This window comes from Brevundimonas sp. (assembly GCF_032055285.1).
Taxonomy (GTDB): Bacteria; Pseudomonadota; Alphaproteobacteria; order Caulobacterales; family Caulobacteraceae; genus Brevundimonas.
The window spans coordinates 1-55,272 of record NZ_DAMBRE010000012.1 but is presented as its reverse complement, the minus strand read 5'-3'; the positions used below and the strand labels follow the sequence as shown (position 1 = coordinate 55,272).

Sequence of the window (55,272 nt, the reverse complement as noted above, 5' to 3'; positions counted from 1 at the left end):
CCGGCCATGGCCGACACCCGCTTCCTGGCCTTTGACGCGCGCGATCGCACGACCCAGGCCCTGACGCGCGGCGTGACCCTGGAAGTCGAACGCGGTCTGTTCGGGGCGACGGCGGTGCGCAACCTCTTCTCCAGCACCTCGCGCGGGTCGGCGCGTTTCACGCCGGGCGGCCCCGACGCCGTGCGCCGCGCCCTGCCGGCGGGGGCGAGCGAGAGCGGGGTCTACGCCATCGTGCAGGAGGGCGACGGGCGCGGCCTGTCGCGCGCCCTCTGCCCCGGGGCCGACGAAGCCTGGGTCGTGGTGGGCCGGGTCAAGGCGGGGCGTCCCATGACCATGCACGCCGTCGGCCGCTGGAGCGACGGCCAGTTCCGCCACTGCGTCCAGCTGAACTACGACTATCGGGGCGAATGGGCGACGCAGCAGGGCGCCAGCCCGGCGCGGGACGCCCCCGTGGCCTACGGGCCGGGCTGAGGCTCTTGGGGCGGTGGCGTTGGGGCGGTTTCTGATTGCGGCCCTGATCGGCCTGCTCGCCGCCCTGTGGACCCTGACCCGACCCGGCGATCCCGACCTCTATCCGGCGCGGTCGGACGAGCCGGGCGTGACCCTCTATCTGCTCGACAACGGCTTCCACACCGACCTGGCCGTGCCGCGCGCCGCCCTGATGGACGGGGGAGGGGCGCTGGCCGAGGCGACGGCGGGGCTCGCCCCTGGCGACTGGGTGCTGGTCGGCTGGGGCGATGCGACCTTCTATGTGGATCAGAGCCCGATCCCGGGGCGGCTGGCCGACGGGGCGCGGGCCTTCTTCAGACCGGGGAACGCCTCGGTCGTGATGCTGGACCCGGAGGCGCGCGATCCGGTGCGGCGGTTCGACGCCGCAGACCGCCAGGCGCTGCGGTTGTCGTCAGCGGGCATGGCGGCCTTGCGGGCGCGGATCGAGGCGTCGCTGGCGCTTGATGCGGCCGGGCGTCCGATCCTGGCGTCGGCGCGGCCCGGCGATGACGCCCGCTTTTTCAAGAGCCGCGAGACCTTCTGGATCGGCCACCTGTGCAACCACTGGACGGCGGAGCTGCTGTCGGCGGCGGGGCTGCCGGTTCGGCCTTTCCGCGCCGTCACCTCGGGCGAGGTGATGCGAACGGCGGCCCGCGCCGAGCAAGGCGCCGCCAAGCTGGACTTGAAGCCCGTCCGCGACTAGACCGCGCCCTTCGCTTTTTCAGCCGGCGTCCGATCCCCGGCGAGCGATGAAGGAGGCGCGCCATGAGCCGCAAGCAACATACCCGCAACGCCACCGGACCCCAGGGCCCGTCGCAGCGCCAGCTGCGCGCCGGCGAACTGATCCGTCACGCCCTGGTGGACGTGCTGCGCGAGCAGGAGATCCACGACGAGGCCCTGCTGGGCGTGTCGATCACCGTAACCGAGGTGCGTTTGTCGCCGGACCTGAAGCACGCCACCTGCTTCGTCGAGCCCCTGGGCGCCGGCGTCGAGGCGGCGGTGACCGCAGGTCATGAGAGCGAGATCATCAAGGCGCTGAACGCCCACGCCAAGTTCCTGCGCGGCCAGCTGGGCCGCCACATCGACATGAAGTTCACGCCTGATCTGCGCTTCCGTCACGACGAGAGCTTCGACGCGGCCAGCCATATTGATCGCCTGTTCGACGACCCGCGCGTCCGCGCCGACGTGGCGCGCGCCGACGAACAGGACGAAGACTGACCCATGGCGCGTCGCAAGAAGGGCGAGATCGTCAACGGCTGGGTCTGCCTGGACAAGCCGTACGAGATGGGCTCGACCGAGGCGGTGACCAAGATCCGTCGCCTGTTCGACGCTCAGAAGGCGGGCCATGCCGGAACGCTGGACCCCCTGGCCTCGGGCATCCTGCCCATCGCCCTGGGCGAGGCGACCAAGACGGTGCCCTTCATGATGGACGCCGAGAAGGTCTATCGCTTCACCATCCACTGGGGCATCTCCACCGACAGCATCGACCGCGAGGGCGAGATCATCGCTCGCTCGGACGTCCGCCCCTCGGTCGAGGCGGTCAAGGCGGCCCTGCCGAATTTCGTCGGCGAGATCGATCAGGCGCCGCCGCAGTTCTCGGCCATCCGCGTCAACGGCGAGCGCGCCTATGATCTGGCGCGCGACGGGGTGCAGTTCGAGCTGGAAACCCGCAAGGTCGTGATCCACGAGGCCGCGGTGACCGACGCCCCGGACGCCGATCACGTCGAGATCACCATGAGGACGGGCAAGGGCGTCTATGTCCGCTCTCTGGCGCGCGACCTGGCCGCCATGCTGGGCGCCGAAGGGCATGTTTCGGCCCTGCGTCGCGAGCGGGTGGGGCCGTTCTCGACCGAGAACGCCGTCACTCTGGATTTTCTCGTCGATCTGGCGCATAAGGGCGCCGCCTTGGAAGGCCTGCTGCCCGTTTCGACCGCTCTGGACGACATCCCGGATCTGGCCGTTTCGGAACAGGACGCCTTCTCGCTGAGGCAGGGACGGCCGATCGTTCTGCTCCCCCGTCAGGTTGAAACCTTGAAGAGCCAGCTATCCGCCGGTTCGCGCACGGTGTCGGCCTTCGTGGGAGAGACCCTGGTCGCGCTCTGCACCCTGCGGGCCGGTCGGCTTGAACCCGACCGCGTTTTCAATCTCCCCTAGCGTTCGTTTTCGAGCGGCGCGACAGGGCTCCAACATGGAGACTCTCGATGTCGATTACGGCTCAACGCAAGAGCGAAGTCATCGCTGACAACGCTCGTTCGGCTGCAGACACCGGCTCGGCCGAGGTCCAGGTCGCGATCCTCTCGGAACGCATCGCCAACCTGACCGAGCACTTCAAGACCCACAAGAAAGACAACCACTCGCGTCGCGGCCTTCTGAAGATGGTCTCGCAGCGTCGTCGTCTTCTTGACCACCTGACCAAGGTTGATCGCGAGCGTTACACCGCTCTGATCACCAAGCTGGGCCTGCGTCGCTAAGGCGGCCGACCGGCAGCGGAAAGATTTCTCGAGGCGCGGGCGGACACGTCCGCGCCTCGTTCCGCACCTAGAGCATTTCCTGTCGGAGCGGCTGTCGTTCGCTTCCGGAACTGCTGACAGTGAGCTTCCTGCGCGCCGCAGGTCTTTAACGGCGCAGACGCGAGGGCCAGGACGGTCCTTGCTCCATCCGCCCGGACGCGATGGCGCGACCGGGTTTTCGGAGACCGAGGGACGGAACAGCCCGAGGCTCCACACACCCCCGCCGGGAATACGCCCGCGGGAGACGAAAGAAGAAAAATGTTCGATATCAAACGCAAGACGATCGAGTGGGCCGGCCGCCCGCTGACGCTGGAAACCGGCCGCATCGCCCGTCAGGCTGACGGCGCCGTGCTGGCGACCTACGGCGAGACCGTGGTCCTGGCCACCGTCGTCTACGGCCGCGCGCCCAAACCGGGCCTGGACTTCTTCCCGCTGACCGTCAACTACCAGGAAAAGACCTTCGCCGCCGGCAAGATCCCGGGCGGCTATTTCAAGCGTGAAGGCCGTCCGAGCGAGAAAGAGACCCTGGTCTCGCGCCTGATCGACCGTCCGATCCGCCCCCTGTTCGTCAAGGGCTTCAAGAACGAGACCCAGGTCGTCGTCACCGTGCTGCAGCACGACATGGAGAACGACCCGGACGTCCTGGGCATGGTCGCCGCCTCGGCCGCCCTGACCATCTCGGGCGTGCCCTTCATGGGCCCGATCGGCGCCGCGCGCGTCGGCCTGATCGACGGCGAGCTGGTGCTGAACCCGGCCATCGACCAGATGGGCGAAAGCGCCCTGGACCTGGTCGTCGCCGGTACGCAAGACGCCCTGATGATGGTCGAATCCGAAGCCAAGGAGCTGTCGGAAGAGAAGATGCTCGAGGCCCTGATGTTCGCACACGCGGGCATGCAGCCGGTGATCGACGCCATCATCGACCTGGCCGAGCACGCCGCCAAGGAGCCGTTCGACTTCCAGGCCGAGGATCACTCGGACGTCGTCGCCTCGATCAAGAAGCTGGTCGGCGAGGACATCAAGGCCGCCTACGCCCATCCGGGCAAGTATGACCGCCGCTCGGGCGTCGACGCGGCCAAGAAGACCGCCGCCGCCGCTCTGGTGAAGACCGACGAGAACCCCGAGGGCGTCGACAGCTCCAAGTTCTCGGCCGCCTTCAAGGAATGCGAAGCCGACGTCCTGCGTCGCGACATCATCGAGAACGCCCACCGCGTCGACGGCCGCGCCCTGGACAAGGTCCGCGCCATCGTCTCGGAAGTCGGCGTCCTGCCGCGCACCCACGGTTCGTCGCTGTTCACGCGCGGCGAAACCCAGGCCCTGGTCGTCGCCACGCTGGGCACCGGCGAGGACGAGCAGTACATCGACAGCCTGCAGGGCACGTACAAAGAGTCCTTCCTGCTGCACTACAACTTCCCCCCCTATTCGGTGGGTGAAGCCGGCCGCATGGGTTCGCCCGGCCGTCGCGAAATCGGTCACGGCAAGCTGGCCTGGCGCGCCATCCGTCCGATGCTGCCGACCAAGGAAGACTTCCCCTACACCATCCGTCTGGTCTCCGAGATCACCGAGTCCAACGGCTCGTCCTCGATGGCCACGGTCTGCGGTTCGTCGCTGGCCCTGATGGACGCCGGCGTGCCGCTGGTCCGTCCGGTCTCGGGCATCGCCATGGGTCTGATCCTGGAGCCGTCGGGCGAGTTCGCCATCCTGTCGGACATCCTGGGTGACGAAGACCACCTGGGCGACATGGACTTCAAGGTCGCGGGCACCTCGGAAGGCATCACCAGCCTTCAGATGGACATCAAGGTCGCCGGCATCACCAAGGAGATCATGGAGCAGGCCCTGACGCAGGCTTCGGCCGGTCGTCTGCACATCCTCGACGAAATGTCGAAGGCCATGGACGCCCCGCGCGCCGAGCTGGGCGAGCACGCGCCGAAGATCGAAACCATCAAGATCCCGGTCGACAAGATCCGTGAAGTGATCGGTTCGGGCGGCAAGGTCATCCGCGAGATCGTCGAGAAGACGGGCGCCAAGATCGACATCGGCGATGACGGCACCATCAAGGTCGCCGCCAACGACCAGGAGAAGATCGACGCCGCCAAGAACTGGATCAACTCCATCGCCGCTGAGCCGGAAATGGGCGCGATCTATACCGGCAAGGTGGTCAAGGTCGTCGACTTCGGCGCCTTCGTGAACTTCTTCGGCGCCAAGGACGGTCTGGTTCACGTGTCTCAGATCGCTCTGGAACGCGTCGCCAACCCGGCCGACGTCCTGTCGGAAGGCCAGGAGGTCAAGGTCAAGTTCCTGGGCTTCGACGACCGCGGCAAGACCAAGCTGTCGATGAAGGTCGTGGACCAGGCCACGGGCGAGGACATCACCGACAAGATCAACGCCGAGCGCGCTGAACGCGGTGAAGCCCCGCTGTCGGAAGACACTGGCGGCCGTCCCAAGGGCGACCGCAACGGCGGCGACCGCGGCCGTCGCCGTCGCGACTAAGACTTGCGGTTGAAATGAAGAAGGCCCCGCTGGAAACAGCGGGGTCTTTTTTTTAGGGCGCTATCGCCCGCGACGCGGTCGCGGGCTGCTTCAGCGCTGTTTCTCCCTCCCCTTCATGGGGAGGGTGGCTGACGCGAAGCGGCAGACGGGTGGGGGCGCTTCGGCAGTTCAAGCGCGGCACCTTGTATCGCCACGCCCACTCCACCCGGTCGCTGCGCGACCACCCTCCCCATGAAGGGGAGGGAGAAGGTCAGCCCGCGCATTCCTTCGGTTTCGTCTCGTCGGCGCCGTACATGGCGCACGACCGGTCGATCTCGCCCTGGATCATGGCGCAGGGGTTGGCGCTGTTGCAGGGCGGGCGGGTCGCGGGACTGACGGCGATGCAGCGCTCGACCAGGCGTTTGGCGCGGGCCTCGCCGATCTCGGCCAGGCAGGAGCCGGGTTCGCCGACGGGCGTGACGACGGGCGTGGCCGCCGGCGCCTCGGGTTCCGGCGCGACGGCTTCCGGCTTGGGTTCGGTCTTGGGTTTGGGCGGGGCGACGGGCGCGGCCTTGTACGGCACGGCGTCGATCGGTTCCTGTGACAGCCTGGTGTCGACGCCGGCGGGCGGCGCCTCGGCGGGCGCGGGCTGAGGCTGGCCGCAAGCGGCGAGCGACAGGGCCAGGAAAGCGGCGAGGGCGGGGCGCATGAGGCAGTCTCCGTTCGCAGAAGACCGCACCATGCCTTGATCGGCCCTCGCGGCCTAGTCCTCGATAATCAGCGGCCGAGGGCAGCCCGTTGCAGGGCGAACAGTTCGCCGCAGCCGATCCCGGCCAGTTCGAACAGGCGGTCGAACTCGGGACGCGAGAAGCCGCGCTTCTCGCCCGTGGCCTGGATCTCGACGATGCCGCCGGCGCCGGTCAGGACGAAGTTGGAATCGGCCTCGGCGGTGGAATCTTCCTCATAGTCGAGGTCCAGCACCGGCAGGTCGTGGAAGATGCCGCAGGAGACGGCCGCAACCTGATCGATGATCGGATTGGTCTTCAGCACGCCTTCGTCGGTCAGGTAGTTGAGGGCCGAAGACATGGCCACCCAGGCGCCGGTGATGGAGGCGGTGCGGGTGCCGCCGTCGGCCTGGATGACGTCGCAGTCGATCAGGACCTGACGCTCGCCGAGCGCCTTGAGGTCGACCACGGCGCGCAGGCTGCGGCCGATCAGGCGCTGGATTTCCTGGGTGCGGCCCGACTGCTTGCCGGCGGCGGCTTCGCGGCGGCCGCGGGTGTGGGTGGCGCGGGGCAGCATGCCGTACTCGGCGGTGACCCAGCCCTGGCCGGTGTTGCGCATCCAGCCCGGCACCTTTTCCTCGACCGAGGCGGTGCACAGGACCTTGGTGTGGCCGAACGTGACCAGGCACGAGCCCTCGGCGTAGCGGTTGACGCCGGTCTCCAGCGTGACGGCGCGGAGTTGTTCGGGGGTGCGTTCAGACGGGCGCATGGGATTTCCTTGGAACCTGGATGGCGCGTGCTTATCCTGAAAGCGTGAGCCTGTATGCCCCCCATCCGTCGCCGTTCGGAAGCGCCCCCGCTGGCCTGGGGACGCTGGACGCCCGTGCGCGTGACATCTTCCGTCGCATCGTCGAGACCTATCTGGAGACGGGCGAGCCGGTCGGGTCGCGCACCATTTCGCGTGGCGGGCTGGCCCTGTCGCCGGCCTCGATCCGCAACACCATGCATGACCTGACGCTGGCGGGCCTGCTGGCCTCGCCGCATGCGTCGGCGGGGCGGGTGCCGACCCACGCGGGTCTGCGCCTGTTCGTCGACGGTCTTCTGGAGGTCGGCGACATCGGTCAGGACGAGCGGCGCGAGATCGACGCGCGGCTGGCGGGCAAGGGGCGCAATTTCGAAGAGGCGTTGGACGCCGCCAGCAACCTGTTGTCCGGTCTGGCCGGCGGCGCCGGCATTGTCGCCAGCCCGGTGCGGGACGCGGGCGTGAAGCACGTCGAGTTCGTGGCCCTGGGCCATGATCAGGCCCTGGCGGTGCTGGTCGGCGACGACGGCACGGTCGAGAACCGGCTGATGCCCCTGTCGGCGGGAGTGACGCCCTCGACGCTGTCCGAGGCCTCCAACTTCCTCAACGCCCGGCTGAAGGGCCGCCCCCTGGCCGAGGCGCGCACCGAGATGAGCGCCGAACTGGACGCCGCCCGGCATGAACTGAACGCCGCCGCCGCCCGTCTGGTCGAGGACGGTCTGGCGGCCTGGTCCGGTGGGGGCGAGCGCGACCGGGCCCTGATCGTGCGCGGCCGCGCCAACCTGTTGCAGGACGCGCAAGCCGTCGAGGATCTGGAGCGGGTCCGCGTCCTGTTCGACGATCTGGAGCAGAAGGAACAGCTGATCGGCCTGCTGGACGGGGTCGGCGCGGCGCAAGGCGTGCGCATCTTCATCGGCGCCGAAACACGCTTGTTTTCGCTTTCGGGTTCCGCCGTGATCGCGGCGCCCTATATGACGGGTCGGCAGCGGATGCTGGGCGCCATCGGCGTCATCGGCCCTGCAAGACTGAACTATGCCCGTGTCATCCCGTTGGTGGACTATACCGCCCGGGTGCTGGGCCGGATTCTGGACGGACAAGAGACGTGAACGACATCAACGACGAGACCCGGGACCAACTCGAGCAGGACATGGGAGAGGCCGCCATCGACGCCGCGCAGGAAGCCGCCGAAGACGGCGACATGGCCGTGGTCGACGCCCTGATCGCCGAGCGCGACCAGTGGAAGGACCGCGCCCTGCGCGCCGTGGCCGACGCCGAGAACATCAAGCGCCGCGCCGAAACGCAACAGAACGACGCCCGGGCCTACGCCATCCAGCGCTTCGCCAAGGACCTGCTGAGCGTGGCCGACACCCTGGAGCGCGGCTTGCTGTCGGCGCCAAAGGACGCCGAGGGCCCCGCCGCCGCCATGGTCACGGGCCTGGAGCTGACCCAGAAGTCCCTGCTGTCGGCCTTTGAGTCCAACGGCCTGACGCGCGTCGCGCCCGAGCCGGGCGAGGCCTTCGACCCGCACCTGCATCAGGCGGTGATGGAGCAGCCCTCGGACAGCGTGCCCGGCGGCACGGTGATCCAGACCCTGCAACCGGGCTACGCCCTGTTCGGCCGCACCGTCCGCGCCGCCATGGTGGCGGTCGCCGCCAAGGGGTCGGGCCCGAGCGGCGGCGCCTATTCGGAAGCCAATACGACCGGCGGGAATTTCGACGCCAAGGCGTGATGAGTCTTTAAGCTGAAACGACGACGGCCCGGCGCAGACGCTCCGGGCCGTTTTCAATGGCTCTGAGCCTCCCCCTCGAGGGGGAAGGGAGGTTATTTCAAGCGGGCCTCGAAAAACGCCAGCAGGCGTCGCCAGCCGTCCTTCGCGTCCGCCTCGCGATAGCTGGCGCGGTAGTCGGCGTGGAAGCCGTGCGGGGCGTCGTCGTAGAGGATGATCTGGCTGTCGGTCTTGCCGGCGGCAGTCAGGGCCGCGCGCATGGCCTCGACGCTGGCGACCGGGATGCCGCCGTCCTGACCGCCGTAGAGGCCGAGCACCGGGGCTTTGAGATCGGCCGCCAGGTCGACCGGCCAGGGGCGGCCCGCCGTCTTCTGCTCGTCAGTGGCCGTGGCGGCGGGGGCCAGACGGCCGTACCAGGCCACTCCGGCGTCGAGGACGGCGAAGCGGGCGCAGGCCTGCCACACCACCTTGCCGCCCCAACAGTAGCCGGTGATCCCGACCTTGTCCGGGTTGGCCCAGGCTTGCAGGCCGATCCACTCCAGGGTCGCGCCCACGTCGCCCATGACCTGTTCGTATCCGGCGGCCCCGACGATGGCCATGATGGCCGACATGTCGCTGAGCGGGGCCGGGTCGGCCTTGCGCACGAAGAAGGCCGGGGCGACGGCGGCGTAGCCGGCCTTGGCCAGGCGGCGGCAGATGTCGCGGATGTATTCGTGCACGCCGAAGATCTCGGACACGACGATGACGACGGGGAAGGGGCCTTCGCCCTCGGGCCGGGCCACATAGGCAGGCAGTTCGAAGCCGTCGGGCGCCGGGAAGGAGACGGTGTGGGCGATCAGGCCGGCGCCGTCAGTGGTCACGGGGCTGGCCGACTGGCTAAGGGCGGCGGGGGCGTAGGCGGCGAAGGCGACGCCCCCGAGGGCCGCGACCCCCAGGCTGCGGCGGCTGGGGGCGATCTGGTCGGGGCTCAGGCCCTCGGGCCGGGTGATCAGGGTCATCGCGTGTCTCCGCCTGTTTGAGGGCGCGACTGTGACCCGGCTTTCAGTCTCACGTCGAGTCCCGATCAGCGCGCCCGGCGCAGGGTCAGATTGATGCGCCCGCCGCCGGGCACCAGTTGTGAAGAACCCGCCAGAAGCCGGTCGATCCCGTGCCGGGCCAGCCGGGCGGGTCCGGTCAGGGCGCAGACATCGCCCGAGGCCAGCTTCAGGCTCTGGGTCCTGCCGCCCTCGGCGGGGCCTATGCGGAAGACCGCCGTATCCCCCAGCGACACCGACAGGACCGGGGCGGTCAGGTCAGCCTCGTCGCGATCTTGATGCAGGCCCATCTTCGCCTCATGGCGATAGAGGTTGACCAGACAGGCGTCGGGCGGGGCGGGCCAGCCGGTCAGGTTGTCCCACAGGTCGAGCAGGGCTTGCGGCATCGGCGGCCAGGGCTGGTCAGTGAGCGGATGCGTCGGCTGATAGCGATAGCCCGCTCGATCCGAGACCCAGGCCAGCGGCCCCATCCCTGTCATCTCGACCGAAAAGGGCCGCCCGCCCGGAGTGGTCGGGCGATAGAAGGGGGCCGTTTCCGCCGCCGCCAGCACCTGATCCAGCAGGGCCCTCTGCGCCGCCGCGTCGAGCGCGCCCGGCCACAGGCGAAAGCCGGGCAGGCCGGTCGGGGTTTCGCGAAAGACGGGGCGGTTCATGGCCCTCACTTAAGACCCTTCTCCCGATGGGAGAAGGTGGCCGAAGGGCCGGATGAGGGTTCCCGCTGTCCATCGGCGCAAGCCGTCGCAAGGCCCATCGCCACGGCTTTCGCCGACTGACACCTTCGCCCCTCACCCTTTCGCCGCACGGATCGCCTTCGGCTCTCCGAGGCTCAAGCCCTCTCCCACCGGGAGAGGGTCCATGCGAGGAAACTCAACCGAATCCGGTCCGAACCGCACGAAACCCTTGCAGCCCCTGCGGTCTTTCCCATATCCGGGCCAGTCTGGAAGAAACCCCGAAGTTGCTGGGGCTTTCGACCGCAACCATTCAACCCGCCCGACCGGACGACCGGAACGGCTTTCAGCCCAACTGGGGGCGGTCACGCGCGGCGCTTTTCGAAGGCCGCCGCATCGCCCGCCGCAAGGAGTGAAAAGACAAGCTCATGGCCAAGATTATCGGCATCGACCTCGGCACGACCAACTCGTGCGTCGCCGTCATGGACGGCAAGAACCCCAAGGTCATCGAGAACGCCGAAGGCAACCGCACGACCCCGTCCGTCGTGGCGATCCAGGACAGCGGCGAAGTGCTCGTCGGCCAGCCTGCGCGTCGCCAGGCGGTGACGAACCCGACCAACACCTTCTTCGCCATCAAGCGCCTGATCGGCCGCAATTTCGATGACCCGGTGGTGGCCAAGGACAAGGGCATGGTGCCCTACGAGATCGTCAAGGGCCCGAACGGCGACGCCTGGGTGCGCGCCCACGGCAAGGACTATTCGCCCCAGCAGGTCTCGGCCTTCACCCTCGGCAAGATGAAGGAGGCCGCAGAGGCCTACCTCGGCGAGACCGTGACCCAGGCCGTCATCACCGTTCCGGCCTATTTCAACGACGCCCAGCGTCAGGCGACCAAGGACGCCGGCAAGATCGCCGGCCTGGAAGTCCTGCGCATCATCAACGAGCCGACCGCGGCCGCCCTGGCCTATGGCCTGGAGAAGAACGACGGTCAGAAGATCGCCGTCTATGACCTGGGCGGCGGCACGTTCGACGTCTCGATCCTGGAGATCGGCGACGGCGTCTTCGAGGTGAAGTCGACCAACGGCGACACCTTCCTGGGCGGTGAGGACTTCGACCTGCGTCTGGTCGACTACCTGGCCGACGAGTTCAAGAAGGAGCAGAGCGTCGATCTGCGGACCGACAAGCTGGCCCTGCAGCGCCTGAAGGAAGAGGCCGAGAAGGCCAAGAAGGAGCTGTCCTCGACGTCGCAGTACGAGGTCAACCTGCCCTTCATCACCATGAACGCCTCGGGCCCGCTGCACCTGAACATCAAGCTGTCGCGCGCCAAGCTGGAAGCCCTGGTCGACGACCTGATCCAGCGCACGATCGAGCCCTGCAAGAAGGCCCTGGCCGACGCCGGTCTGAAGGCCGGCGACATCGACGAAGTCGTCCTGGTCGGCGGCATGACCCGCATGCCCAAGGTCGTGGAAGCCGTGAAGGCCTTCTTCGGCAAGGAGCCGCACAAGGGCGTCAACCCTGACGAAGTCGTGGCCCTGGGCGCCGCCGTTCAGGCCGGCGTGCTGCAAGGCGACGTCAAGGACGTGCTGCTGCTGGACGTGACCCCGCTGACCCTGGGCATCGAAACCCTGGGCGGCGTCTTCACCCCGCTGATCGAGCGCAACACCACCATCCCGACCAAGAAGAGCCAGGTCTTCTCGACCGCCGACGACAACCAGTCGGCCGTGACGATCCGGGTCTTCCAGGGCGAGCGCCCGATGGCCGCCGACAACAAGGTCCTGGGTCAGTTCGACCTGATGGGCATTCCGCCGGCGCCGCGCGGCATGCCGCAGATCGAGGTCGCCTTCGACATCGACGCCAACGGCATCGTCCACGTCACCGCCAAGGACAAGGCGACCAACAAGGAGCAGTCGATCCGCATCCAGGCCAACGGCGGCCTGTCGGACGCGGACATCGACAAGATGGTCAAGGAAGCCGAAGCCAACGCCGCCGCCGACAAGGTCCGCAAGGAGCTGGTCGAGGCCCAGAACGGCGCCGACAGCCTGGTCCATTCGACCGAGAAGGCCCTGTCGGAACACGGCGACAAGATCGACGACGCGACCAAGGCAAGCATCCAGTCGGCCCTGGACGACCTGAAGTCGGCCAAGGAAGGTTCGGACCCGGAAGTCATCCGCGAGAAGACCAACACCCTGGCCCAGGCCTCGATGAAGCTGGGCGAGGCCATGTACGCCGCCCAGCAGGGCGCCGGTGAAGACGGCGCGTCGGAGGCTCCGGCCGACGACGGCGTGGTCGACGCCGAGTTCGAGGAAGTCTCGGACGCCGACGACGACAAGAAGAACGCGTAACGAAACGCGACTGAAGACGACCGGCCCCGCTTGCCAGACGGCAGGCGGGGCCGTTTCATAAAACTTGCATCATTCGACCGGGCGCCCATGTCAGCAGACATGACCGCCGGGTCATCCGCGAACGCACGATCTCCGGCTCAACAGGGACGGCGGGCGCGATGGGAAAGTAAGAGGACGAACGCCTGATGGCGCAGCGTGACTATTACGAAATTCTGGGGGTCGAGCGGACCATCGACGCGGCGGGCCTGAAATCGGCCTATCGCAAGCTGGCCATGATCCACCACCCGGACCGCAACGGCGGCTCGGAGGAATCCCTCGCCCAGTTCAAGGAGATCTCCGAGGCCTATACGGTGCTGTCGGACGATCAGAAGCGCGCGGCCTATGACCGGTTCGGTCATGCGGGCGTGAACGGCGGCGCCGGCGGCGGCGACCCGTTCGGACGCGGCGGGGGGCAGGGCTTCCACGACATCAACGACATCTTCTCCCAGGTCTTCGGCGACGCCTTCGGCGACGCGTTCGGCGGCCGGGGCGGGCGTCAGCAGCAGGGCGGTCCGCGTCGCGGCTCGGACCTGCGCTACGACCTCGAGATCACGCTGGAGCAGGCCTACAAGGGCGCCGAGGTCGAGATTTCGGTCCCCACCACCATGACCTGCGAGGTCTGCGACGGTTCGGGCGCCAAGGCCGGGACCAAGCCCAGCATCTGCTCCACCTGCGGCGGCGCCGGGCGCGTGCGTCAGGCCAACGGCTTCTTCCAGGTCGAACGCACCTGCCCCCGCTGTGGCGGCTCGGGCGAGATGATCGCCGACCCCTGCGGGACCTGTCACGGCCACGGCCAGGTCCGCAAGAACCGCCAGCTCAGCCTCAAGATCCCGGCCGGCGTCGACGACGGCTCGCGCATCCGCCTGTCGGGCGAGGGCGAGGCCGGTCAGCGCGGCGGCCCGCGCGGCGACCTCTATGTCTTCCTGTCGGTGCACGATCACGAACTGTTCGAGCGCGACAACCTGGACCTGCTGGTCACGGTGCCGGTGCCGATGACGGTGGCGGCGCTGGGCGGCGTGGTCGACGCCCCCTGCCTGGTGTCCGAGGCCTGCGACGGCAAGTGCAAGGCCACGGTCGAGGTGCCGGCCGGCGCCCAGACGGGCAAGACCGTCCGCATCAAGGGCAAGGGCATGCCCCACCTGAACGGTCGCCAGCGCGGCGACCTGGTGGTCGAGCTGTTCGTCGAGACCCCGACGGATCTGACCCCGCGTCAGAAGGAGCTGATGCAGGAACTGGCCGCCTCGTTCGGCGAGAGCCAGAACCCGCGCAACACCAGCTTCGCCGGCAAGGCCAAGCGTTTCTGGGCCGACATCCTGGGCGGCGACGCCGATACTCCGAAAGAAACCGCGTGAGCGACATCTTCCACGCCGGCATCTCCGGCGCCCGGGGCCGCATGGGCCGCGCCGTTTCACAGGTTCTGGACGCCCGTGAGGACGTGGTGGTCGCCGCCCGTTTCGATCGCGGTGAGACGCCCGACCTGAACCTGTGCGACGTCGTGATCGACTTTTCGACGCCGGAGGCCTCGGTCGATCTGGCCCGGGCCTGCGCCGAGCGCGGCGGTCCGGCCCTGGTCATCGGCTCCACCGGCCTGTCGCCGGAACAGGATGCGGCGCTGGAGGCGGCGGCGGAGAAGATCGCCATCGTCCGCAGCGGCAACTTCTCTCTGGGCCTCAACATCCTGATCGGTCTGGTCGAGCACGCGGCCCAGCGACTGGACGGGCGCGATTGGGACATCGAGGTGCTGGAGACCCATCACCGGCGCAAGGTGGACGCCCCTTCGGGCACAGCCTTGATGCTGGGGGAGGCCGCCGCCAACGGCCGGGGTCGTGATCTGGAAGACCTGAAAACCGCCCCCTATGACGGCATCACCGGCCCGCGCGAGCCGGGCAAGATCGGCTTTGCGTCTTTGCGCGCCGGCGGCGTCATCGGCGAGCATACGGTCCTGTTCGGGTCGGACGACGAACTGCTGACCCTGTCGCACTCGGCCATCGACCGGTCGCTGTTCGCCAAGGGCGCGGTGGCCGCGGCCGCCTGGGTGCGCAATCGCCGCCCCGGCCTCTATGACATGCAGGACGTGCTGGGCTTCCGTCAGGCCTGACAGGCATGACCCGTGACGGCGCCAGCTACGGCATGACCCTGCGGGTTGCGTCGGCCCTCAGCTTCTCCCTGATGTACGCCCTGATGAAATGGGCGGCGACGCTGGAGCCTGTCTCGGCGGGTGAGATGGTCTTCTACCGTTCGATCTTCGGCCTGCCGGTCGTGCTGTTCTGGGTTCTGAACAGCGGCGGCGGGTGGGCGGCGATCTCGACCCGGCGGCCCCTGGTGCATCTGTGGCGCTGCGCGCTGGGGGTGACGGGCATCCTGCTGATCTTTCAGGGGTTGCGGCTTCTGCCCCTGGCCGACGCCACCACCATCGGCTTCACGGCGCCCATCTTCGCCACCCTGCTGTCCATCCTCGTCCTGAAGGAAAAGGTCGGGCGCCATCGCTGGACGGCGGTGGTCGTGGGCTTCCTCGGGGTTCTGGTCATGGTGCGGCCCGGCGCCGAGGGGGCGCCGCCGCTGACCGGATTGCTGTTCGCGCTCGGCGGCGCCTTCGTGGCCGCTTCGGTCACGGTCACCCTGCGCCAGCTGGGCAAGACGGAGAAGGCGACCGCCATCGTCTTCTGGTTCTTCGTCGCCTGCGCCCTGGCGGGCGGGGCGCTGGCCCTGGTGGATGGCCATAGCCACACCTGGCCGGTCCTGGCCGTTCTTGCGGCCGGGGGGCTGGCGGGCGGGTTGGCCCAGCTGCTGATGACCAGCTCGCTGCAGCACGCCCCGGTTTCGGCCCTGGCGCCGCTGGACTATCTGCAGATGGTCGGGGCCGTGGTTCTGGGGTGGCTGTTGTTGCGTGACGCGCCGACGACGGCGACTTTGGCGGGCGCCGCCCTGATCGCGGGCAGCGGTCTTTACACCGCCTGGCGCGAGCGCGTGCTGAGACGCGAGATCACGCCGCCCTCGTCCAACGCCTCGGTCTGAGGCGACGCAGCCGCAAGACAGCCTGCCATGGCCTGTCGCCACAGATCCAGGCGGGACGAGCGCTCGGCGATAAGGGCGTCCAGCGCGACGGCTGTCGAGGGAAGGCTTCGAGGCGCGATCATGCCCCAGATCGGGAAGGCGCGACGGGCGATGCGTTCGCGCGCCAGCACGACGATGTCGTCATGTCGCTGATCGAAATGCAGATGCAGCATCAGGATGTCGAGCGCGGTCGGACTGCCTTCCAGCAACTGGATGAAAACCCCGTCTCTGAGGGCCAGGGCGCCGGTGATGCCGACCTGGGCGTTGCGAAAGGCCGAGACGTGAACGATGTCGGCGACCTGCTCGTCAGCCTGCTCTGGCGCCAGTCGGGCGCGGCTGCAGTAGACGAGCTGATCCAGGGTGTTCATGCCGCCATGCTATATCGAACGCTGATATCCCGTAAAGCGAGGTCGTCAGCGTCCGGTCGAGCCGAAGCCGCCGGCGCCGCGCGCGGTTTCATCCAGGGCCTCGACCTCGGCCATGACGGCCCGGGCGTAGGGAGCGATCACCATTTGGGCGATGCGCTCGCCGCGGTTGATCTCGAAGGCGACCTGGCCGTGGTTGATCAGGATGACCCCGACCTCGCCGCGATAGTCGCTGTCGATGGTGCCGGGCGCGTTCAGGCAGGTGACGCCGTGCTTCAGGGCCAGACCCGAACGGGGGCGGACCTGGGCCTCATAGCCGGGCTCCAGGGCGATCTTCAGGCCGGTGGGGATCAGCCTGCGTTCGCCGGGCTGCAGGACGACCGGCTCGAACTCGGCCACGGCGGCGCGCAGGTCCATGCCCGCCGATCCCGTCGTCTCATAGGCGGGCAGGGCCAGGCCCTCGGCGTGGGGCAGGCGTTCGACGCGGACGGTGGTCATGGGGAAGTCTCTCAGGCCTTGAAGTGATCGGCGATGCGGCGGGCGAGCTTGCGCGCCACCTCGGTCTTGGACTGGCGCGGCCAGGGCTCGGCGCCGTTCAGGGTGAACAGGGTCACGGCGTTGCCGTCCGAGCCGAAGACCTCGCCCGAGACATCGTTGCCGATGATCCAGTCGCAGCCCTTCTTCGACAGCTTGGCGCGGGCGTTGGCCTCCAGGTCGCTGGTCTCGGCGGCGAAGCCGACCACCAGTTTCGGACGGCGCGGGCCGGGGGCGGAGACGCCCGCCAGAATGTCGGGGTTCTCGATCAGGGCCAGAGAGGGCGGACCGCCCGGCTTCTTCTTGATCTTGCCCGAGGCGATCCCGTCCACGCGCCAGTCGGCGACGGCGGCGCTCATCACGGCGATGTCGGCGGGAAGGCGGGCCTCGACGGCGGCCTTCATCTCGGTCGCGGCCTCGACCCAGACGCGGGTCACGCCGACGGGCGCATCCAGGGCCACGGGGCCGGAGATCAGAGTCACCTGGGCGCCCAGTTCGGCCAGGGCGGCGGCGACCGCATAGCCCTGCTTGCCGCTGGAGCGGTTGGTCAGACCGCGCACCGGATCGATGGGCTCGAAGGTCGGCCCGGCGGTGACCACGGCGGTCTTGCCCATCAGGGGGCGACCGTCCGGCCCAGCCAGCAGGCGGGCGATTTCGTCGAAGATGACGGCGGGTTCGGCCATGCGGCCGGGGCCGAACTCGCCGCAGGCCATCTCGCCCTCGTCAGGCCCGACCACGGCGACGCCGTGGAAGCCGTCGAAGCCTTTCAGCCGTTCGACATTGGTCTGAACCGCCGGGTGCAGCCACATGCGCACGTTCATGGCCGGGGCCAGCAGCACCTTCTTGTCGGTGGCCAGGAGCGTGGTCGAGGCCAGGTCGTCGGCCATTCCGTTGGCTGCCTTGGCGATCAGGCCCGCCGTCGCCGGCGCCACCACCACCAGGTCGGCCCAGCGCGACAGTTCGATATGGCCCATGGCCGTCTCGTCCTCGGGCATGAACAGGGCCTGGCGCACCGGATGGCCGGTCAGGGCCGCCAGCGACATGGGGGTGACGAACTCGGCCCCGGCCTTGGTCAGGACCGCCATCACCTCGGCCCCGGCCTTTTTCAGCAGGCGCGTCAGCTCCAGCGCCTTGTAGGCGGCGATGCCGCCGCCGACGATCAGCAGGACCTTGCGGCCCGAAAGCGAGGATGAGGTCATGCGGAATCTCTAGCGGGGCCGCATGACGGCGTCGAGACAAAGCCGTGGTGCAGAGGTGTGATGATTAGAGAACATTGCCAGAACAAATCATTTATGCCTAACTGCGTTCGGCGGGCAATTAAGGGAGGGTGACCCATGCGAATTCAGGTGATGGCGGGCGTTCTTGTGGTGCTGGCTTTGGCCGCTTGCGACAGCGGCGGCTCGGCGGTCGAGACGCGCGAACGGACGGCGGCCGAGCCGGTCGCGTTGATCTCGGCGGCGGCGCCGGAGAATGAAATGGATGCGGCGACGCCCGAGGCCAAGCCGCCGGTCACGGCCAACCGGCGCGAAACCGCCGACGCCAAGGTCCAGCGCCTGTACGAGCGTAACGGCGCGGCCTTCGGGGCGAAGTCGGCGGACGAGTATCTGATGAAGGTGCGAGCCTTCACCGAGGCGACGCCGAGGGGGACGGAGACGGTCAAGCGGCCGAACGGCGACACCCTCTATTATCAGGCCTCGACCAACACCTTCGCCGTCGTGGATCGCAACGGCGTGCCGCGCACCATGTTCAAGCCGGACGACGGCCCGGCCTATTGGGCCCAGCAGAAGGAGCGGGCGCCGACCTTCGGCCAGCGCCGCTCAAGCCCGGCCGAGTAATCAGGCGGCGTCGAAGGTCAGGGGGGCGCCCCAGAAGCGGGCGATCAGCTCCGACTGCGGACCCGGCGTGCCGGTGGTCAGGAAGTCGCGGCGACCGGACGAGCCCAGCTCATATTCCGGGTGGCGCGCGAAATAGCGCTCCAGCGAGTCGGCCACGGCGCTCGGCTGGCTGATCACCTGCACGCCTGCCGGCAGGGCGTCGGCGAACAGGTCGGCGACGATCTCATAGTGGGTGCAGCCCAGGATGGCCTTGTCCGGGTGACGGCCGATGCGGCGGCGCAGGGCGTCGACGTGGTCGTCGACCACCACCTTCAGCTCCTCGGCCGGGGCGCCCAGTTCGATCAGGCCGGCCAGGCCGGGGCAGGGCTCGGTGAAGACGGCCAGGTCCTCGCGGCGCTTGTCGATCTCGATCTCATAGACGCGGCTCATGGCCGTGGCGGCGGTGCAGAAGACGCCGGTGACGTCGATCGCCTGCTTCTTTTCGCCTTCCAGCCGGCCGTTGCGTTCGGCCTCATAGGACCAGGGCAGGCCGGTGGCGGCCTCGATGGTCGGGACGATGATGCCCAGGACGTTGACCGGCCGGCCCAGCTTCTCGCGCATGCCGGGGATCCAGGTCTGCTGCAGCCGGCGCAGCGCAATGGCTGAGGCCGTGTTGCAGGCCAGGACCACGACCGAGGCGCCGGCCTCGAACAGGCGCTCGCACCCGGCGCGCGTCAGCTCGACGATGTCCTCGCCGCCGCGCCCGCCATAGGGGGCGTGGGCCTGGTCGCCCAGATAGATGAAGTCCCGCGTCGGAAAGCGGGTCGTGAGTTCGCGGTGGACCGTCAGGCCCCCCACGCCGGAGTCGAAAACGCCTATCGCCATGCAGCGGCCTTTAGACCCGTGGGGTTCCGTCGTCCAATGGTTAGGATTACATCGAGGCATAAGCCCGTCCGGACGAGCACGTCGGGGGCGGTCGAAAACAGCTATGGTTGGGAGACCTGGATGCACAGACGCCATCTTCTCATCGGGGGCGCGAGCCTCTTCGCCCTGACGGGCTGCGCCTCCGCCGGCGCCCTGGAGAACGGAATGACCGGATCGGCCGCGGCCCTCTCGACCGCTGATGAAGCCCGCATCGCCCGCGCCGTCCTGCCGACGACCGCGCCGCGCGCCGAGCTGCTGCAGCCCTGGACCGGTCCCTACGAAGGCGTGCCCCCGTGGGACAAGGTGACCGCGCCCAAGATGCGCGAAGCCATTCTGGAAGGCATCGAGCTGCAACGCGCCGACATCGCGGCGATCGCGAATAATCCGGACGCCCCGACCTTCGCCAACACCCTGGTGGCGATGGAGCTGGTCGGCGAGCCGCTGGACCGCGCCATCAACGTCTTCAGCGTCATGACCTCGAACATCGGCGGCGACGCCTGGGATGCGCTCGAGACCGAGCTGTCGCCGGTCCTGTCGGCCGCCTCGGACGAGATCACCTTCAACGAGAAGCTGTTCCAGCGCATCAAGGCCGTGGCCGACGGCGCCGACGCCGCCGGCCTGAACGCCCAGCAGAAACGTCTGGCCGAGCGCAGCCGCGACGCCTTCGTGCGCAACGGCGCGGCTCTGGACGCCGCCGGCAAGGCCGAGCTGGGCCGTATCAACACCGCCCTGTCGAACGCCTTCACCGGCTTCGGTCAGAAGGTGGTGGCCGATGAGAACACCTGGACCGTCATCACCAGCGAGGCCGGCCTGAAGGGCCTGCCGGACTCGAACAAGGCCGCCGCCGCCGCCGCCGCCCGTTCGCGCAATGTCCAGGGCTGGGCCATCGTCAACACCCGCTCCAGCGTCGACCCCTTCCTGACCTTCGCCGACGACCGCGCCCTGCGCGAGCAGGTGTGGAAGAAGTTCGTCAAGCGCGGCGACAACGGCGACGCCAACGACACCAAGTCGACCATCGCCCAGATCGTCGCCCTGCGTCAGCAGCGCGCCAAGCTGCTCGGCTTCGGCAACCATGCCGAATGGCGCATGCAGGACACCATGGCCAAGACCCCGGCCGCGGCCATGGAGCTGATGCAGCGCGTCTGGGCCCCGGCCAAGGCCCGCGTGGCCGAAGAGGTCGCCGACATGAAGGCGATCGCCGGCTTCGACATCGAGCCCTGGGACTACCTCTACTTCGCCGAGAAGGTCCGCAAGGCCAAGTACGACCTCGATCAGAACGAGCTGAAGCCCTACTTCGAGCTGCACGCGGTGCGCGCGGCCTCCTTCTACATGGCCGAGCGCCTGTACGGCTTCGTCTTCAAGCCTCTGGCCAAGGGCACGGTCTCGACCTTCGAGCCGGACGTGACCACCTATGAGGTGACCGACAAGGCCACCGGCAAGCTGATCGGCCTCTACTACGCCGACGACTTCGCCCGTCCGGGCAAGCGCTCGGGCGCCTGGATGACCACCTACCGGTCCTTCTCGCAGCTGACGGGCTCGAAGCCGATCCTGGCCTCGAACAACAACAACTTCGTCAAGGCCGAGGCCGGTCAGCCCCTGCTGATCTCGCTGGACGACGCCGAGACCCTGTTCCACGAGTTCGGTCACGCCCTGCACTACTTCTCGTCGGTGGTGACCTATCCGTCGTTCGGCAATACGCCGCGCGACTTCGTGGAATATCCGTCGCAGGTGCACGAGCACTGGGTGCTGAGCCGCCCGATCCTCGACGGCTATATGAAGCACGTCGAGACCAAGCAGCCGATGCCGCAGGCGCTGGTGGACAAGATCGAGGCCTCCTCGACCTTCAACCAGGGCTACGCCACCGTCAGCTACCTGTCCTCGGCCCTGGTCGACATGGACCTGCACACCCAGGCGACGCCGCCGACCGACATCGCCGCCTTCGAGAAGGCCTCGCTGGACCGTCTGGGCATGCCCAAGGAGATCGTGATGCGGCACCGCCTGCCGCAGTTCAACCACCTCTTCACCTCGGACGCCTACTCGGCCGGCTACTACTCCTACCTGTGGTCGGAAGTGATGGACGCCGACACCTGGGCCTACTTCGAGGAGTCGGGCGACGTCTTCAACCCGGACATCGGCGGTCGCTTCAAGTCGATCATCCTGGCGCCGGGCAACACCACGGATCGCGGCGACGCCTATCGCCAGTTCCGCGGTCGCAACCCCGACGTGGCGGCCCTGCTGAAGGTGCGCGGCTTCCCCACCTCCTAAGTGGGCCTACCGCTCATTTTTGAGTGGCCTACCGGCCTTCGGCCTACTTGAGGCCGTTGGCTGCTGAAACTGGAAAGGGCCCGGTGGAGCGATCCGCCGGGCCTTTTCTATTCCAGCCAGGGTGGCGTATGCCTTGGCCGTTCAGTTGAAGGAGCGCCCATGAGCGTCGTCGCCTCCTATGTCTACAAGGACGGCAAGCGCGTGCGCGAGGCGCCGCTGACCGACGCGGGGCTGCGTCTCAAGCCGGGGGAATACCTCTGGATCGGCCTCTATGAACCCACGGACGAGGAGTTCGAGGGGCTGGTGAAACGCTTTCGCCTGCATCCGCTGGCGGTCGAGGACGCGCTGAGCGCGCATCAGATGCCCAAGATCGAGGTCTATGGCTCTGAGCTGTTCATCGTCGCCCGCACGGCGCAAAAGGCCGACGACGCCATCTGGTACGGCGAAACCCACGTCTTCGTCGGGCCGCGCTACGTCATCACCATCCGCCACGGCTCGGCTCGCGCCCACACCCAGCTGCGCGCCCAGCTGGAGGCCTCGCCCTTGCAGCTGAAACACGGCGCCGATTTCATCCTGCACGGGGTGCTGGACTTCATCGTCGACGCCTATGTCCCCATCGTCGACGACATCGAGGACAGCGTGCTGGAGATGGAGCAGCGGGCCCTGGACAGCTTTTTGTCGCGCGCGGACATCAAGCGGTTGTTCCAGCTGCGCCGCGAACTGCTGAAGTTCAGCCGCGTGCTGGGCCCGATGGAGGAGGTGGCCAACAAGCTGCAGTCGCTGGACCTGCCCTGCATCGACCGCGAGGTCCGCCCCTATTTCCGTGATGTGGCCGACCATGTGCGGCGGGTGGCCAGCCGCGCGGCGGCGCTGCGCGACATCCTGTCCTCGGTGTTCGAGGTGTCCAACCTGCTGGAGCAGCAGCGCCAGGGCGTCATTACCCGCAAGCTGGCCGCCTGGGCCGCCATTCTGGCCACGCCGACGGCGGTGGCCGGCATCTACGGCATGAATTTCGAGCATATGCCGGAGCTGCGCTGGGTCTATGGCTACCCCATGGTGATGGGGCTGATCGTGGCCATCTGCCTGGGCCTCTACATCACCTTCAAGCGGACCAAGTGGCTGTGATCAGCCGCTGTTCCTCAGGCCCGCCGCCACGCCATTGATGGCCAGGAGGATGCCGTTGCGGACGCGCGGGTCGTCGTCGCCGGCGCGACGGCGGCGGATCAGCTCGATCTGGACGTGGTTCAGCGGCTCGACATAGGGCATGCGCTGGCGGATCAGCCGGTCCAGCTCGGGCTGGCCGCCCAGCAGGTCGTCGTGGCCGGTGATCGACAGGACGGCGGCCTTGGTGCGGATCCACTCGTCGAAGATGGCGCCATAGATGCGCCCGGCTAGCGCCGGGTCGGGGACCAGTCCGGCGTAGCGGCGGGCGATGGCCATGTCGGCCTTGGCCATGACCATCTCCATGTTCTGCACCACGGTGCGGAAGAAGGGCCAGGCGGCGGCCATGTCGCGCAGTTCGGCGGGGTCCTCGCCCTGGACCGCCGAGCCGAAGCCGTACCAGCCGGGCAGCATGACCCGCGACTGCGACCAGCTGAACACCCAGGGAATGGCGCGCAGGTCCTCGATGGCGGTCGAGGTCGAGCGGCTGGCCGGGCGCGAACCGATCTTCAGGTCTGCGATCTCGGCGATGGGGGTGGCGGCGCGGAAATAGTCGACGAAGCCGGGCGTCTCATAGACCAGGGCGCGATAGGCCTTCATCGAGGCCGCCGACAGGCGCGCCGCCGTAGCGCCGTGCTCAAGGCTGTAGCCGCCGTCCGTCTGCGGTCCCAGCGAGGCCAGCAGGGTCCCGCAGGTCAGGGCGTCGAGGTTGCGCTGCGCCACCTCCGGCTCGCCGTACTTGTTGGCGATGACCTCGCCCTGTTCAGTCACGCGGATGCGGCCCGCGACCGTCCCCGCCGGCTGGCCCAGAACCGCTGAAAAGCTTGATCCGCCGCCGCGCCCGACGGCGCCGCCGCGACCGTGGAACAGCTGCAGGCGGACGCCCGCCGCGCGGGTCACCTCCAGCAGGGCGCGCGAGGCCTCGTGCAGCTCCCAGCCCGAGGTCAGGTAGGAGCCGTCCTTGTTCGAGTCCGAGTAGCCGATCATCACCTCCTGCACCCCGCGGGCGGTCGCCACGGCGCGGGCCGAGGGCTCGGCCAGCACCCGCTCCAGGGTCGGCTGCGAGGCGCGCAGGTCGTCGATGGTCTCGAACAGGGGGGCGGCCTGGATGGGGCAGGCGGCGGGGTCGACCGGGTCGTAGAGACCGACCTCCTTCAGCAGCAGATAGACCTCCAGCATGTCCGAGGCGGCGTCGGTCTTGGAGACGATGTGGGTGCGGATGGCCTGGGGGCCGAAGGCGGACAGGGCCTGCGCCGCCGCCTGCAGGATGGCGCGCTCCTTCAGGGTTTCGGGCGCGTAGTCGGCATAGGGCGAGAATAGCGGGCGCGGGCTTTCCAGTTCGCGCGCCAGCAGGGTCAGGCGCGCCTCTTCGTCCAGGGCGAGATAGTCGGGACAGACGCCCGCGACCTTCAGCAGGTCGGCCACGACCCGTTCGTGCACGTCGGAGTTCTGGCGCAGGTCGAGCGTCGCCATGTGGAAGCCGAAGACGTCCGCCGCCGTGATCAGCCGCGCCAGCCGGTCGTCGGCGAAGACGGCGCCGTGGGTGCGGATCAAGCTGTCGTGCAGCACGGCCAGGTCGGCGCGGAAGGCGTCGGGACCTTGATAGGCCGGGGCCTCGAACTGGGCGGGCAGGGGGGCTGGGCCGCCGGTCAGGGCCAGATGGGTCGCCGACAGACGGGCGTAGATCTGGCTGAGGGCGCGGCGATAGGGCTCGTCGGCGCGCTGGATGGAGGCGTCGCCGGAGGTCTGGGCCAGGGTCGCCAGTTCGGGCGTCACGGCGGTCAGGTCGGCCGAGAGGCTGAGTTCCTCGCCGAGCGCGTTCGTCTCGTCCAGATAGAAGCGTAGCACGGCGCGCGACTGGGTGCGGAAGGCGGCGGCCAGAACCGCGCCGTCGACATTGGGATTGCCGTCGCGGTCGCCGCCGACCCAGGTGCCGATGCGCAGGAAGGGCGGCAGGTCGGGCGCGTCCAGCAGGGCGCGCCACTCGGCCAGTTGCGCGGGCGCGACGTGCAGGAAGATGCGCTGCAGCCAGTCGGTGACCGTGTTGATCTCGTCCTGCACCACCAGTCCCGAGGCGCGGGTCAGGCGTGTGGCCCACAGGATGACGATCTGACGGCGCAGGGCCGCCTTCAGAGCCGTGGGCGAACAGGCGATCCCGTCGCGGTCGCAGCCGTCCAGCAGGGCGCCGACGGCGGCGATGCGATCGATGACGCTCTTGCGGCGCACCTCGGACGGGTGAGCGGTCAGTACCGGCGAGATCAGGGCCTGGGACAGCAGGTCGCGCACCGCTGCCCGGTCCACGCCGGCCGCGTCCAGCCGCTTCAAGGCCCCCTCGGGCGTGTCGGCGCGTTCGCCGGCCTCGGCCTGATCGCGCGCGCGGCGCTTACCCGCCCGGTCCTCGGCGACATTGGCCAGCAGCGAGAAGGCGGCGAAGCCGTGAGTCAGGCCGATGGCCTGATCCAGCGACAGGTCCTTCAGCAGGCCTTCCAGCTCGGCGGCGTCGTGCGAAGCCGGATCGCGGTGGTAGGCCACCGAGGCCTGACGCACCGCCTCGATCCGGTCGTAGAGCTCCTGACCGCCTTCATCGCGGATCACATCGCCGAGCAGGGCGCCCAGCAGGCGAACCTCGTCGCGCAGTCGGTCGTCGGCGGCCTGAATCATTGCATCGTCCTTCAGCGGGGAGGCTGGGAGCCGAACCGTATCAATGGAATCCGAGGGGGCTAGTCCCATGGGCAACGCTGAAACCCTTTGTGTGGTTGAGGCGACGTTGAGCAGGCCTGCAACAAACTATCGACTCTGGCTTGCCGATGAGGCATAAGCCGCCGCTTCCGGCGCAATTGAACCTGCGCCTCCTCCATCACGACCCCCGCTTGATCGGGACGAGGATGGCGAGGACCCTCTGCCGACGTGATCGTCGCCAGAGGCCGTTTCTCTATGGAGGTCAGGGTTCGCGCATGAAAGGTTTTGAATGTTCGAGGCTCTGAACGAGCGGCTGACAGGCGTCTTCGACCGGATCACCGGCCGCGGCGCCCTGTCCGAAAAGGATGTCGAGGAAGCGCTGCGCGAAGTCCGCGTCGCCCTGCTCGAGGCCGACGTCGCCCTGCCGGTGGTCAAGGACTTCATCAGCCGCGCCAAGGAACAGGCGACCGGCGAAGAGGTCATCCGTTCGGTCAAGCCGGCCGATCAGGTGGTCAAGATCGTCTATGACGGTCTGGTTGAGATGCTGGGCGGCGAAGAGCCGGTTCCGCTGAACACCAACGCCGCCCCGCCCGCCGTCGTGCTGATGGCCGGCCTGCAGGGCTCGGGCAAGACCACGACCTCGGCCAAGCTGGCGCTGCGCCTGACCAAGTTCGACCGCAAGAAGGTCATGCTTGCATCCCTCGATACGCGTCGTCCGGCGGCCATGGAGCAGCTGGCGACCCTGGGTCAGCAGATCGAGGTCGCGACCCTGCCCATCGTGGCGGGCGAGAGCGCGGTCCAGATCACCCGCCGCGCCCTGCAATCGGCCAAGCTTCAGGGCTTCGACGTCCTGATCCTCGACACCGCCGGCCGCATCACGCTGGACGAAGCCCTGATGAACGAGGTGGCCGAGGTCGCCTCGATCGCCAAGCCGGTCGAGACCCTGCTGGTCGCCGACAGCCTGACGGGTCAGGACGCGGTCCGCACCGCCGCCGCCTTCCATGAGCGCCTGCCGCTGACCGGCCTGGTGCTGACCCGCGCCGACGGCGACGGCCGCGGCGGCGCCATGCTGTCGATGCGCGCCGTCACCGGCCTGCCGATCAAGTATCTGGGCGCGGGCGAAAAGGTCGACGCCCTCGACGTCTTCGACGCCCGCCGCGTCGCCGGCCGCATCCTGGGTCAGGGCGACATCGTCGCCCTGGTTGAAAAGGCCGCGACCGAGCTGGATCAGGCCAAGGCTGAGAAGATGGCCCGCAAGCTGGCCAAGGGCCAGTTCGATCTGGACGATCTGGCCGGCCAACTGGGCCAGATGAAGAAGATGGGCGGGCTTCAGGGCATCATGGGCATGCTGCCCGGCGTGGCCAAGTTGAAGGCCCAGATGGCCGACAGCAACGTCAACGACAAGATGATCGCCCGTCAGGAAGCCATCATCAGCTCCATGACCAAGGCCGAGCGCAAGAAGCCCGACCTGCTGAACGCCAGCCGCAAGAAGCGCGTCGCCGCCGGCGCCGGCGTCGAGGTTCAGGACATCAACCGCCTGCTGAAACAGCACCGGCAGATGGCCGACATGGTCAAGTCCCTGTCCAAGGGCGGCGGCAAGAACCTGCAGAAGATGGCCGCCATGATGGGCGGTCTCGGCGGCGGCGGCGGAATGCCCGGCCTTCCCGGCATGGGCGGCGGCCCTGACATGGCCCGCCTCAAGGCCCTGGGCGGCGGCAAGATGGCCGAACCCAGCGCCGACGAAATGAAAGCCATTCAGGACCGGCTCGCCGGACTGGGCGGCGGACAACTTCCGGGGGGCCTTCCGGGCCTGCCGGGCTTCCCGAAAAAGAACTGATTTCGATTTTCTAGAAAGAGACTGAAAATGCTGAAGATTCGTCTGGCCCGCGGCGGCGCCAAGAAGCGCCCCTACTACTACATCGTCGTGGCTGACTCGCACGCCCCGCGCGACGGCAAGTTCATCGAGCGCGTCGGCAGCTACAACCCGATGCTGCCCAAGGACAGCGCCCAACCGCGCGTCGTCCTGAAGGCCGACCGCATCGCCGAGTGGCTCGGCAAGGGCGCCCAGCCCACCGACCGCGTCGCCCGCTTCATCAGCCAGTCGCAAGACGAAGTCCTGGTCGGCAAGGTCAAGTGGACCCAGTCGAACAACCCGAACAAGGGCACGCCGGGCAAGAAGGCCCAGGAACGCGCCGCCGAGCGCGCCCAGCGCGAAGCCGACCGTCTGGAAGCTGAAGCCGCCGCCAAGGTCGAGGCTGCCGAAGCCGCCGCTCGCGCCAAGGAAGAAGCCGCCGCTGCTGCTGAAGCCGCCAAGAACGCTCCGGCTGCTGAAGAAGCCCCGGTCGAAGCCGCTGCTGAAGAAGCTCCGGCCACCGAAGAAAACGCCGAGGGCTAAACCCTTCGGCTTCCCGGTTCCGACCGGGATGCGGAAATGGAAAGCAGCGTCCGATCCCGGGCGCTGCTTTTCTGCTATCTGGCGCATGAAACTGCGAAACGGAGCCTGTCGATGAGCGACGAAAACAAGATGATCCTCGTCGGCCAGATCGGCGGCGCCTTCGGTGTGAAGGGCGAGGTGCGCATCACCGCCTTCACCGCCGACCCCATGGCCCTGATGGCCTATCAGCCCCTGCTGAAAGCGGACGGAACCCCGGCCCTGACCCTGCTCTCGGCGCGCCCGGACAAGGCGGGCGTGGTGGCCAGGGTCAAGGAGATCGCCACCAAGGAGCAGGCCGACGCCATGCGCGGCCAGAAGCTGTTCGTGCCGCGCGACCGCCTGCCCGAGCCGGACGAGGACGAGTTCTACCTGACCGATTTGGTGGGTCTGCAAGCCCGCGACCTGGACGACGCCGTGGTCGGCACGGTCAAGTCGGTGCAGAATTTCGGCGCCTCGGACATGCTGGAGATCGCGCCCAAGGAGGGCGGGCCGACCTGGTATCTGCCCTTCACCCGCGAGGCCGCGCCGGATCTTCGCATCGCCGAGGGCTGGCTGCGCATCGTGCGCCCGACCGAGGTGGACGAGCGCGACGAGGCCTGATCGACCGCCACCGACGCGGTGGCTATTGCGCTGGGCGGTCGGGCTTCCGACATGGAAGGTTCAACCCTCCCGGAGCGCCCCATGGCCGACCTGTCCGCCTTTCCGATCACCCGCCAGTATCCGGCTCAGCATCCCGACCGGCTTCAGCTCTACTCCCTGCCCACGCCCAATGGGGTGAAGGTCTCCATCCTGCTTGAGGAGCTGGGTCTGGCCTATGAGCCGCATCTGGTGGACATCGGCAAGAACGAGACCTGGACGCCCGACTATCTGTCGCTGAACCCCAACGGCAAGATCCCGGCCATCATCGATCCCAACGGTCCGGGCGGGAAGCCGCTGCCCCTGTTCGAGTCCGGCGCCATCCTGGTCTATCTGGCCGAGAAGGCGGGGCGCTTCCTGCCCGCCGATCCGGCGGCGCGCTACGAGACCCTGCAGTGGGTCTTCTTCCAGATGGCCTCGATCGGGCCGATGTTCGGACAGGTCGGCTTCTTCCACAAGTTCGCCGGGCGCGAGTACGAGGACAAGCGTCCGCGCGACCGCTACGTCGCCGAGTCGCGGCGTCTGCTGGGGGTGCTGGAGGGGCGACTGGAGGGCCGGGACTGGATCGTGGGCGAGGACTACACCATCGCCGACATCGCCAGCCTGGGCTGGGTGCGCAACCTGATCGGCTTCTATGAGGCGGGCGATCTGGTCGGGTTTTCCGACTTCCCGCGCGTGGCCGCCTGGCTGGAACGGGGTCTGGCGCGGCCGGCGGTGCAGCGGGGTCTGAACATCCCGGCGCGGCCTTAAGAGAGGTAGCGGGGGCGCGAACGCCGCGCCCCCGTAACGCTCAGACCTCTTCGGTCGGGGCGTCGCCGACGTGTTTCTTGATCGACTCGATGGCGCGCTTGGCGCCCGACTTGTCGGAATAGCCCTCGGTCGAGAAGATGATCTCGGAGTTATATTTGAACCGGACGCGGAACTCGCCGGCCTTGTCCTGATAGACTTCAAACTTGTGCGCCATGATCGCCTCGTTCTGTGGCCGCCAGTCGGCCAGGTGTCAGGCTGTCACAGTCCCGCTGGGGACGAAAGGGCGAGAAATGTAAAACCGGGTCAGGCTCTGGCGCGGATCCAGCGTCGCGCCGCCAGGGCGATGAAGCCGACCGCCAGCCCCCAGAAGGCCGAGCCGACCCCGAACAGGGCGACGCCGGACGCCGTGGCGGCGAAGGTCAGCACCGCCGCCTCGCGGTCCTCGGCCACCCCCATCATGCCGGTCAGCGACCCCGTCAGCGGGGCGATCAGGGCCAGGCCGGTGATGACCGCCAGCGCTCCAATCGGCATGGCGATGAATAGGCCCGCCAGAGGCGCGGCGAACAGGGCCACAACCAGATAGATCAGGCCGTAGAGGACGCCGACGGTCCAGCGCAGGTCCTGATCGGGATGAGCCTCGGGGCCGGTGCAGATGGCGGCGGTGATGGCGGCCAGATTGACCCCGTGGGCGCCGAAGGGAGCCAGAAGCGTGCTGGTCAGCCCGCCCCAGAAGATGAGCTTGCCGGCAGGCGGGGCGTAGCCGGCGGCCCGCAGCACTACAAGACCAGGCAGGTTCTGCGACGCCAATGTCACCAGATAGAGGGGCAGGGCCAGGCTAATCGCCGCCTTCCAGTCGAAGGCGGGCATGACCGGCGACAGTTCGCCGAACAGGCCGGTTCCGACGGGCAGGCCGACCTGACCGCGCAGGGCCAGAACCGCAAAGGCCGCGACCAGAACGACGGGCAGGGCCCAGGCGGCGGCGACGCGGCGCATGATCAGGAAGACGGCCAGCAGACCCGCCGCCAGCGCCATGTCGGTCGGGAAGACCAGAAACAGCTTCAGACAGAAGGGCAGCAGCACCCCCGCCAGCATGGCCGAGGCGATGGCCGCCGGAATGCGCTCGGCCAGTCGTCCCAGGGCCGGGACCAGTCCGGTCATCACCATCAACAGCCCGGCAAGGACGAAGGCCCCGACAGCGGTCGACCAACCGAGGCCGAGCGTCGAGGCCGCCAGCAGGGCTGCGCCCGGCGTCGACCAGGCCAGGACGACCGGCATCTTCAGCCGCCAGCTGAGGACCGCCCCGGGCAGACCGATGCCGAGGCAGAGCGCCGTGACCATGGAGATGATCTGGGCGGGTGATGCGCCCAGTGTCTGGCCCGCCTGAACGATCAGGGCCACCGTGCCGCCAAACCCGATGACGGTCGCCACGGCGGCGGCGGAGAAGCTGGCGGGGGGAGGCAGGCGCGACGAACTCATATGGTCAGGCTAGGCCGGGCGACGGCGCCCTGAAAGCAAAAAGGGCCGCCGGTTTCCCGACGGCCCTTCTCATATCCAAAACCCGGTCGGGTTCAGCCCTCCATGTCGTCCGGCAGGCCGACGGCGTGGAAGCCGGCGTCGACGTGGACGACTTCGCCCGTGGTCGAACGGCCCAGGTCCGAACACAGCCACAGGGCGGCGCCGGCGACGCCTTCCATCGAGGTCTCTTCCTTGATCAGCGAGAACTGCGCCGACTTGGAGTGCAGGCCGCGCCCGCCCGAGATGCCGGCCAGCGACAGGGTGCGCATCGCGCCCGCCGAGATGGCGTTGACGCGGATGTTCTTGGGGCCCAGGTCGCGGGCGATGTAGCGGGTCGCGGCTTCCAGAGCGGCCTTGGCCACGCCCATGGTGTTGTAGTTGGGGATGACGCGTTCCGAACCGAGGTAGGTCAGGGTGATCATCGAGCCGCCGTTGGGCATCAGCTTGGCCGAACGCTTGGCCACGTCGACGAAGCTGAAGGCCGAGATGTTCATGGCCAGCAGGAAGCTGTCGCGCGTGGTGTTGTCGACGAAGGAGCCCTTCAGCTCGTCCTTGTTGGCGAAGGCCACCGAGTGGACGACGAAGTCGATCGTGCCGAATTCTTTCTCCAGCTCCTCGAAGGCCTTGTCCATCGAGGCGTCGTCGGTGACGTCGGCCTGGATCAGCAGCTTGGCGCCGACGCTTTCGGCCAGGGGGCGGACGCGACGCTCAAGACCCTCGCCGAGGTAGGTGAAGGCCAGCTCGGCGCCCTGGGCGGCCAGCTGCGAGGCGATGCCCCAGGCGATGGAACTGGAGTTGGCCACCCCCATGATCAGGCCCTTCTTGCCCTTCATCAGGTCGCCGGTGGGCATATCCCAGCCTTCGCTCGTCGCCATGGGTTCGTCTCCGTATCTGAACTTGAACCGCCTTTTGGACGCGTGGCGAGCGGGTGACAAGTCGCGGCGCCGCTGGCGTTCGGCGCTGAGGCTCCTAAGTTGAAAGACGATGAGCCTTGATCCGCACAGTTCCGACGCCGCGCAACCCGGTCCGGTCTTCTTCGACCGACAGGAAATGGGACTGGTGTTGCGGGTCTATGGCCGGATGGTCGCGGCCGGGGAATGGCGGGACTACGCCATGATCGGCCACAAGGAGGTGGCGGAGTTCGCCGTCTTCCGCCGCTCGGGCGACGCCCCCCTCTACCGCATCGAGAAACGCCCGGCCCTGCGCCTGAAACAGGGCCAGTGGGCCGTGATCGGCGAGGGCGGCCATGTGCTGAAGCGCGGTCGCGACCTGGCCCAGGTGCTGCGGGTGTTCGACAGCCGCAGATTCACGGTGGTGGAATAGAAAAAGGCCCCGACATCGCTGTCGGGGCCTTCATTCTTGGTGGCCTATCGCGCTTGCGCGCTGCTTGAGGCCGTTACTCCCGGCTGCCGCCCATGAAGGCCAGCAGGAATTGGAACAGGTTCACGAAGTTGATGAACAGGCTGAGGGCGCCGAAGCCCGTGGCCACGCCCATGGCTTCCTGATTACCGCCGAGCGCGTAGTAGGTCATCTTCAGGCGCTGGGTGTCATAGGCGATCAGGCCCGAGAAGATCAGGACGCCGAGGCCCGAGATGATCAGGTAGAGCGTGCCCGACTGCATGAACATGTTGACCAGCGAGGCGATGACCAGGCCGATCACGCCCATGATCAGGAAGCTGCCCATGGCGGTCAGATCCTTCTTGGTCGTGTAGCCGACCAGGCTGAGACCGGCGAAGGCCGCCGCCGTGACGAAGAAGGTCGAGGCCAGCGAACCGCCGGTGTAGCGCAGGAACAGGATGCCCAGACCGGCGCCGATGGTGGCGACCACGGCCCAGTAAAGGGTGTTCACGCCCTTGGCCGTCGGGTTCTTCATGAAGAACATGGAGCCGAACAGCATGACCAGCGGCGAGAACTGGATGATCATGCCCAGCAGGGTCAGGCCGATGCGGCCGTCGTCGGTGCGGGCGAACAGCAGTTGCTGCACCGCCGGCACATTGCCGGTGACATAGGCGAGGGCGCCGGCGACCACGAGGCCGAGGGCCAGCTTGTTGTAAACGCCGAGCATGAAGGCGCGCAGACCGGCGTCGACGGACATGTCCGCCGACTGCGGAAGCGGGCGCGCATAACCGTTGTTGAAGTCGCTCATCGCGAAAGTAGTCTCCTAAGTGGACGGCAAATGCCGACCTTGAGCGGAAATATCGGGACGGACGATCCGCCTTGCAAGGAAAACCCGTCTTCCGGAGGGGCGTTCCGCCCGCTACCAAGGGTCGCATGCTGCGTCTGTTCACCGCCATCTCGATCCCGGAAGACGTCGCCGAGACGCTTCAGCGCCGTCAATCCGGCTTGCCCGGCGCGCGTTGGCGGCCGCTGGACGCCCTGCACGTCACCTTGGCCTTCTACGGCGAGGCGTCCGAGCGGACGGCGGATGATCTGGCCTCGGAACTGAGCCGGGCCGAGGGCGGCGGGGCCTTCGAGATCACGCTGAACGGCGTCGGGGCCTTTGGCGACGCCCATCGCACCCACACCCTGTGGGCCGGGCTGGAACGGTCGGAGCCGCTGAACGTCCTGGCCGGGCGCTGCCGTTCGGCGGGCGAGCGGGCGGGCGTGCCGCCCGAGAAACGCGAATATCGCCCCCATGTGACCCTGGCCTATCTGAAGCCGCAGGCGAACCCCGATCGCATCGGGGCCTGGATCGCCGGACACAACCTGCTGCATTCGCCGCCGATCCGGGTGGACCGCTTCGGCCTCTATTCCAGCGTCCTGACCGGCGACGGCAGCGTCTACAGCCTGGAGCGGGAGTATCTGCTGTGATCGAGCGTCCGACTTCCCCACTTGGCCCGACGCTGGAGACCGAGCGGCTGTTCCTGCGCCCGCCGACGCTAGAGGATTTTCCGCGCTGGGCCGACTTCATGAGCGACCCGGAGACGACGCGCTTCATCGGCGGGGTGCAGTCCAAGCACGAGGTCTGGCGCGCCATCGCCTCGGTCGCCGGCATGTGGGCCCTGCAGGGCGAGGGGATGTTCTCGCTGATCGAGAAGGCGACGGGTCAGTGGATGGGCCGCATCGGTCCGCTGCATCCCTATGACTGGCCGGGTCGCGAGGTGGGCTGGAGCCTGCACCGCGACGCCACGGGCAAGGGCTATGCGGTCGAGGCCGCCGCCGCGACCATGGACTACGCCTTCGACGTCCTGGGCTGGGATGACGTGATCCACTGCATTGACCCCGACAACCTGGGCTCGGAGAAGGTGGCGCTGCGATTGGGCTCGAGCAATCGCGGGCCGGGCCGCATCCCGCCGCCGTTCCAGGATCATGTGGTCAATCTGTGGGGCCAGACGCACCAGGAATGGCGGACGAACCGGTCGCGCTTGCGATAGGAACATAGGCGGAACATAAAGGTGGCATGGCCGCCGCTTCGCTGCATCTCGAACTGGTCTTCAGCCGTCCCGAGACCACCCTGTCGGTCACGCGCGGGGCGGCGCGGCTGATGCGCGACCTGGGCTATGCGCCGCTTTTGGAAGTCTGCCTGCCCAATGGACGGCGCGCCGACGTCATGGCCCTGGGCCCCAAGGGCGACCTGGTCATATGCGAGGTGAAGTCGGGCGTGGACGACTACCGCGTCGACCGCAAATGGCAGGAATACGGGCCATACTGCGACGCCTTCTACTTTGCGGTGGCGCCCGAGTTCCCGCAGGACATCCTGTCGGACGAGCCGGGTCTGATCGTCGCCGACGGCTTCGGCGGGGCGGTGGTGCGGGACGCGCCCGCCACGCCTCTGGTTCCGGCGCGCAGGAAGGCGCTGACCCTGGCCTTTGCGCGGCTGGGCGCGCTCAGGACGATGCAGGATTGATTTTCCTCACTGTCGCGCAGCGATGGGGAGGTGGATCGGCGGCGTAGCCGACGAGACGGAGGGGGCGGCCCCACGTCAACCGTTCGCGTCGCCCCTCCACCACTTCGTGGTCCCCCTCCCCACCCGTGGGGAGGAAAGAGGGCTACCTCGGCGCGCGCTTGGCCAGGATGCGTTGCAGGGTGCGGCGGTGCATGCCCAGACGACGGGCGGTTTCCGAGACGTTGTGGTCGCACAGCTCATAGACGCGCTGGATATGCTCCCAGCGCACCCGGTCGGCGCTCATGGGGTTCTCCGGCGGCTCGGGGGCTTCGCCGACCGAGAGCAGAGCCTTGACCACGTCGTCGGCGTCGGCGGGTTTCTGCATGTAGTCGACGGCGCCGGCCTTGACCGCCGCGACCGCCGTGGCGATGGCGCCGTAGCCGGTCAGCATGACGATGCGGGCGTCCTCGCGGCGTTCGCGGATGGCCTCGACCACCTTCAGGCCATTGCCGTCCTCCAGCCGCATGTCCAGCACGGCGAAGGCGGGAACCGAGACGCGCAGGGCGTCGCTGGCCTCGGCCACCGACCCAGCCAGGGCGACGTCGAAGCCGCGCGCTTCCAGCGCCCGGCCCATACGGGTGCGCAGGGCTGCGTCGTCGTCGAGCAACAGCAGGGTCTTGTCGGCCAGGGTGGCGATGCGGGCTTCGAGTTCGGACATTCGGTTCTCCTGAGGCTCAGGTCGTGCGTCTGCGCCGCATGGTCAAGGTTTTAGCTCCTGACTGCGACATCAGGTTCCACCGGCGGCGCGCGGCCCTAGGGCGGGTTCGGCGACCTCCAGGGCCTGTCGCGGCCAGCGGACGGTGACGCGGGCGCCCTTGGGCTGGCCTTTCTCGCCGTCGCCGGAGCCGACCGAGACCTTGCCGCCGCTGCGTTCCAGCAGGGTGCGGGCGATGAAGAAGCCCAGGCCCATGCCGCCCTGGCTGGGGGCGATGGGGGCGGTCACTGGAGGTGGCGTTTTGCGGCCCCTGGCGCGCGAGCCGCCGGGCGAGGCGGCGGCGGCGATCTGCGCTGCGAGCGCCCGGCGCGCCTTGGTCTGGGGGCGGCTGGTCACATAGGGCTCGCCCAGGCGCGGCAGGATCTCGGAGGCGAAGCCGGGGCCGTCGTCGAGAATGTCGATCTCGATCCAGCCCGCATCGACGACGGCGGTGACGCGCACCCGGCTATGGGCGAAGTCGGCGGCGTTCTCGATCAGGGTCGACAGGCCGTGGACGACCTCGGGCAGGCGGTGGACGCGGGGCAGGGGCTGGCCGGGCGGGGCCTTCACCGCCGTCTGGAAGTCCAGATCAAAGCCCCGGTGCGGCTCGACCACCTCTTCCAGCAGGGCCTTCAGGTCGACGTCGGCGTAGAGGGGGTCGCCGTCCTGGGGCTGGGCCGACAGCTGTTTCAGGATGTCGCGGCAGCGCTCGGCCTGCTGCAGCATCAGGGCGGCGTCCTCGGCCACGGGGCTGTCGGGCGGCGAGGCGCGCAGCAGCTCCTTGGCCACCACCTGGATGGTGGCCAGCGGCGTGCCCAGTTCATGGGCGGCGGCGGCGGCCAGACCGCCGAGCGCCGCCAGCCTTTGCTCGCGCTGCAGCACGTCCTGGGTGGTGGCCAGGGCCAGTTCCAGCTTCTCGGCGTCGGCGGCCACCTTCCAGGCGTAGCCCGAGGTGAAGAGGACCCCGGTGGCCAGTGCCAGGCCCATGCCGAAGCGGTAGAGGGGCGGCAGGACCAGATGCTCGTGCAGGCGCCACGGCAGGGGCAGGGACCAAGAGAAGAGGACGGCCAGGGCGATCAGGGCCATGACCCCCAGCACCAGGGCCTGACGCGAGGGCAGGGAGGCCGCCGCGATCGTCACCGGCGCGACCAGCAACAGGCAGAAGGGGTTGTCCAGCCCGCCGGTCAGGGCCAGCAGGGTGGCCAGCTGCAGGATGTCGAAGCCCAGCTGCGCCGCCGTCTGCGGCCCGTTGGGCAGGCTGCCGTCGATGCGGCGCGCGCGGGCCATGGTGGCCAGGTTCATCACCACCCCGGCGCCGATGGCCGCCAGGCACTCCCACAGGGGCAGGGGGAAGTGCAGGGCGAAATAGGCGGTCAGGATGGCGCAGGTCTGGCCGAAGACGGCCAGCCAGCGCAGCACGATCAGGGTCCGCAGGGACAGGCCGCGTCCGCGCCGGGGCCGCTCGCGCAGGGCCTCCATGACGCCGGGATGGCCGGCGGCCTTCACAGCCTGCGACAGGGAGGGGGCTTCTGTGCTGCTCACGCCTCTTCTATAGACCGCCAAGCTGACGGCTGCATCCTCGCCGTCGCAGGAGAAGCCGATGCCGCGTCGCCCCGTCATTCTGTTCGCCGCCGCCTGTGCGGTCATCGCCCTGGCGCTCGGCCTGATCACCATGGTCGTGGTCAAGGGACGCGAACAGTCCGCCCAGGTCGCCGAGAGCGGCACGGGGCAACCGATGGTGGGCGGGCCCTTCACCCTGACCAACCAGGACGGACAGGTGGTCGATCAGACGATCCTGAAGGACAAGTGGACCCTGGTCTTCTTCGGCTTCACCTACTGCCCCGACTATTGTCCGACGACGCTCGGCGTGCTGAACGCCGTGCAGGAACGGATGGGCGACAAGGCCAAGGACCTGCAGATCGTCTTCATCAGCATCGACCCCGAGCGCGACACGCCGCAACTGCTGAAGGACTATCTGTCGTCGGACGGCTTCCCCACCGGCGTCATCGGCCTGACCGGCACGCCGGAACAGACGGCCCAGGTCGCGAAAGAATACCGCGCCTTCTACCAGAAGGTCGGCGAGGGCGAGGGCTATACGATGAACCACAGCCTGACCGTCTATCTGATGGGGCCGGACGGCCAGTTCCGCAGCGCCGTGGCCCACGATCTGGGGCCGGACCGCACCGTCAAGCTGATCGAGAACGCCATGGAGCGCGGCTGATCACCTTTCCCTGATCAGGGGCGACCTTGGTCTGTTTTGCGCTGAAACCTAATATATGCTGCACTGCCGCATCGGCGGGGGCCGCAGTCGGGGTTTCATGCTCTACGCTTTTCACGAGCTCGCCTATCATTCGGCGACGCCGTTCCGGATCGGGGCCCAGATGGCCCGCCAGTTCTGGACGTCGCCGTTCAATCCGGCCTCGGACACGGCCATCGGCCGCACGGCCTATGCCTCGGCCGAGGTGTTCGAGAGCCTGACGCGCCGTTACGGCAAGCCCGCCTGGGGCCTCGAGACCCTCGACATCGACGGCCACGCGGTGCGCACGACCGAGCAGATCGTCTGGTCCTCGCCCTGGTGTCGGCTGGTGCGGTTCGCACGCGACGCGGGTGATCTGAAGAAGGCGGGCAAGCCGTCCGACGCCCCCGCCGTCCTGATCGTCGCGCCGCTGTCGGGCCACTACGCCACCCTGCTGCGCGGCACGGTCGAGGGCTTCCTTCAGGACCACGACGTCTATGTCAGCGACTGGGAGAACGCCCGCCAGGTGCCGGTGCTGGAAGGCCGCTTCGACTTCAACGACTACATCGACCACGTCCGGGCCATGCTGACGGCCATCGGCCCGCGCGCCCACGTCGTCGGCGTCTGCCAGCCGGGACCGCCGGTGCTGGCGGCCTGTGCCGTCATGGCGACCGAGAAGGACCCCAACCGGCCGGCCTCCATGACCTTCATGGGCTCGCCTATCGACGCCCGCCTGTCGCCGACGGTGACCAACCAGCTGGCCGAGGAAAAGCCCTTCACCTGGTTCAGGTCGAACATGATCCATACCGTGCCCTGGCCCTATCCGGGGTTCGGGCGCCGCGTCTATCCGGGCTTCGTTCAGCTCTACAGTTTCATGTCGATGAACGAGGACAGGCACATCGACGCACACCGCCGCTATTTCGAAAGCCTGGTCGATGGCGACGGCGACGGGGTCGAAAAGCACGAGCAGTTCTACGACGAATACCTGTCGGTGCTGGATCTGACCGAGGAATTCTATCTGCAGACCATCGACATCGTCTTCCAGCAGCATCTGCTGCCACGCGGCCTGCTGGAGCATCGCGGAAAGGCGGTCGATCTGACGGCGATCACCGACATCGGCCTGGCCACGGTGGAGGGCGAGATGGACGATATCTCCGGCGTGGGGCAGACCCAGGCGGCGCACGGCCTGACGCCCAGGATCCCGGACGACCGTCGCCTGCTCTATGTCCAGCCCAAGGTCGGCCACTACGGTGTCTTCAACGGCCGTCGTTTCCGCGAGGAGATCTATCCGCGGGTGCGCGACTTCATCGCACAGAACGAGTCCTTGAGTGCAGTACCGGAACGGCCAGCGGCTGCCGCTTGAAGGCGGCGGCGCCCTTCGCCTGTCGGTGAACCCGCGCGCGCGAAGGCTGTCGATCCGTATCGACGCCCGCGCCGGCGAAGCCGTGGCCGTGGCCCCGTCCGAGCGGCGGCTGGGCGAGGTGGAGGCCTTCGCCCGCACCAAGTCCGGATGGATCGCGGACCGGCTTTCCACGCGGGTCGCGGGGACGCCGCTGGAACCCGGCGGCGTAGTGTCCTGGCTGGGCCGCAGCGTGCGGCTGGAAGCCGTCGGCGGGGCCGGGGCGGCGCGTCTGGTGGAGACGGCGGACGGGCCGGTGATACGCTCGGGCGGCGAAGGCGAGGCCTTCTCCCGCCGGGTCGAGAACTGGTTCAAGCGCGCGGCGCGCGAGTTTCTGGTCGAGCGCACCGAGCTTCATCTGAAAACGCTGGGCCAGAAGCCGGTCAGGGTGTCGATCGTCGACACCCGCTCGCGCTGGGGCTCATGCAGCCCGCACAACCGCTCGATCCGCTATTCATGGCGGGTGATCATGGCTCCGGCCGAGGTGGCCGACTACCTGGCCGCGCACGAGGTCGCCCATCTGGTTCACGCCGACCACAGCCCGGCCTATTGGGCGGTGGTGCATCGCCTGGTCGGGGACCATCGTCCCTTCCGCCAGTGGCTGCGCGACTACGGCGCGGCCCTGCACGCCGTGGGGCGCTGAGATCCCTAGAAGAAGTCGGCGTCGGCCTTCTTCTCGGCGCGCGGCGCGTCCTTGGGCGACGGCTGCGGCGAGGTGGGGCGGACGACCGGCTGGTTGTTGGGCAGGGGCGCGGGCGTCGGGACGGGCTGGCCGTCGACGATGGCCGGGCCGGGTTCGCCTTCGACCGGCTGATCGTAGGGGTCCTCGACCTGGCCCATCATGTCGCCGACGGGGTCGGGCGCGACCCAGCCTTCGGGCAGGGGCGGGCCGTTGGGGATGGGTTGGACCGCCAGCTTGGGCAGGGCCGCCTCCATGAAACCGCGCCAGATGGCGGCGGGCGACGAGCCGCCGGTCACGCCGCGCATGGCCTTGTTGTCGTCCTTGCCGACCCAGACGGCGGCGACGAAGCCGCCAGTGTAGCCGACGAACCAGGCGTCCTTGTAGTCCGAGGTGGTGCCGGTCTTGCCGGCGATGTCACGCCCGCCGATGGCCGCCGAACGGCCGCTGCCTGAGGTGATCACGCCGCGCAGCATCTGGTTCATGTAGTAGAGCGACGGGTTGTTGATGGTCTGGCCGTTTTCACCCGTCCCGTGGGTGTAGATGACGCGGCCCGAGGGGGTGCGGATGCGGCTGATGCCATAGGCCTCGACCCGCTTGCCGCCGTTGGCGAAGGCGTCATAGGCCTGTGCCATCTCCAGCGGGCTGACCTCGACGGCGCCTAGGGCCATGGACGGCTGCAGTCCGATCTCGCTGGTGATCCCCAGGCGGCGGGCGGCCCGGGCCACGGCGTCGCGACCGACCTGATCGGCGACATAGGCGGCGACGGTGTTGGTCGACTGGGCCACGGCCTGGGCCAGGGTCATCTGGCCCGAGAAATTGCCCGAGTAGTTCTTGGGCGACCAGCCGCCGATGGTCACGGGTTGGTCCACGACCGGGGTGGTCGGGGTGTAGCCGGCCTCGACCGCCGCCAGATAGACGAAGGGCTTCCACGCCGAGCCGGCCTGACGACGGGCGTCCGTGGCGCGGTTGAACTGGCTGTCGGCGTAGGAGCCGCCGCCGATCATGGCGCGGACCCGGCCTTCGCCGTCCAGGGCGACCAGGGCCGCCTGTTCGACGCCCCGGCCCTTGTCGCGGTCCAGGATGCGGCGCACGGCGCGTTCGGCGTCGGTCTGCAGGGTCAGGTCGAGGGTGGTCTCGACCACCATGTCCTCGGTCGGTTCGCCGACCAGGCCGCGGATCTGCTTGTCCAGCCAGTCGATGAAGTACTGGGCATGCTGGCTGGCCAGGGTGCGCGAGACGCGGACGGGCTGGGCCACGGCGGCGTCGCGCTGGGCCGGGGTGATGGCGCCGACGTCGACCATTTCGTTCAGGACGACATTGGCGCGGGTGGCGGCGCGCTCGCTCTCGGACACGGGCGAATAGCGCGAGGGGGCCTTCAGCAGGCCGGCCAGCAGGGCGGATTCGCCGACCGTCAGCTTGTCGGCGCTCTTGTCGAAATAGCGCTGCGAGGCCGCCTCGATGCCATAGGCGCCGGCGCCGAAATAGACGCGGTTCAGATAGAGGGCGAGGATCTCTTTCTTGGTGAACTTCATCTCCAGCCAGACGGCCAGCATCAGCTCCTGGACCTTGCGCTTCATGTTCTGATCGGGCGTCAGGAACAGGTTCTTGGCCAACTGCTGGGTGATGGTCGAACCGCCCTGGACCACGCGCCCGGCCTTGAGGTTCAGCGCCATGGCCCGGCTCATGCCGATGGGGTCGAAGCCGGGGTGATGGTAGAAGCGACGGTCCTCGATGGCGATGAAGGCGGCGGGGACGTAGTCGGGCAGGGCGTCCAGATCGACCGGGGGCGCCATCTGGGTGCCGCGCACCGCGATCAGGGCGCCGGAACGGTCCAGATAGGTGATCGAGGGCTGGCGATCGACGTCATAGAGGGTCGAGGTGTCGGGCAGGTCGCGCGCGAAGATGGCGAAGAAGACGACCGCGAAGATCAGGCCCCAGACGGCCAGAACCGCGCCCCAGTAGAGGAGGTTGCCGAGGAAGGACCGACGCGGCTTCTTGCCGCTCGGCGCCCCGCTGGACGCTCCGCCGTGGTCGTTGCGGTCTGGTCCGCCGTCTCTACGCGCCATGAAAGTCCCTCTTGCAGCGACATAACCCTAGCCGGTCACATCGCCGCAGAAAACGCCCCGCTTGTGATCACAGGAGCGTGAGGACCTATTTCGCCGAAAGAATGGCGCGTCGGGCCATCCAGACGCCCTGATCGCCGCCCTTCTCGACCGTCAGCCCAGCCTCGGTCAGCAGGCGGTGGTAGGCCTCGGGGGCCAGGCTACCGTGATAGAGGGGCTCGCCGCGCCATTCGCCGATCGCCTCACCGTGGGTCGGACCGGCGGTGAACATCAGCCGCCCGCCTTCGGCCACGCGGGCGGCCAGGACGGGGAGGACGTGCGTCTGCGCCTCAGGCGTCAGGTGGAACAGGCTGTGCCAGGCCAGAACGCCGTGGAAGGCGCTGTCCGGCAGGCTCAGGCGCATGTCGCCTAGACGCCAATCGCCGTGGGGCAGGGTTTGACAGGCATGGGCGATCAGCCCGGGCGAGGCGTCCAGGCCGACGACCTTGAAGCCGCATTCCAGCAGGGCGGCGCCCATGGGCCAGCCCGAGCCGCAGCCGACGTCCAGCACACGGGCGCCCGGCGGCCATCCTGCCGTGAAGCGGTCCAGCCAGACGACCTCGTCCCAGTCTCCCTCGTGCCGACGCAGGGCGGCGCCCCGGTCGCGGATCCAGTCGGCGGCCTTGTCCTGATAGAGGCTGATGATCCGATCCGCGGCCGGATGGGTCACTTGGCCAGGAAGGCGTCCAGGTCGCCGTAGAAGGCCGTCGGCTGATCCAGCATGATGAAGTGGGCGCTGTCGTCGATGCGCTTCAGCTTCGCCCCCGGCAGGTTGGCGAACGACATCTGATAGATGGCGTCGGTGATGGCGTCGGTCATGCGCGGGTCGTTGAACTTGACGTAGAGGACCTCGGTTGGGGCGGTGATCTTGCCCAGCTCCGGGCGCAGGTCGGTGACGATCAGTTCGCGGAAGGCGGCGGCCGAGACCTGCTGGTCACTGCTTTCGACATCGGCCAGGGGGCCAGGGCGGGCGGCTTCGGTCCTGATCATGCCGGTGACGGCGGCCCTGGCCTGGGTGAGATACTGATCGCGAGGAGCGGAGGATTGGCCCGCATAGACCTGATCGGCGACAGGGACGACGCTCTCGGCCGTCGTTCCGGGAGGGCCGAACATGGCACCCATGAAGGGGATCATGTCGATGACCATCAGCTTGCCGACCAGATCGGGATGGCGCGCGGCCAACATCATGCCCATGGTCCCGCCCATCGAGTGGCCGACGACGGCGGGCTTTTGCAGGCCCTGTTCGCGGATGTAGCGGGCGATCTCCTCGGCCACCGGGGCGGCCACGGGGCCGGTCGCATTACCCTCGGCGGGGGCGCCGGCGAAGCCCTGAACATGGATGCGGTGGATGCGATAGGCGCCGTTCAGATGATCGACCGTCCCCTGCCAGACGGCGGGCGAGGAACTGAGGCCGGGAATGAAGATGACGTCCGGGCCCTGGCCTTCGACGGCCACATGGATGCGGTCGGAGGCGAAGGCGGCGTGACTGTGCCCGTGACTGGCAGCGTGGTTGGTGTGACCGTCCTGGGCCTGTGCGGCCAGGGGCGAGGCCAGGACCAGAAGTGCGGCGGCGATGGCGATGCGGTGGTTCATGGCGTGGCTCCCCGTGTGATGAACTTTGTACTAGATGATCAACTTTGTGATGTAAAGTTCTTTTTAGAACGCACTTTCGACCCCGGACGACATGGGCGGCATCTCTTGATAGAGAGGCGGGATGAAGCCAGTCGAAGTCGATCCCGTCCAGCCCTCTGACGCCGTTGCCCCCGAGGTCAAGGCTCCGCCGACCGCCTTCGGCAAGGGCTTCGTGCGCGACGCCTGGTATTTCGTGGCCTTGGCGCGCGACGTGCCGGTCGCCAGTCTGAAACGCTATGAGGTGATGGACGAGCCGGTTCTGGTCGGCCGTACGCGCGCGGGCGAGGTCTACGCCATGCGCGACATCTGCCCCCACCGGGCGGCGCCCCTGTCGGCCGGGCGTCTGGTGGACAAGCCGGGCGAGGGCGAGACGATCGAATGCCCCTATCACGGCTGGCGGTTCCGCCCCGACGGCGTCTGCGCCGCCATTCCGTCCCTGGTCGAGGATCAGGCCTTCGAGGCGAACCGTATCAAGGTGCGGTCCTATCCGGTGCGCGAGAGCCAGGGTCTGGTCTTTGTCTGGATGGCCGCGGACGCGCGCAATCCGTCCGAACCGGATCATGAGCCGCCGCTCTACCCCGGCGCCGAGGGCGAGGCCAAGCTGGTCGAGGCCATGGATTTCGACAGCCATATCGACCACGCCGTCGTCGGCCTGATGGACCCGGCCCACGGCCCCTTCGTCCATCAGCAGTGGTGGTGGCGGTCCGAGCATTCGATGCACGAGAAGGCCAAGACCTTTGCGCCGCGCGACTATGGCTGGGCCATGGTGCGCCACGCTCCGTCGTCGAACAGCCGCCTCTACAAGATCCTGGGCGGGGCGCCGGCGACCGAGATCACCTTCCGCCTGCCGGGCTATCGCTGGGAGCATATCCAGGTGGGCGAAAAGCAGGTGCTGGCCCTGACCTGCCTGACGCCTGTCACCGAGACCAAGACGCGGATCACCCAGATCTTCTGGTCCGACCATTGGGTGTTCAATGTCGCCAAGCCCTTCCTGAGGATGGGCGTGGTCGCCTTCCTGAAGCAGGACGGCGGCATGGTGAACCTGCAGAACGAGGGGCTGAAATACGACCCGGCCCTGATCTGGATCGACGACGCCGACAAGCAGGCCAAGTGGTATCAGCAGCTGAAGCGCGAATGGACCAAGAGCCGCGCCGAAGGCCGCAGCTTCATCAATCCGATCAAGGAGGTTGTGCTGAGGTGGAAGAGTTGATGAGTGCCAGTCACCTCTGGATCTGAGCGCAAGAAAAAGGCCTCTCCCCGCGGCGGGGAGAGGCCTTTTTGCTTGGTGGTCGGAGGTGTCGGCCTCTGGCCGATTACTGCCGTGCGAGTTGGCTGGACAGGATCAGGTCCAGTTGCTTGCGGATGTGCGGCGTCAGTTCCTCGATGCCCCAGTGGTCGTAGGCGGCGTAGCGGAAGTTGGCGACGAAGACGTCCCAAATCATCCGGCCCATGACCAGTTGATCCAGGTCCTGGCGCAGTTCGCCCTCACGGATGCCGGCCTGCAGAACGGCGATGATGGCTTCGATGATCGGCTTGACGAAGGTGCGCGAACGCTCGTCGGCGGCCTCGGGCTGGAACCACGATCGGGCGATCATGGCCTGCATCAGCGGCAGGTGTTCGAGCGAGCGGTGGTAGCCGGCGGTCAGGCCCTCGGCCAGACGCTCGGCGACGCGGCCCTCATGACCGGCGGCGGTCTGGATGTCCTGCAGAAGTCCGGCCATTTCCTCGGCGAAGACGCACTCGAACAGTTCGGCCTTGTCCTGGAAGTTGGCGAAGACCGCGCCGGTCGACATGCCGGCGCCCTTGGCGATGTCGCGGATGGTGGCGGCGTCGTAGCCGCGCTCGGCGAACAGGGCGCGCGCGGCGTCCAGCACCTTCTGACGGGTGCGGATCTTGGCGGCCTGACGACGGTTCAGGCGCGGCTGGCCCTCGGCTTCGACGGTTTCGGGGGCGGACAGGGGGGTATCACGCATCAATAAAACACTCTGGCTCGGGAAGGGCGAAGCGCCCGCCGGTCTTGAAGGGCGATGGTCTCGCCAAGCGAAGTTTGCGCCGCCTCGGCGCCAACCTTGCTCAAGACGACAACCGGCGTCCCAGGGGGGAGGCGAACTTTCATCACCGAACAATGACCAAAATGGGTCATCGAATGAGGGTAAATCCTGCTTAAGCTTTACCTTAAGGTCAACATGGGTAAGGGTTTTTACGTAGTTGGCGTATCGGGAGTCTCTGGTGAGGCCCCGGAACGCGCCGTCCGGAAGGCGCGGGGGGGACGGGCGCCGCGCCCGTCGCCCGCGGCGGTCTGGAAGGTTTTCCGGAAGCCGTCGCGGCGCTCATGAATGGAAGCCAGGACCAGCCCCATCGGCACGCCGAGATCGACCAGGGTGTTCTCGGCCAGTTGCAGGCTGGCCTCAGTGGTTTCGGGCACGGCGTCAGTGACGCCGAGTGCATAGAGACGGGCGGCGTGACGATCATCGCGCGCGCGGGCGATCAGGATCAGGTCGGGCCGCAAGGCGCGGGCGGTCTTGACCACCTCATCGACTTTAGTCGGACTATCCATGGTGACGATCAGGGCGCGGGCCGCATCAAGGCCGCAGGCGTTCAGCATTTCGGGTCGGGCGGCGTCGCCGTAGTAGACCTCGTAGCCTGCGGCGCGACCGGAGCGGACCGAGGCCGGGTCGGCGTCCAGGGCGATGAATCTCTGATCATGCTCGGCCAGAAGTTCGCCCACCAGACGACCAACGCGGCCGAAACCGATGATCAGCACGGCGCCGTCTGGAGCCAGGACTGCGCGGTCCGGCGACAGGCCTTCGCCCTCGGGGCCGGCGGCGGGCGCGGCCCTGTCGGTCAGGGTGCGGGCGAGGACGGCGAGCAGGGGAACGGTGAACATGCTGAGGGTGGCCGCCAGCATGGCCTTGCGGGTCAGTTCAGGCGTCGCCAGGCCTTCGACCATGCCGGTGGACAGGATGACGAAGGCGAACTCGCCGGCCGGGCCGAGGATCAGGGCGTTTTCTATGGCGGATCGGGCGGTCAGGCCCCAGGCGCGCGCCAGGACGAAGATGACCAGGGCCTTGAGCAGGATCAGGCCGCCGGCCAGGCCGAGGACCGTCACCGGGTCGGCCGCGACAGCGTCCAGGTCCAGACTGATGCCGACGCCGATGAAGAAGACGCCGAGCAGGAGCCCCTTGAAGGGGTCTATGGCGACCTCGACCTCGCGCCGGAATTCGGTTTCGGCCAGCAGCACCCCGGCGACCAGGGCGCCGAGGCTCATCGACAGGCCGACCGCCTGGGCGCCGACGCCGGCGGCGACGACGACCAGAAGCGAGGCGGCGACGAACAATTCGCGGCCTTCGCCGCGATGCTGGGCGCGGGCGACCGAGCGGAACATGGGCCGCAGCACCAGCCGCCCCAGCAGGACCATGACAAACAGGCCCCCTGCGGCCGGCAGCAAGGTAAAGAGCGCGCGGCCCAGTTCGGCGGGTTCAACGGAGGTCCCGCTCTGGGCCAGGGTCGCCAGGACGGTGACGGTGATCAGTATGGGGGCGACGGCCACGTCTTGGGCCAGGAGGACGGCGAAGGTGGTGCGGCCGGTCTCGCTGTTGATCCTTCCTTGGGCGGCCAGAACCGGCATGACCACGGCGGTCGAGGACAGGGCCAGACCCATGCCCAGAACCGCGGCGCCCGCTAGGGGCTGGCCCAGAGCCATGAATACGACGGCGATGGCCAGGGTGCATACGGCGACCTGCAGCATGCCCAGGCCGAAGACCAGACGACGCAAGGCCTTCAGTCGTTCCCACGACAGCTCCAACCCGATCATGAACAGCAGGAAGGCGACACCCAGTTCCGACAGCTGACGGATCTGGGCCTGATCGCCGATGGTCAGCCAGCTGAGCCAGCCGCCGGACTGGGCGAACCGTCCCAGGCCGTCCGGTCCCAGCAGGACCCCAGCGGCCAGGAAACCGAGCACGGGACTGATCCTGAGTCGATTGAACAGAGGCACGACCACGCCGGCCGCCGCTAGAAAGACCACTAGGTCCCGATACTCGCCGCCGTGTGCTTCGCCCATTCCGCCTCCGTAACGCTGGACAGTGGCGCAGGCGATCACGTTCTGGCGATAGCGCTCGCGTCTTTCATGAACTTTTTTTAAGACGCCGGAGCGCTCACGGCGGGATTAGGGTCCGCGCCGAACCTGAGCACGGGTTAGTCGAGGGAATGCTTATGAAGAAATTGCTGATCGGGGCTGCTGTCGGCGCCCTGCTCCTGCCTGCGGGGATGGCGGCTGCACAGGACAGCCACGACCACGCCTGCGTGGACGAGAGCTGCACGGTCGTGGAGTTGTTCCACGGCGTCTCGGCGCCCGAAGGCGGCGCCGCCCCGGCCGGTTGGGTGGGCACGGACGCGCCCAAGTACGGAACCTGGGGCTTTGACCTGTCGGGCCGCGACACCTCGGTCTCGCCGGGCGACAGCTTCTTCCGCTACGCCAACGGCACGGCCTTCGACAAGCTGCAGATCCCGTCGGACCGCACCTCCTACGGCTCCTTCCCCCTGCTGCGCGAACTGTCGGACAACCGCATGAAGGCCCTGATCCAGGGCCTGGTCGCGCGCACCGACCTGACGCCGGGTTCGGACGAGGCCAAGATCGCTGATGCCTATCGCTCCTATATCGACGAGGCGCGCATCGAACAGCTGGACGCCCAGCCGCTGCAGCCCTTCCTGGCCGCCATCCGCGCCGCCGACACCCATGAGAAGATCGCCGCCTACATGGGCCAGACGCAAGGCCGCGTCGGCTCGTCCTTCTTCGGCACCGGCATCACCATCGACCAGAAGAACCCGACCCGCTACGCGGTGACGACGGGTCAGTCGGGCATCGGTCTGCCGAACCGCGACTACTATCTGGATGCCCGCTTCGCGGACAAGAAAGAGAAGTACCAGGCCTATGTGGCGCGGATGCTGACCAATATCGGCTGGGCCGATCCGGCCGGTCACGCCGCCGCCATCGTGGCGCTGGAGACCAAGATCGCCGAGGCCCACTGGACCCCGATCGAGAACCGCAACCGCGACAAGACCTATAACGAATACACCATCCAGACCCTGGCCGCCGAGGCGCCCGGCTTTGACTGGACCGGCTATTTCAACGCCGCCGGCCTGGGCTCGATCGACCGCCTGATCGTGCGTCAGAACACGGCCATGCCCAAGATCGCCGCCATCTTCGCCGAGGCGCCGATCGACACCCTGCAGGCCTGGCAGGCCTTCCACACGACCGATGACGCCGCGGGCAGCCTGTCCAAGCGTTTCTCGGACGCCCAGTGGGAGTTCCGTTCGCGCGATTTGTCGGGCCAGCCCGAGCAGCGTTCGCGTGAGAAGCGCGCCATCAGCTTCGCTGAGGGCTCGCTGGGCGAGGCCGCCGGTCGCCTCTATGTCGCCGAGTACTTCCCGGCCGAATCCAAGGCCAAGATGGAAGAGCTGGTCGCCAATCTGCGCACCGCCCTGTCGCACCGCATCGACAACCTGACCTGGATGGGGACGGAGACCAAGGCGGCGGCGCAGGAGAAGCTGCGCAAGTTCACCGTCAAGATCGGCTACCCGGACAAGTGGCGCGACTATTCGGCCCTGGAAGTCCGCGCCGACGACCTGTTCGGCAACACCCAGCGTCTGGGCCAGTTCCAGTGGAACTATCAGCTGAACCGTCTGAATCAGCCGGTCGACAAGGCCGAGTGGGGCATGACGCCCCAGACGGTCAACGCCTACTACAACTCGGCCAACAACGAGATCGTCTTCCCGGCCGCCATCCTGCAGCCGCCCTTCTTCGATCCGAGCGCTGACCCGGCTGTCAACTACGGCGGCATCGGCGGCGTCATCGGCCACGAAATCGGCCACGGGTTCGACGACCAGGGCTCCAAGTCCGACGGCGACGGCGTGCTGCGCAACTGGTGGACCGACGAGGACAAGGCCAATTTCCAGGCCCTGACCACCCGTCTGGGCGCCCAGTATGACCAGTTCGAGCCCCTGCCGGGCTTCCACGTCCAGGGCGGTCTGACCATGGGCGAGAACATCGGCGACGCCGCCGGCACGGCGGTCGGCCTAGAGGCCTATCACCTGTCGCTGAACGGCAAGCCCGCGCCGGTGATCGACGGCGTGACCGGCGACCAGCGCTTCTTCTACGGCTGGGCCCAAGTCTGGCAGTCGAAGTATCGCGAGGACGCGCTGAAGAACCAGATCGCCACCGACCCGCACAGCCCGGCCGAGTTCCGGGTCATCGGCCCGGTGCGCAATGTGGACGCCTGGTACGAAGCCTTCGGCGTCAAGCCGGGCGACAAGTACTACCTCGCGCCGGAAGACCGCGTCCGCATCTGGTAAGCGTGACGTCTGACGAATGAAGAGGGCCGGAGCGGCGACGTTCCGGCCCTTTTTCTTGGGTGCGCATCATAATCGAAGGGTCTTCGATTCTTGGGTGACGGACGATTGTCGGCGGGTTGGCGGTGTTGGATTGCAGGCATGAAAAAGCCCGCTGCGGGGGATACATCGCAGCGGGCTTTCACGCTCTCTAAGGAGCGGACGTTTCCTCCCCGAAACGCCTCCAAGATGTCGCTGCGTTTGACCGCTGCGCCTCTCGAGTGAGACCAATTGACGCGAAGCCCGGGGGCAAGTCAATCATGTCCATGCCAAAAGGCGGGTCTTTCGTGACTGAACGTCGATAATACACGTTTCGCCACGAAGGTTAATCGAAGGCTATTCGAGAATGGCGCGAATGGTTGCGACCAGTTCGCTGCGGGCGACCTTCTGCTGCCCCGGACGCTCGGCCTTCCAGGCCTCGTTGTCGGCGATGGCGCCGGCGCGGGCGCGTCCGGCGTCCAGATCCTTGATGGTGACTTCCCCGGCGGCCAGCTCGTCTCCACCGAGGATGACCACGGCCGGCGAGCCGCGACGGTCGGCGTACTTCATCTGCGCCTTCATGCCGGCGCGACCCAGGTAGAGCTCGGCGGCGATGCCGGCGGCGCGCAACTCGGACACGGCGTCGAGGTAGTGCTGCATGTCGTCCTCGGAGAAGACGATGACCACGACCGGACCGCGCGTGGCGTCATCGGCGCCGCGTCCGGCGGCGCGCAGCGCCGAGGCGAGACGCGACACGCCGAAGGAGAAGCCGGTGGCCGGGGTCGACTGGCCGGTGAAACGGGCCACGAGGTCGTCATAGCGGCCGCCGCCGCCGATCGAGCCGAAGCGCACAGTGCGGCCCTTGTCGTCCTTGGTGTCGAGCAGCAGTTCGGCCTCGAAGACGGCGCCGGTGTAATATTCCAGACCCCGCACGATGGTCGGGTCGAATTTCACCTCGGCCTCGCCGACGCGCATGGCGGTCAGGGCGCGGTCGATGGCCGACAGTTCGGCCAGGGCGGCTTCGCCCGCGGCGCCCAGCGAGGCGCCGGCCTTGGCCACGGCGTCCAGTACGCCCGCGCGGCTGAGGCCCGGGGTCTCGGCCGAGACGAGGAAGGCCTCGACCGCGCTGATGACGGTTGAGGGCAGGCGGGCGCCCTTGGTGTAGTCGCCGGATTCGTCGAGGCGACCTTCACCCAGCAGGGCGCGCACGCCCTCCAGACCCAGGCGGTCGTACTTGTCGACGGCGCGCAGGGCGGTCAGGCGCTGGACCGCGTCGGTCACGCCGCCGGCGTCGAACAGGCCGTCGAACAGCTTGCGGTTGGAGACGCGGATGACCGACTGGCCGCCGCCGAGACCGGCGGCGCGCAGGCCCTCGCAGCCCATGGCGATGATCTCGGCGTCGGCCTCGGGGCGGTCCGAGCCGACGGTGTCGGCGTCGCACTGCCAGAACTCGCGGAAGCGGCCGGGGCCGGGCTTCTCGTTGCGCCAGACCGGACCGTAGGCGTAGCGGCGGAAGGGCTTGGGCAGGGTCTCCCAGTTCTGGGCGGCGAAGCGGGCCAGGGGGGCGGTGTGGTCGTAGCGTAGGGCCATCCACTCGCCCGGCTCGTCCGATCCGGCGTCGTCCTGTAGGGCGAAGACGCCCTCGTTGGGACGGTCGGCATCGGGCAAGAACTTGCCCAGGGCGTCGGCGTACTCAAACGCCGGGGTCTCCAGCGGCTCGAAGCCCCAGCGCTCATAGACCTCGGACACGCGCGCGACGATGCGGCGCTCGGCGGTCAGGTCGCGGCCGCGACGGTCGGCGAACCCACGAGGGGCGCGGGCTTCGGGGCGGATGGGGGCTTCGTCGGTCATGCCGGGCGATTAAGCCATCGGCGGACCGGCTGCAACTTGCGGCTCGGGATGTGGCGTCAGATCTGGCGGCGCAACGGCAGGTCGCGGCCATAGCTGAGGCGGCGCCACAGCCACTCCAGCGGCCCCATGCGGAACCGGCTCAGCCACAGCGGCGACCATATCAGTTGCAGGGTCCAGACGGCGATGACGATGGCCCACTGGCCGGGATAGTCGACCTGACCCATCAGGCGCGGCCCCCAGGGCATGTAGAAGAGGGTGGTCATGATCAGCGTCTGGGTCAGGTAGTTGGTGAAGGCCATCTGCCCGACCGGCGCGAAGATGCGGCGCACCCACATGACCCCGCGCGAGGTCAGCAGGATCAGGCCGCTGGCGTAGGCCAGGGTGATGAAGATCGGGTAGGAGGCCACGACCTCAGCCCATCCGTCCGTGGCCTCGACGCCGGGCCCGGCCATGATCTCGCGCCACTCCAGCACGCCCAGAAGCCCCAGCGCCGCGGCGCCGACGGCGATCAGGGCCAGATAGACGCGGGTCGGCAGGCGGCCGTGGAAGAAGCCGGCCTTGAACAGGCCCAGGCCCAGCATCATCAGCGGCACGGTGGCGAAGACATAGCCGAACAGGCTGGCGCTTTGCAGAATGCCCCAGGCCTTGAGGTTCTCGATCAGCCCGGCGGGCCAGCCGCTGCGATAGGCGGCGATGCTGGCGCTGACCGCGCCCTCGGCCAGGCTCATGGATTCGTCGCTCAGGGCGTCGACCAGAAGGGCGGGGCCGTTGACCGTCATCCACATGGTGGTGGCTTGAAGCGTAGCCAGTGCGAGGGTCGCGGCGGCGCCCGACAGGATCAAAGAGCGCGTCGACATGGAGCGCATCAACATCATGAGCAGGCCGGCCCAGGCGTAGAGCAGCAGGATGTCGCCGTACCAGAAGGCCAGGCCGTGGATCAGGCCGAACAGGGCCAGCCACATCAGGCGGCGGCGTAGCAACCGCCCGCGCGCCTCGTCCCAGCGCTCGCCGCCGACCAGAAAGATCGACACGCCGAACAGCATGGAAAACAGGGTGACGAACTTCTGATGGAAGAAGACCTCGACCAGCCAATGGGCCACGGCCGAGGCGCCGACCAGGGGGAAGGGCGACTGCTCTGGGGCCATGGCCGCATCCATGGGCAGGGCGAAGGCGGCGGCGTTGACGGCCAGGATGCCGAGCACGGCGACCCCGCGCAGAACGTCCAGGGTCTGGATGCGGGCGCTGGCCGCCACCGGCTGAAGCGTCGTCTGGTCGGTCATGGCGTCGGCCCTCCCCAAGTGAGCCGGTTGCTCATGGGGGTTCAGTTTGGCCGGGACACCTTAAATCGGTGTAATCTCAGCCAGCGCCGTTCTGCATCAGGCCCATGCGGTTCTTGACGACGGGAGCGGGGGCAAAGGCGATGAAGGCGACGCACAGCCCGGCCCACAGGGCGTAGCTGACGCCCACCAGAACCGCCAGCGGCAGGCCGGCGACGCCGAAGATCAGCAAGGTGGTCTCCAGCGCGCCAAGGCCCTGGAGCAGGCTCTGCGAGGCGATCACCGACAACAGGGACATGACCACGGCGATCAGGATCTGCACGGCGGCGGCCAGCAGTCCGCCGAAGACCATGAAGCGGCAGACGACGCCGAGACGCGTCGAGGGACGGCCGACGCGAGCGTGCGTCTGGCGCAGCAGCCACAGGCCGACAGGGGCGGCGATCAGGCCCAACACCAGCAGCACCAGCCGCCAGTCGGTATCTACGCCTGACGCCCAATTCTCAGGCGGCCAGACGATCAGGGTCAGGATCAACGGCGGCCAGGCGGCTGCGGCCAGGGCGGCCAGCACGAACCTCTGGGTCGAATGGCGCGGCGCCACGCGCTTCAGACCCGGCAGGTCCTCGATGCGGTCCAGTCGCGACATCAGCGGGTCGGGACCGGCGCCGCGCCGGAATAGTCGTAGAAGCCGCGGCCGCTCTTCTTGCCCAGCCAGCCGGCCTCGACATACTTCACCAGCAGCGGGCAGGGACGGTACTTGCTGTCGGCCAGGCCATCATAGAGCACGTTCATGATGGCCAGGACCACGTCCAGACCCATGAAGTCAGCCAGTTCCAGCGGGCCCATCGGGTGGTTGGCGCCCAGTTTCAGCGCCTTGTCGATCGAGGTGACGTCGCCGACCCCTTCGTACAGGACATAGATGGCCTCGTTCATCATCGGCACCAGGATGCGGTTGACGATAAAGGCGGGGAAGTCCTCGGACTCGGTGGTGATCTTGCCCAGGCTCTCGGCGAAGGCGACGGCGGCCTCGTAGGTGGCGGCCGAGGTGGCGATGCCGCGCACGATCTCGACCAGCTTCATCGTCGGCGCCGGCTTCATGAAGTGCAGGCCGATGAAACGGTCCGGGCGGTCGCCGACCGAGGCCAGTCGCGTGATCGAGATGGACGAGGTGTTGGACGCCAGCAGGGTGTCGGGGCCCAGGTGCGGCAGGAGGTCGATGAAGACCGACTTCTTGACCGCCTCGTCCTCGGACGCCGCTTCGATGATCAGGTCGGCCTGGGCCGCTTCGGCCAGGGAGGCGGCGGGGCGGATGCGGGCCAGGGCGGCCTCGGCCTCGGCCGGGGTCGTCAGGCCGCGCGCGGCACGACGCGCCAGGCTGGCGGCGATCTCGCCCTGGGCCAGGGGAATCCGCTCGGCCGACAGATCGTAGAGCCGCACCTCGTAGCCGCCGACGGCCACCGCCTGAGCGATGCCCGATCCCATTTGCCCGGCGCCGATAACGGCGACTGTCCTGATCGTGGTCATGAATACGCGAATTCAGCGGCCCCGCCGGGACCAGTCGCGCGCACCTTAGGAGTCCGCCCGCCGGGCGCAAGGGGCGGAATGGGGCGGGATTAAGATTCCTGACCGCCCGTGTCCGAGTCTCAACGGCCTAGTAGCCGCCTGCCAGACCTAAGGCCGCCTGATACAGCGGCGGCAGCAGATAGCCCTGCACGCCCTGGATGATCAGCAGGGCCACGATCGGCGTCAGATCGATGCCGCCCAGGGGCGGGATGATGCGGCGCAGCGGGGCCAGGATGGGGCTGGTGAACCGGTCCAGGAACTCGGCCACCTGGGCCACGAAGCGGTTGCGATAGTTGATCACGTCGAAGGCGAACAGCCAGCTGAGGATCGCATTGGCGATGATGGCGAACAGCAGAAGCTGCAGCAGCGCGCCCAGCACGAAGAAGATGAAGCCGATGACGCCGGCGCCGATGCCCATGAACCAATTCCCTTGAAAGCAGACCTGTTTCTAGCGGGGCCTTGCGGGAACGCCAAGGATTCCTCCGCGACCCGTTGACACCCCCCTGACGCCCCGCTTATCTCCGACCCCTGCCTGTCGGTCGGGGCCGTAGCTCAGTTGGTAGAGCGCGTCGTTCGCAATGACGAGGTCAGGGGTTCGACTCCCCTCGGCTCCACCAAATCCTTGTTCCACAAGGGTTTGGACAGGTTCAGGCGA

General features: G+C 68.1%; 53 protein-coding genes and 1 tRNA gene (1 of these 54 only partly in view). 29 read left to right on the top strand and 25 right to left on the bottom strand.

Going from position 1 to position 55,272, the window contains the following annotated elements; translation table 11 throughout:
* The 6 genes from RTY13_RS16990 to pnp all read left to right on the top strand — a co-directional run.
* Positions 1 to 471, top strand: the 3' portion of a protein-coding gene (locus RTY13_RS16990; protein WP_312785272.1) for a hypothetical protein. The gene continues 54 nt to the left of window position 1, outside the view; the window shows 471 of its 525 coding nt (coding positions 55-525); its start codon lies off the left edge, out of view; it ends in the stop codon at positions 469 to 471.
* A gap of 19 nt (positions 472 to 490) precedes the next feature.
* Positions 491 to 1,192 carry a DUF2459 domain-containing protein gene (locus RTY13_RS16985; RefSeq protein ID WP_312785270.1) on the top strand — a complete coding sequence of 234 codons (702 nt, stop codon included), beginning with the start codon at positions 491 to 493 and terminating at the stop codon, positions 1,190 to 1,192.
* 62 nt (positions 1,193 to 1,254) lie between these two features.
* Entirely contained in the window at positions 1,255 to 1,707 is a 453-nt protein-coding gene (gene rbfA / locus RTY13_RS16980) for a 30S ribosome-binding factor RbfA (protein ID WP_312785263.1), read from the top strand.
* Between the two features lie 3 nt (positions 1,708 to 1,710).
* Positions 1,711 to 2,643 carry a tRNA pseudouridine(55) synthase TruB gene (gene truB / locus RTY13_RS16975; RefSeq protein ID WP_312785262.1) on the top strand — a complete coding sequence of 311 codons (933 nt, stop codon included), beginning with the start codon at positions 1,711 to 1,713 and terminating at the stop codon, positions 2,641 to 2,643.
* Positions 2,644 to 2,690: 47 nt separating this feature from the next.
* Positions 2,691 to 2,960, top strand: coding sequence for a 30S ribosomal protein S15 (gene rpsO / locus RTY13_RS16970; protein WP_312785260.1), 270 nt, complete (start codon positions 2,691 to 2,693; stop codon positions 2,958 to 2,960).
* Positions 2,961 to 3,257: 297 nt separating this feature from the next.
* The gene (pnp, locus tag RTY13_RS16965) at positions 3,258 to 5,486 is read left to right on the top strand and encodes a polyribonucleotide nucleotidyltransferase (protein ID WP_312785259.1); all 2,229 of its coding nucleotides are present in this window, start codon (positions 3,258 to 3,260) and stop codon (positions 5,484 to 5,486) included.
* Between the two features lie 250 nt (positions 5,487 to 5,736).
* Here the strand turns inward: pnp and RTY13_RS16960 are convergent, their stop codons facing one another.
* Entirely contained in the window at positions 5,737 to 6,174 is a 438-nt protein-coding gene (locus RTY13_RS16960; RefSeq protein WP_312785258.1) for a hypothetical protein, read from the bottom strand.
* A 68-nt stretch (positions 6,175 to 6,242) separates the two neighbouring features.
* Positions 6,243 to 6,959: a ribonuclease PH gene (rph, locus tag RTY13_RS16955; RefSeq protein WP_312785257.1), complete on the bottom strand. Its 717-nt coding sequence runs from the start codon at positions 6,957 to 6,959 to the stop codon at positions 6,243 to 6,245.
* A gap of 50 nt (positions 6,960 to 7,009) precedes the next feature.
* On the opposite strand from rph, the gene hrcA reads away from it, so the two are divergent.
* Positions 7,010 to 8,098 (top strand): heat-inducible transcriptional repressor HrcA, encoded by a 1,089-nt coding sequence (hrcA, locus tag RTY13_RS16950; RefSeq protein WP_409450330.1) that lies wholly within the window; start codon positions 7,010 to 7,012, stop codon positions 8,096 to 8,098.
* 41 nt (positions 8,099 to 8,139) lie between these two features.
* On the top strand, positions 8,140 to 8,721 hold the full coding sequence (gene grpE / locus RTY13_RS16945; RefSeq protein WP_409450329.1) for a nucleotide exchange factor GrpE: 582 nt from the start codon (positions 8,140 to 8,142) through the stop codon (positions 8,719 to 8,721).
* A gap of 92 nt (positions 8,722 to 8,813) precedes the next feature.
* Here grpE and RTY13_RS16940 read toward each other — a convergent pair whose 3' ends face one another.
* Both RTY13_RS16940 and RTY13_RS16935 read right to left on the bottom strand, forming a co-directional pair.
* Entirely contained in the window at positions 8,814 to 9,716 is a 903-nt protein-coding gene (locus RTY13_RS16940) for a dienelactone hydrolase family protein (protein WP_312785254.1), read from the bottom strand.
* A gap of 65 nt (positions 9,717 to 9,781) precedes the next feature.
* Entirely contained in the window at positions 9,782 to 10,405 is a 624-nt protein-coding gene (locus RTY13_RS16935) for an alpha-ketoglutarate-dependent dioxygenase AlkB (RefSeq protein ID WP_312785253.1), read from the bottom strand.
* 443 nt (positions 10,406 to 10,848) lie between these two features.
* On the opposite strand from RTY13_RS16935, the gene dnaK reads away from it, so the two are divergent.
* From dnaK to RTY13_RS16915, 4 genes are all read left to right on the top strand, one after another.
* A complete protein-coding gene (gene dnaK, locus RTY13_RS16930; RefSeq protein WP_312785252.1) occupies positions 10,849 to 12,759 on the top strand; it encodes a molecular chaperone DnaK in 1,911 nt (636 codons plus the stop codon).
* Positions 12,760 to 12,944: 185 nt separating this feature from the next.
* Positions 12,945 to 14,150, top strand: coding sequence for a molecular chaperone DnaJ (gene dnaJ, locus RTY13_RS16925; RefSeq protein WP_312785250.1), 1,206 nt, complete (start codon positions 12,945 to 12,947; stop codon positions 14,148 to 14,150).
* Positions 14,147 to 14,896, top strand: a complete 750-nt coding sequence (gene dapB, locus RTY13_RS16920) for a 4-hydroxy-tetrahydrodipicolinate reductase (protein WP_312785248.1) — start codon at positions 14,147 to 14,149, stop codon at positions 14,894 to 14,896. The genes dnaJ and dapB overlap by 4 nt, the downstream gene beginning before the upstream one ends.
* Before the next feature lie 5 nt (positions 14,897 to 14,901).
* Positions 14,902 to 15,813, top strand: a complete 912-nt coding sequence (locus tag RTY13_RS16915) for a DMT family transporter (RefSeq protein WP_312785246.1) — start codon at positions 14,902 to 14,904, stop codon at positions 15,811 to 15,813.
* Here RTY13_RS16915 and RTY13_RS16910 read toward each other — a convergent pair.
* Genes RTY13_RS16910 through coaBC form a run of 3 tightly spaced genes read right to left on the bottom strand, consistent with a single transcriptional unit; the run spans position 15,744 to position 17,950 of the window.
* Positions 15,744 to 16,220, bottom strand: coding sequence for a BLUF domain-containing protein (locus RTY13_RS16910; RefSeq protein WP_312785245.1), 477 nt, complete (start codon positions 16,218 to 16,220; stop codon positions 15,744 to 15,746). The genes RTY13_RS16915 and RTY13_RS16910 overlap by 70 nt on opposite strands.
* Positions 16,221 to 16,265: 45 nt before the next feature.
* Entirely contained in the window at positions 16,266 to 16,715 is a 450-nt protein-coding gene (gene dut, locus RTY13_RS16905; RefSeq protein WP_312785243.1) for a dUTP diphosphatase, read from the bottom strand.
* Positions 16,716 to 16,726: 11 nt separating this feature from the next.
* The gene (coaBC, locus tag RTY13_RS16900) at positions 16,727 to 17,950 is read right to left on the bottom strand and encodes a bifunctional phosphopantothenoylcysteine decarboxylase/phosphopantothenate--cysteine ligase CoaBC (protein WP_312785242.1); all 1,224 of its coding nucleotides are present in this window, start codon (positions 17,948 to 17,950) and stop codon (positions 16,727 to 16,729) included.
* A gap of 135 nt (positions 17,951 to 18,085) precedes the next feature.
* Between coaBC and RTY13_RS16895 the strand changes: the two genes are divergently transcribed.
* Positions 18,086 to 18,586, top strand: coding sequence for an S-type pyocin family protein (locus RTY13_RS16895; RefSeq protein WP_312785240.1), 501 nt, complete (start codon positions 18,086 to 18,088; stop codon positions 18,584 to 18,586).
* Here RTY13_RS16895 and RTY13_RS16890 read toward each other — a convergent pair whose 3' ends face one another.
* Entirely contained in the window at positions 18,587 to 19,450 is an 864-nt protein-coding gene (locus RTY13_RS16890) for an aspartate/glutamate racemase family protein (protein WP_312785238.1), read from the bottom strand.
* Between the two features lie 204 nt (positions 19,451 to 19,654).
* On the opposite strand from RTY13_RS16890, the gene RTY13_RS16885 reads away from it, so the two are divergent.
* Both RTY13_RS16885 and corA read left to right on the top strand, forming a co-directional pair.
* Positions 19,655 to 21,754: a M3 family metallopeptidase gene (locus tag RTY13_RS16885; protein ID WP_312785236.1), complete on the top strand. Its 2,100-nt coding sequence runs from the start codon at positions 19,655 to 19,657 to the stop codon at positions 21,752 to 21,754.
* 159 nt (positions 21,755 to 21,913) lie between these two features.
* Positions 21,914 to 22,879 carry a magnesium/cobalt transporter CorA gene (gene corA, locus RTY13_RS16880; protein WP_312785233.1) on the top strand — a complete coding sequence of 322 codons (966 nt, stop codon included), beginning with the start codon at positions 21,914 to 21,916 and terminating at the stop codon, positions 22,877 to 22,879.
* Here the strand turns inward: corA and ppc are convergent, their stop codons facing one another.
* Entirely contained in the window at positions 22,880 to 25,576 is a 2,697-nt protein-coding gene (ppc, locus tag RTY13_RS16875; protein ID WP_312785232.1) for a phosphoenolpyruvate carboxylase, read from the bottom strand.
* A gap of 307 nt (positions 25,577 to 25,883) precedes the next feature.
* Here ppc and ffh point away from each other — a divergent pair, with 307 nt between their 5' ends.
* The 4 genes from ffh to RTY13_RS16855 all read left to right on the top strand — a co-directional run bounded on the left by ffh (position 25,884) and on the right by RTY13_RS16855 (position 29,414).
* On the top strand, positions 25,884 to 27,431 hold the full coding sequence (gene ffh, locus RTY13_RS16870) for a signal recognition particle protein (protein ID WP_312785231.1): 1,548 nt from the start codon (positions 25,884 to 25,886) through the stop codon (positions 27,429 to 27,431).
* 27 nt (positions 27,432 to 27,458) lie between these two features.
* Complete coding sequence (rpsP, locus tag RTY13_RS16865; protein WP_312785229.1) at positions 27,459 to 27,989, top strand: 30S ribosomal protein S16; 531 nt, start codon at positions 27,459 to 27,461, stop codon at positions 27,987 to 27,989.
* A 105-nt stretch (positions 27,990 to 28,094) separates the two neighbouring features.
* Positions 28,095 to 28,628, top strand: coding sequence for a ribosome maturation factor RimM (gene rimM, locus RTY13_RS16860; RefSeq protein ID WP_409450328.1), 534 nt, complete (start codon positions 28,095 to 28,097; stop codon positions 28,626 to 28,628).
* Positions 28,629 to 28,709: 81 nt separating this feature from the next.
* Positions 28,710 to 29,414, top strand: a complete 705-nt coding sequence (locus tag RTY13_RS16855) for a glutathione binding-like protein (RefSeq protein WP_312785225.1) — start codon at positions 28,710 to 28,712, stop codon at positions 29,412 to 29,414.
* Between the two features lie 40 nt (positions 29,415 to 29,454).
* Here the strand turns inward: RTY13_RS16855 and RTY13_RS16850 are convergent, their stop codons facing one another.
* From RTY13_RS16850 to RTY13_RS16840, 3 genes are all read right to left on the bottom strand, one after another.
* On the bottom strand, positions 29,455 to 29,628 hold the full coding sequence (locus RTY13_RS16850; protein WP_114817138.1) for a DUF1508 domain-containing protein: 174 nt from the start codon (positions 29,626 to 29,628) through the stop codon (positions 29,455 to 29,457).
* An 89-nt stretch (positions 29,629 to 29,717) separates the two neighbouring features.
* Entirely contained in the window at positions 29,718 to 30,890 is a 1,173-nt protein-coding gene (locus RTY13_RS16845) for a benzoate/H(+) symporter BenE family transporter (protein ID WP_312785223.1), read from the bottom strand.
* Between the two features lie 92 nt (positions 30,891 to 30,982).
* A complete protein-coding gene (locus RTY13_RS16840) occupies positions 30,983 to 31,780 on the bottom strand; it encodes an enoyl-ACP reductase (RefSeq protein ID WP_162790687.1) in 798 nt (265 codons plus the stop codon).
* 133 nt (positions 31,781 to 31,913) lie between these two features.
* Here RTY13_RS16840 and RTY13_RS16835 point away from each other — a divergent pair, with 133 nt between their 5' ends.
* Positions 31,914 to 32,252 carry a DUF2794 domain-containing protein gene (locus RTY13_RS16835; protein ID WP_312785221.1) on the top strand — a complete coding sequence of 113 codons (339 nt, stop codon included), beginning with the start codon at positions 31,914 to 31,916 and terminating at the stop codon, positions 32,250 to 32,252.
* A gap of 73 nt (positions 32,253 to 32,325) precedes the next feature.
* Here the strand turns inward: RTY13_RS16835 and RTY13_RS16830 are convergent, their stop codons facing one another.
* Positions 32,326 to 33,075: a Bax inhibitor-1/YccA family protein gene (locus RTY13_RS16830; protein ID WP_312785219.1), complete on the bottom strand. Its 750-nt coding sequence runs from the start codon at positions 33,073 to 33,075 to the stop codon at positions 32,326 to 32,328.
* Between the two features lie 125 nt (positions 33,076 to 33,200).
* Here RTY13_RS16830 and thpR point away from each other — a divergent pair, with 125 nt between their 5' ends.
* Genes thpR through mmcB form a run of 3 tightly spaced genes read left to right on the top strand, consistent with a single transcriptional unit; the run spans position 33,201 to position 34,776 of the window.
* Positions 33,201 to 33,740 (top strand): RNA 2',3'-cyclic phosphodiesterase, encoded by a 540-nt coding sequence (gene thpR, locus RTY13_RS16825; protein ID WP_292034819.1) that lies wholly within the window; start codon positions 33,201 to 33,203, stop codon positions 33,738 to 33,740.
* Complete coding sequence (locus RTY13_RS16820; RefSeq protein ID WP_312785217.1) at positions 33,737 to 34,303, top strand: GNAT family N-acetyltransferase; 567 nt, start codon at positions 33,737 to 33,739, stop codon at positions 34,301 to 34,303. The genes thpR and RTY13_RS16820 overlap by 4 nt, the downstream gene beginning before the upstream one ends.
* A 26-nt stretch (positions 34,304 to 34,329) precedes the next feature.
* Positions 34,330 to 34,776 carry a DNA repair putative endonuclease MmcB gene (mmcB, locus tag RTY13_RS16815; protein WP_312785216.1) on the top strand — a complete coding sequence of 149 codons (447 nt, stop codon included), beginning with the start codon at positions 34,330 to 34,332 and terminating at the stop codon, positions 34,774 to 34,776.
* A gap of 142 nt (positions 34,777 to 34,918) precedes the next feature.
* On the opposite strand, the gene RTY13_RS16810 is transcribed toward mmcB, so the two are convergent.
* Both RTY13_RS16810 and RTY13_RS16805 read right to left on the bottom strand, forming a co-directional pair.
* A complete protein-coding gene (locus RTY13_RS16810) occupies positions 34,919 to 35,473 on the bottom strand; it encodes an ActR/PrrA/RegA family redox response regulator transcription factor (RefSeq protein ID WP_312785215.1) in 555 nt (184 codons plus the stop codon).
* A gap of 69 nt (positions 35,474 to 35,542) precedes the next feature.
* Positions 35,543 to 37,051 (bottom strand): ActS/PrrB/RegB family redox-sensitive histidine kinase, encoded by a 1,509-nt coding sequence (locus RTY13_RS16805; protein WP_409450326.1) that lies wholly within the window; start codon positions 37,049 to 37,051, stop codon positions 35,543 to 35,545.
* A 58-nt stretch (positions 37,052 to 37,109) separates the two neighbouring features.
* On the opposite strand from RTY13_RS16805, the gene RTY13_RS16800 reads away from it, so the two are divergent.
* The 3 genes from RTY13_RS16800 to RTY13_RS16790 all read left to right on the top strand — a co-directional run bounded on the left by RTY13_RS16800 (position 37,110) and on the right by RTY13_RS16790 (position 39,787).
* Positions 37,110 to 37,730 carry an SCO family protein gene (locus RTY13_RS16800; RefSeq protein WP_312785214.1) on the top strand — a complete coding sequence of 207 codons (621 nt, stop codon included), beginning with the start codon at positions 37,110 to 37,112 and terminating at the stop codon, positions 37,728 to 37,730.
* A 97-nt stretch (positions 37,731 to 37,827) separates the two neighbouring features.
* Positions 37,828 to 39,108 (top strand): polyhydroxyalkanoate depolymerase, encoded by a 1,281-nt coding sequence (locus RTY13_RS16795; RefSeq protein WP_312785213.1) that lies wholly within the window; start codon positions 37,828 to 37,830, stop codon positions 39,106 to 39,108.
* On the top strand, positions 39,074 to 39,787 hold the full coding sequence (locus tag RTY13_RS16790) for a SprT family zinc-dependent metalloprotease (protein WP_312785211.1): 714 nt from the start codon (positions 39,074 to 39,076) through the stop codon (positions 39,785 to 39,787). The genes RTY13_RS16795 and RTY13_RS16790 overlap by 35 nt, the downstream gene beginning before the upstream one ends.
* 5 nt (positions 39,788 to 39,792) lie before the next feature.
* On the opposite strand, the gene RTY13_RS16785 is transcribed toward RTY13_RS16790, so the two are convergent.
* From RTY13_RS16785 to RTY13_RS16775, 3 genes are all read right to left on the bottom strand, one after another.
* A complete protein-coding gene (locus tag RTY13_RS16785; protein WP_312785209.1) occupies positions 39,793 to 41,892 on the bottom strand; it encodes a PBP1A family penicillin-binding protein in 2,100 nt (699 codons plus the stop codon).
* Between the two features lie 85 nt (positions 41,893 to 41,977).
* Positions 41,978 to 42,598, bottom strand: a complete 621-nt coding sequence (locus RTY13_RS16780; protein ID WP_312785208.1) for a methyltransferase domain-containing protein — start codon at positions 42,596 to 42,598, stop codon at positions 41,978 to 41,980.
* Positions 42,595 to 43,521 (bottom strand): alpha/beta hydrolase, encoded by a 927-nt coding sequence (locus RTY13_RS16775; RefSeq protein ID WP_312785207.1) that lies wholly within the window; start codon positions 43,519 to 43,521, stop codon positions 42,595 to 42,597. Before RTY13_RS16775 ends, RTY13_RS16780 begins: the two co-directional genes overlap by 4 nt.
* A 121-nt stretch (positions 43,522 to 43,642) precedes the next feature.
* Between RTY13_RS16775 and RTY13_RS16770 the strand changes: the two genes are divergently transcribed.
* A complete protein-coding gene (locus RTY13_RS16770; protein WP_312785205.1) occupies positions 43,643 to 44,770 on the top strand; it encodes an aromatic ring-hydroxylating dioxygenase subunit alpha in 1,128 nt (375 codons plus the stop codon).
* A 103-nt stretch (positions 44,771 to 44,873) separates the two neighbouring features.
* On the opposite strand, the gene RTY13_RS16765 is transcribed toward RTY13_RS16770, so the two are convergent.
* On the bottom strand, positions 44,874 to 45,533 hold the full coding sequence (locus RTY13_RS16765; protein WP_312785203.1) for a TetR/AcrR family transcriptional regulator: 660 nt from the start codon (positions 45,531 to 45,533) through the stop codon (positions 44,874 to 44,876).
* 227 nt (positions 45,534 to 45,760) lie between these two features.
* Positions 45,761 to 47,623 carry a cation:proton antiporter gene (locus tag RTY13_RS16760; protein ID WP_312785201.1) on the bottom strand — a complete coding sequence of 621 codons (1,863 nt, stop codon included), beginning with the start codon at positions 47,621 to 47,623 and terminating at the stop codon, positions 45,761 to 45,763.
* A 152-nt stretch (positions 47,624 to 47,775) separates the two neighbouring features.
* On the opposite strand from RTY13_RS16760, the gene RTY13_RS16755 reads away from it, so the two are divergent.
* The gene (locus RTY13_RS16755; RefSeq protein WP_312785199.1) at positions 47,776 to 49,914 is read left to right on the top strand and encodes a M13-type metalloendopeptidase; all 2,139 of its coding nucleotides are present in this window, start codon (positions 47,776 to 47,778) and stop codon (positions 49,912 to 49,914) included.
* 372 nt (positions 49,915 to 50,286) lie between these two features.
* Here the strand turns inward: RTY13_RS16755 and hisS are convergent, their stop codons facing one another.
* The 5 genes from hisS to RTY13_RS16730 form a co-directional block, all read right to left on the bottom strand.
* Positions 50,287 to 51,780 (bottom strand): histidine--tRNA ligase, encoded by a 1,494-nt coding sequence (hisS, locus tag RTY13_RS16750; protein ID WP_312785197.1) that lies wholly within the window; start codon positions 51,778 to 51,780, stop codon positions 50,287 to 50,289.
* Between the two features lie 56 nt (positions 51,781 to 51,836).
* Positions 51,837 to 53,060 (bottom strand): DUF418 domain-containing protein, encoded by a 1,224-nt coding sequence (locus RTY13_RS16745; protein ID WP_312785195.1) that lies wholly within the window; start codon positions 53,058 to 53,060, stop codon positions 51,837 to 51,839.
* Positions 53,061 to 53,136: 76 nt separating this feature from the next.
* Positions 53,137 to 53,700: a hypothetical protein gene (locus RTY13_RS16740; protein WP_312785194.1), complete on the bottom strand. Its 564-nt coding sequence runs from the start codon at positions 53,698 to 53,700 to the stop codon at positions 53,137 to 53,139.
* Positions 53,700 to 54,578 carry a 3-hydroxybutyryl-CoA dehydrogenase gene (locus tag RTY13_RS16735; protein WP_312785193.1) on the bottom strand — a complete coding sequence of 293 codons (879 nt, stop codon included), beginning with the start codon at positions 54,576 to 54,578 and terminating at the stop codon, positions 53,700 to 53,702. The genes RTY13_RS16740 and RTY13_RS16735 overlap by 1 nt, the downstream gene beginning before the upstream one ends.
* Before the next feature lie 127 nt (positions 54,579 to 54,705).
* Positions 54,706 to 55,035: a YggT family protein gene (locus RTY13_RS16730; RefSeq protein ID WP_292084678.1), complete on the bottom strand. Its 330-nt coding sequence runs from the start codon at positions 55,033 to 55,035 to the stop codon at positions 54,706 to 54,708.
* A gap of 123 nt (positions 55,036 to 55,158) precedes the next feature.
* Here RTY13_RS16730 and RTY13_RS16725 point away from each other — a divergent pair.
* Positions 55,159 to 55,234, top strand: a tRNA-Ala gene (locus tag RTY13_RS16725).
* Positions 55,235 to 55,272: the final 38 nt, after the last annotated feature.

Excerpts from the sequence above, each read along its gene's own strand:
- RTY13_RS16835 (WP_312785221.1), top strand. The coding sequence starts at position 31,914 with ATGAGCCTTGATCCGCACAGTTCCGACGCCGCGCAACCCGGTCCGGTC.
- RTY13_RS16735 (WP_312785193.1), bottom strand. The coding sequence starts at position 54,578 with ATGACCACGATCAGGACAGTCGCCGTTATCGGCGCCGGGCAAATGGGA.
- RTY13_RS16830 (WP_312785219.1), bottom strand. The coding sequence starts at position 33,075 with ATGAGCGACTTCAACAACGGTTATGCGCGCCCGCTTCCGCAGTCGGCG.
- RTY13_RS16795 (WP_312785213.1), top strand. The coding sequence starts at position 37,828 with ATGCTCTACGCTTTTCACGAGCTCGCCTATCATTCGGCGACGCCGTTC.
- dnaJ (WP_312785250.1), top strand. The coding sequence starts at position 12,945 with ATGGCGCAGCGTGACTATTACGAAATTCTGGGGGTCGAGCGGACCATC.
- RTY13_RS16785 (WP_312785209.1), bottom strand. The coding sequence starts at position 41,892 with ATGGCGCGTAGAGACGGCGGACCAGACCGCAACGACCACGGCGGAGCG.
- RTY13_RS16895 (WP_312785240.1), top strand. The coding sequence starts at position 18,086 with ATGCGAATTCAGGTGATGGCGGGCGTTCTTGTGGTGCTGGCTTTGGCC.
- RTY13_RS16760 (WP_312785201.1), bottom strand. The coding sequence starts at position 47,623 with ATGGGCGAAGCACACGGCGGCGAGTATCGGGACCTAGTGGTCTTTCTA.
- hisS (WP_312785197.1), bottom strand. The coding sequence starts at position 51,780 with ATGACCGACGAAGCCCCCATCCGCCCCGAAGCCCGCGCCCCTCGTGGG.
- RTY13_RS16915 (WP_312785246.1), top strand. The coding sequence starts at position 14,902 with ATGACCCGTGACGGCGCCAGCTACGGCATGACCCTGCGGGTTGCGTCG.
- RTY13_RS16755 (WP_312785199.1), top strand. The coding sequence starts at position 47,776 with ATGAAGAAATTGCTGATCGGGGCTGCTGTCGGCGCCCTGCTCCTGCCT.
- mmcB (WP_312785216.1), top strand. The coding sequence starts at position 34,330 with ATGGCCGCCGCTTCGCTGCATCTCGAACTGGTCTTCAGCCGTCCCGAG.
- RTY13_RS16730 (WP_292084678.1), bottom strand. The coding sequence starts at position 55,035 with ATGGGCATCGGCGCCGGCGTCATCGGCTTCATCTTCTTCGTGCTGGGC.
- RTY13_RS16775 (WP_312785207.1), bottom strand. The coding sequence starts at position 43,521 with ATGAACCACCGCATCGCCATCGCCGCCGCACTTCTGGTCCTGGCCTCG.
- RTY13_RS16890 (WP_312785238.1), bottom strand. The coding sequence starts at position 19,450 with ATGGCGATAGGCGTTTTCGACTCCGGCGTGGGGGGCCTGACGGTCCAC.
- RTY13_RS16740 (WP_312785194.1), bottom strand. The coding sequence starts at position 53,700 with ATGTCGCGACTGGACCGCATCGAGGACCTGCCGGGTCTGAAGCGCGTG.
- coaBC (WP_312785242.1), bottom strand. The coding sequence starts at position 17,950 with ATGACCTCATCCTCGCTTTCGGGCCGCAAGGTCCTGCTGATCGTCGGC.
- truB (WP_312785262.1), top strand. The coding sequence starts at position 1,711 with ATGGCGCGTCGCAAGAAGGGCGAGATCGTCAACGGCTGGGTCTGCCTG.
- grpE (WP_409450329.1), top strand. The coding sequence starts at position 8,140 with ATGGGAGAGGCCGCCATCGACGCCGCGCAGGAAGCCGCCGAAGACGGC.
- RTY13_RS16960 (WP_312785258.1), bottom strand. The coding sequence starts at position 6,174 with ATGCGCCCCGCCCTCGCCGCTTTCCTGGCCCTGTCGCTCGCCGCTTGC.
- rpsP (WP_312785229.1), top strand. The coding sequence starts at position 27,459 with ATGCTGAAGATTCGTCTGGCCCGCGGCGGCGCCAAGAAGCGCCCCTAC.
- rbfA (WP_312785263.1), top strand. The coding sequence starts at position 1,255 with ATGAGCCGCAAGCAACATACCCGCAACGCCACCGGACCCCAGGGCCCG.
- pnp (WP_312785259.1), top strand. The coding sequence starts at position 3,258 with ATGTTCGATATCAAACGCAAGACGATCGAGTGGGCCGGCCGCCCGCTG.
- RTY13_RS16810 (WP_312785215.1), bottom strand. The coding sequence starts at position 35,473 with ATGTCCGAACTCGAAGCCCGCATCGCCACCCTGGCCGACAAGACCCTG.
- dnaK (WP_312785252.1), top strand. The coding sequence starts at position 10,849 with ATGGCCAAGATTATCGGCATCGACCTCGGCACGACCAACTCGTGCGTC.
- RTY13_RS16935 (WP_312785253.1), bottom strand. The coding sequence starts at position 10,405 with ATGAACCGCCCCGTCTTTCGCGAAACCCCGACCGGCCTGCCCGGCTTT.
- ffh (WP_312785231.1), top strand. The coding sequence starts at position 25,884 with ATGTTCGAGGCTCTGAACGAGCGGCTGACAGGCGTCTTCGACCGGATC.
- rpsO (WP_312785260.1), top strand. The coding sequence starts at position 2,691 with ATGTCGATTACGGCTCAACGCAAGAGCGAAGTCATCGCTGACAACGCT.
- corA (WP_312785233.1), top strand. The coding sequence starts at position 21,914 with ATGAGCGTCGTCGCCTCCTATGTCTACAAGGACGGCAAGCGCGTGCGC.
- RTY13_RS16745 (WP_312785195.1), bottom strand. The coding sequence starts at position 53,060 with ATGACCGACCAGACGACGCTTCAGCCGGTGGCGGCCAGCGCCCGCATC.
- dut (WP_312785243.1), bottom strand. The coding sequence starts at position 16,715 with ATGACCACCGTCCGCGTCGAACGCCTGCCCCACGCCGAGGGCCTGGCC.
- RTY13_RS16845 (WP_312785223.1), bottom strand. The coding sequence starts at position 30,890 with ATGAGTTCGTCGCGCCTGCCTCCCCCCGCCAGCTTCTCCGCCGCCGCC.
- RTY13_RS16885 (WP_312785236.1), top strand. The coding sequence starts at position 19,655 with ATGACCGGATCGGCCGCGGCCCTCTCGACCGCTGATGAAGCCCGCATC.
- RTY13_RS16850 (WP_114817138.1), bottom strand. The coding sequence starts at position 29,628 with ATGGCGCACAAGTTTGAAGTCTATCAGGACAAGGCCGGCGAGTTCCGC.
- thpR (WP_292034819.1), top strand. The coding sequence starts at position 33,201 with ATGCTGCGTCTGTTCACCGCCATCTCGATCCCGGAAGACGTCGCCGAG.
- RTY13_RS16770 (WP_312785205.1), top strand. The coding sequence starts at position 43,643 with ATGAAGCCAGTCGAAGTCGATCCCGTCCAGCCCTCTGACGCCGTTGCC.
- RTY13_RS16940 (WP_312785254.1), bottom strand. The coding sequence starts at position 9,716 with ATGACCCTGATCACCCGGCCCGAGGGCCTGAGCCCCGACCAGATCGCC.
- ppc (WP_312785232.1), bottom strand. The coding sequence starts at position 25,576 with ATGATTCAGGCCGCCGACGACCGACTGCGCGACGAGGTTCGCCTGCTG.
- RTY13_RS16765 (WP_312785203.1), bottom strand. The coding sequence starts at position 45,533 with ATGCGTGATACCCCCCTGTCCGCCCCCGAAACCGTCGAAGCCGAGGGC.
- RTY13_RS16800 (WP_312785214.1), top strand. The coding sequence starts at position 37,110 with ATGCCGCGTCGCCCCGTCATTCTGTTCGCCGCCGCCTGTGCGGTCATC.
- RTY13_RS16840 (WP_162790687.1), bottom strand. The coding sequence starts at position 31,780 with ATGCCCACCGGCGACCTGATGAAGGGCAAGAAGGGCCTGATCATGGGG.
- RTY13_RS16855 (WP_312785225.1), top strand. The coding sequence starts at position 28,710 with ATGGCCGACCTGTCCGCCTTTCCGATCACCCGCCAGTATCCGGCTCAG.
- rph (WP_312785257.1), bottom strand. The coding sequence starts at position 6,959 with ATGCGCCCGTCTGAACGCACCCCCGAACAACTCCGCGCCGTCACGCTG.
- RTY13_RS16910 (WP_312785245.1), bottom strand. The coding sequence starts at position 16,220 with ATGAACACCCTGGATCAGCTCGTCTACTGCAGCCGCGCCCGACTGGCG.